The sequence below is a fragment of the Paenibacillus sp. Pae15 genome (genome assembly GCF_024519685.1).
In the GTDB taxonomy this organism is placed as follows: Bacteria; Bacillota; Bacilli; order Paenibacillales; family NBRC-103111; genus Paenibacillus_G; species Paenibacillus_G naphthalenovorans.
Map to the genome: position 1 here is coordinate 57,672 of NZ_JALJRM010000012.1, position 49,506 is coordinate 107,177.

General features: G+C 51.8%; 49 protein-coding genes (1 of these 49 cut by a window edge). 14 read left to right on the plus strand and 35 right to left on the minus strand.

The window, feature by feature from the left end; translation table 11 throughout:
* The 5 genes from NR121_RS12190 to NR121_RS12210 all read right to left on the minus strand — a co-directional run.
* Window positions 1-199, minus strand: partial view of an SDR family oxidoreductase gene (locus NR121_RS12190; RefSeq protein ID WP_256831251.1) — the 5' end (the start) only. The gene continues 596 nt to the left of window position 1, outside the view; 199 of the gene's 795 nt are visible here — the first part of the coding sequence; the start codon lies at window positions 197-199; the stop codon falls past the left edge of the window.
* A 78-nt stretch (window positions 200-277) separates the two neighbouring features.
* Window positions 278-973 (minus strand): Cthe_2314 family HEPN domain-containing protein, encoded by a 696-nt coding sequence (locus NR121_RS12195; RefSeq protein ID WP_054817076.1) that lies wholly within the window; start codon window positions 971-973, stop codon window positions 278-280.
* A 69-nt stretch (window positions 974-1,042) separates the two neighbouring features.
* Window positions 1,043-2,803 (minus strand): menaquinone biosynthesis decarboxylase, encoded by a 1,761-nt coding sequence (locus NR121_RS12200; protein ID WP_062406729.1) that lies wholly within the window; start codon window positions 2,801-2,803, stop codon window positions 1,043-1,045.
* Between the two features lie 54 nt (window positions 2,804-2,857).
* Window positions 2,858-3,805 (minus strand): COX15/CtaA family protein, encoded by a 948-nt coding sequence (locus NR121_RS12205; protein ID WP_054817075.1) that lies wholly within the window; start codon window positions 3,803-3,805, stop codon window positions 2,858-2,860.
* A 199-nt stretch (window positions 3,806-4,004) separates the two neighbouring features.
* Entirely contained in the window at window positions 4,005-4,352 is a 348-nt protein-coding gene (locus NR121_RS12210) for a thioredoxin family protein (protein ID WP_054817074.1), read from the minus strand.
* Window positions 4,353-4,551: 199 nt separating this feature from the next.
* On the opposite strand from NR121_RS12210, the gene NR121_RS12215 reads away from it, so the two are divergent.
* Together NR121_RS12215 and NR121_RS12220 are read left to right on the plus strand one after the other, a co-directional pair.
* Window positions 4,552-5,394, plus strand: a complete 843-nt coding sequence (locus NR121_RS12215; protein ID WP_062406725.1) for an SPFH domain-containing protein — start codon at window positions 4,552-4,554, stop codon at window positions 5,392-5,394.
* 9 nt (window positions 5,395-5,403) lie between these two features.
* On the plus strand, window positions 5,404-5,610 hold the full coding sequence (locus NR121_RS12220; protein WP_054817073.1) for a type II toxin-antitoxin system antitoxin: 207 nt from the start codon (window positions 5,404-5,406) through the stop codon (window positions 5,608-5,610).
* Window positions 5,611-5,854: 244 nt separating this feature from the next.
* On the opposite strand, the gene NR121_RS12225 is transcribed toward NR121_RS12220, so the two are convergent.
* Complete coding sequence (locus NR121_RS12225) at window positions 5,855-7,453, minus strand: copper amine oxidase N-terminal domain-containing protein (protein WP_062406723.1); 1,599 nt, start codon at window positions 7,451-7,453, stop codon at window positions 5,855-5,857.
* A gap of 124 nt (window positions 7,454-7,577) precedes the next feature.
* Here NR121_RS12225 and NR121_RS12230 point away from each other — a divergent pair, with 124 nt between their 5' ends.
* Complete coding sequence (locus tag NR121_RS12230) at window positions 7,578-8,852, plus strand: DUF2515 domain-containing protein (protein WP_256831252.1); 1,275 nt, start codon at window positions 7,578-7,580, stop codon at window positions 8,850-8,852.
* Between the two features lie 5 nt (window positions 8,853-8,857).
* Here NR121_RS12230 and NR121_RS12235 read toward each other — a convergent pair whose 3' ends face one another.
* The 14 genes from NR121_RS12235 to NR121_RS12300 form a co-directional block, all read right to left on the minus strand.
* Complete coding sequence (locus tag NR121_RS12235; RefSeq protein WP_256831253.1) at window positions 8,858-10,528, minus strand: putative polysaccharide biosynthesis protein; 1,671 nt, start codon at window positions 10,526-10,528, stop codon at window positions 8,858-8,860.
* Between the two features lie 19 nt (window positions 10,529-10,547).
* A complete protein-coding gene (locus NR121_RS12240; RefSeq protein ID WP_054817072.1) occupies window positions 10,548-11,033 on the minus strand; it encodes a DUF456 domain-containing protein in 486 nt (161 codons plus the stop codon).
* A 30-nt stretch (window positions 11,034-11,063) separates the two neighbouring features.
* On the minus strand, window positions 11,064-11,807 hold the full coding sequence (locus tag NR121_RS12245) for a Cof-type HAD-IIB family hydrolase (protein ID WP_054817071.1): 744 nt from the start codon (window positions 11,805-11,807) through the stop codon (window positions 11,064-11,066).
* Between the two features lie 17 nt (window positions 11,808-11,824).
* Window positions 11,825-13,705, minus strand: a complete 1,881-nt coding sequence (gene asnB / locus NR121_RS12250) for an asparagine synthase (glutamine-hydrolyzing) (RefSeq protein WP_054817070.1) — start codon at window positions 13,703-13,705, stop codon at window positions 11,825-11,827.
* 234 nt (window positions 13,706-13,939) lie between these two features.
* Window positions 13,940-14,728 carry a flagellar motor protein MotB gene (gene motB, locus NR121_RS12255; protein ID WP_062406717.1) on the minus strand — a complete coding sequence of 263 codons (789 nt, stop codon included), beginning with the start codon at window positions 14,726-14,728 and terminating at the stop codon, window positions 13,940-13,942.
* On the minus strand, window positions 14,712-15,512 hold the full coding sequence (gene motA, locus NR121_RS12260; protein WP_054817069.1) for a flagellar motor stator protein MotA: 801 nt from the start codon (window positions 15,510-15,512) through the stop codon (window positions 14,712-14,714). The genes motB and motA overlap by 17 nt, the downstream gene beginning before the upstream one ends.
* A 321-nt stretch (window positions 15,513-15,833) precedes the next feature.
* A complete protein-coding gene (locus tag NR121_RS12265; protein ID WP_062406715.1) occupies window positions 15,834-16,718 on the minus strand; it encodes a metal ABC transporter permease in 885 nt (294 codons plus the stop codon).
* Window positions 16,715-17,683 (minus strand): metal ABC transporter permease, encoded by a 969-nt coding sequence (locus NR121_RS12270; protein WP_054817068.1) that lies wholly within the window; start codon window positions 17,681-17,683, stop codon window positions 16,715-16,717. The genes NR121_RS12265 and NR121_RS12270 overlap by 4 nt, the downstream gene beginning before the upstream one ends.
* Window positions 17,684-17,688: 5 nt before the next feature.
* On the minus strand, window positions 17,689-18,456 hold the full coding sequence (locus NR121_RS12275) for a metal ABC transporter ATP-binding protein (RefSeq protein WP_062406714.1): 768 nt from the start codon (window positions 18,454-18,456) through the stop codon (window positions 17,689-17,691).
* 40 nt (window positions 18,457-18,496) lie between these two features.
* On the minus strand, window positions 18,497-19,459 hold the full coding sequence (locus NR121_RS12280) for a metal ABC transporter solute-binding protein, Zn/Mn family (RefSeq protein ID WP_137669846.1): 963 nt from the start codon (window positions 19,457-19,459) through the stop codon (window positions 18,497-18,499).
* A 199-nt stretch (window positions 19,460-19,658) separates the two neighbouring features.
* Window positions 19,659-21,713: a peptidoglycan D,D-transpeptidase FtsI family protein gene (locus NR121_RS12285; RefSeq protein ID WP_062406712.1), complete on the minus strand. Its 2,055-nt coding sequence runs from the start codon at window positions 21,711-21,713 to the stop codon at window positions 19,659-19,661.
* Window positions 21,714-21,780: 67 nt separating this feature from the next.
* The gene (locus NR121_RS12290) at window positions 21,781-22,494 is read right to left on the minus strand and encodes an HAD-IA family hydrolase (RefSeq protein ID WP_062406710.1); all 714 of its coding nucleotides are present in this window, start codon (window positions 22,492-22,494) and stop codon (window positions 21,781-21,783) included.
* Window positions 22,495-22,609: 115 nt separating this feature from the next.
* Window positions 22,610-23,767, minus strand: a complete 1,158-nt coding sequence (locus NR121_RS12295; protein WP_074727322.1) for a transglutaminase domain-containing protein — start codon at window positions 23,765-23,767, stop codon at window positions 22,610-22,612.
* A gap of 40 nt (window positions 23,768-23,807) precedes the next feature.
* Window positions 23,808-24,242 carry a hypothetical protein gene (locus NR121_RS12300; RefSeq protein ID WP_054817167.1) on the minus strand — a complete coding sequence of 145 codons (435 nt, stop codon included), beginning with the start codon at window positions 24,240-24,242 and terminating at the stop codon, window positions 23,808-23,810.
* Window positions 24,243-24,489: 247 nt separating this feature from the next.
* Here NR121_RS12300 and NR121_RS12305 point away from each other — a divergent pair, with 247 nt between their 5' ends.
* The 3 genes from NR121_RS12305 to NR121_RS12315 all read left to right on the plus strand — a co-directional run bounded on the left by NR121_RS12305 (window position 24,490) and on the right by NR121_RS12315 (window position 28,425).
* Window positions 24,490-25,653 carry an MFS transporter gene (locus NR121_RS12305; protein ID WP_062406699.1) on the plus strand — a complete coding sequence of 388 codons (1,164 nt, stop codon included), beginning with the start codon at window positions 24,490-24,492 and terminating at the stop codon, window positions 25,651-25,653.
* Between the two features lie 551 nt (window positions 25,654-26,204).
* A complete protein-coding gene (locus NR121_RS12310; protein ID WP_062406695.1) occupies window positions 26,205-27,809 on the plus strand; it encodes an S-layer homology domain-containing protein in 1,605 nt (534 codons plus the stop codon).
* Between the two features lie 256 nt (window positions 27,810-28,065).
* A complete protein-coding gene (locus NR121_RS12315) occupies window positions 28,066-28,425 on the plus strand; it encodes a toprim domain-containing protein (RefSeq protein WP_054817066.1) in 360 nt (119 codons plus the stop codon).
* An 18-nt stretch (window positions 28,426-28,443) separates the two neighbouring features.
* On the opposite strand, the gene NR121_RS12320 is transcribed toward NR121_RS12315, so the two are convergent.
* From NR121_RS12320 to NR121_RS12360, 9 genes are all read right to left on the minus strand, one after another.
* Window positions 28,444-29,370 (minus strand): AEC family transporter, encoded by a 927-nt coding sequence (locus NR121_RS12320; RefSeq protein ID WP_062406693.1) that lies wholly within the window; start codon window positions 29,368-29,370, stop codon window positions 28,444-28,446.
* A gap of 36 nt (window positions 29,371-29,406) precedes the next feature.
* Window positions 29,407-30,015, minus strand: coding sequence for an SCO family protein (locus NR121_RS12325; protein ID WP_062410815.1), 609 nt, complete (start codon window positions 30,013-30,015; stop codon window positions 29,407-29,409).
* 86 nt (window positions 30,016-30,101) lie between these two features.
* Window positions 30,102-31,037 (minus strand): heme o synthase, encoded by a 936-nt coding sequence (gene cyoE / locus NR121_RS12330; protein WP_074727325.1) that lies wholly within the window; start codon window positions 31,035-31,037, stop codon window positions 30,102-30,104.
* 274 nt (window positions 31,038-31,311) lie between these two features.
* A complete protein-coding gene (locus tag NR121_RS12335; protein WP_054817065.1) occupies window positions 31,312-32,154 on the minus strand; it encodes an urease accessory protein UreD in 843 nt (280 codons plus the stop codon).
* The gene (gene ureG / locus NR121_RS12340; protein WP_062406687.1) at window positions 32,147-32,809 is read right to left on the minus strand and encodes an urease accessory protein UreG; all 663 of its coding nucleotides are present in this window, start codon (window positions 32,807-32,809) and stop codon (window positions 32,147-32,149) included. The genes NR121_RS12335 and ureG overlap by 8 nt, the downstream gene beginning before the upstream one ends.
* 52 nt (window positions 32,810-32,861) lie before the next feature.
* Entirely contained in the window at window positions 32,862-33,563 is a 702-nt protein-coding gene (locus NR121_RS12345) for an urease accessory protein UreF (protein WP_054817064.1), read from the minus strand.
* A gap of 35 nt (window positions 33,564-33,598) precedes the next feature.
* The gene (gene ureC, locus NR121_RS12350) at window positions 33,599-35,320 is read right to left on the minus strand and encodes an urease subunit alpha (RefSeq protein ID WP_306274489.1); all 1,722 of its coding nucleotides are present in this window, start codon (window positions 35,318-35,320) and stop codon (window positions 33,599-33,601) included.
* A gap of 9 nt (window positions 35,321-35,329) precedes the next feature.
* Window positions 35,330-35,695 (minus strand): urease subunit beta, encoded by a 366-nt coding sequence (locus NR121_RS12355; protein ID WP_054817063.1) that lies wholly within the window; start codon window positions 35,693-35,695, stop codon window positions 35,330-35,332.
* 75 nt (window positions 35,696-35,770) lie between these two features.
* Window positions 35,771-36,076 carry an urease subunit gamma gene (locus tag NR121_RS12360; protein WP_062406683.1) on the minus strand — a complete coding sequence of 102 codons (306 nt, stop codon included), beginning with the start codon at window positions 36,074-36,076 and terminating at the stop codon, window positions 35,771-35,773.
* 290 nt (window positions 36,077-36,366) lie between these two features.
* Here NR121_RS12360 and urtA point away from each other — a divergent pair, with 290 nt between their 5' ends.
* The 7 genes from urtA to NR121_RS12395 all read left to right on the plus strand — a co-directional run bounded on the left by urtA (window position 36,367) and on the right by NR121_RS12395 (window position 43,237).
* On the plus strand, window positions 36,367-37,644 hold the full coding sequence (gene urtA / locus NR121_RS12365) for an urea ABC transporter substrate-binding protein (protein WP_256831257.1): 1,278 nt from the start codon (window positions 36,367-36,369) through the stop codon (window positions 37,642-37,644).
* Between the two features lie 160 nt (window positions 37,645-37,804).
* Window positions 37,805-38,710, plus strand: coding sequence for an urea ABC transporter permease subunit UrtB (gene urtB / locus NR121_RS12370; protein WP_062406679.1), 906 nt, complete (start codon window positions 37,805-37,807; stop codon window positions 38,708-38,710).
* Between the two features lie 54 nt (window positions 38,711-38,764).
* On the plus strand, window positions 38,765-39,883 hold the full coding sequence (gene urtC, locus NR121_RS12375) for an urea ABC transporter permease subunit UrtC (protein WP_256831259.1): 1,119 nt from the start codon (window positions 38,765-38,767) through the stop codon (window positions 39,881-39,883).
* A 7-nt stretch (window positions 39,884-39,890) separates the two neighbouring features.
* Window positions 39,891-40,688, plus strand: coding sequence for an urea ABC transporter ATP-binding protein UrtD (urtD, locus tag NR121_RS12380; RefSeq protein ID WP_256831260.1), 798 nt, complete (start codon window positions 39,891-39,893; stop codon window positions 40,686-40,688).
* Window positions 40,681-41,400, plus strand: a complete 720-nt coding sequence (gene urtE / locus NR121_RS12385) for an urea ABC transporter ATP-binding subunit UrtE (RefSeq protein ID WP_062406673.1) — start codon at window positions 40,681-40,683, stop codon at window positions 41,398-41,400. The genes urtD and urtE overlap by 8 nt, the downstream gene beginning before the upstream one ends.
* A 450-nt stretch (window positions 41,401-41,850) precedes the next feature.
* Window positions 41,851-42,363 (plus strand): spore coat protein GerQ, encoded by a 513-nt coding sequence (gene gerQ / locus NR121_RS12390; protein WP_054817061.1) that lies wholly within the window; start codon window positions 41,851-41,853, stop codon window positions 42,361-42,363.
* A gap of 268 nt (window positions 42,364-42,631) precedes the next feature.
* Window positions 42,632-43,237 carry a hypothetical protein gene (locus tag NR121_RS12395; protein ID WP_139170775.1) on the plus strand — a complete coding sequence of 202 codons (606 nt, stop codon included), beginning with the start codon at window positions 42,632-42,634 and terminating at the stop codon, window positions 43,235-43,237.
* Between the two features lie 621 nt (window positions 43,238-43,858).
* Here NR121_RS12395 and hxlB read toward each other — a convergent pair.
* From hxlB to NR121_RS12410, 3 genes are all read right to left on the minus strand, one after another.
* Window positions 43,859-44,416, minus strand: coding sequence for a 6-phospho-3-hexuloisomerase (gene hxlB, locus NR121_RS12400; protein ID WP_054817166.1), 558 nt, complete (start codon window positions 44,414-44,416; stop codon window positions 43,859-43,861).
* Window positions 44,417-44,421: 5 nt separating this feature from the next.
* Complete coding sequence (hxlA, locus tag NR121_RS12405) at window positions 44,422-45,057, minus strand: 3-hexulose-6-phosphate synthase (RefSeq protein WP_062406667.1); 636 nt, start codon at window positions 45,055-45,057, stop codon at window positions 44,422-44,424.
* Between the two features lie 67 nt (window positions 45,058-45,124).
* On the minus strand, window positions 45,125-45,685 hold the full coding sequence (locus tag NR121_RS12410; protein WP_062406664.1) for a DJ-1/PfpI family protein: 561 nt from the start codon (window positions 45,683-45,685) through the stop codon (window positions 45,125-45,127).
* Window positions 45,686-45,813: 128 nt separating this feature from the next.
* On the opposite strand from NR121_RS12410, the gene NR121_RS12415 reads away from it, so the two are divergent.
* Window positions 45,814-46,209: a winged helix-turn-helix transcriptional regulator gene (locus tag NR121_RS12415; RefSeq protein WP_054820334.1), complete on the plus strand. Its 396-nt coding sequence runs from the start codon at window positions 45,814-45,816 to the stop codon at window positions 46,207-46,209.
* A 67-nt stretch (window positions 46,210-46,276) separates the two neighbouring features.
* On the opposite strand, the gene gnd is transcribed toward NR121_RS12415, so the two are convergent.
* From gnd to hxlA (NR121_RS12430), 3 genes are all read right to left on the minus strand, one after another.
* Complete coding sequence (gnd, locus tag NR121_RS12420) at window positions 46,277-47,188, minus strand: phosphogluconate dehydrogenase (NAD(+)-dependent, decarboxylating) (RefSeq protein WP_074727334.1); 912 nt, start codon at window positions 47,186-47,188, stop codon at window positions 46,277-46,279.
* 41 nt (window positions 47,189-47,229) lie between these two features.
* Window positions 47,230-48,729 carry a glucose-6-phosphate dehydrogenase gene (gene zwf / locus NR121_RS12425; protein ID WP_256831261.1) on the minus strand — a complete coding sequence of 500 codons (1,500 nt, stop codon included), beginning with the start codon at window positions 48,727-48,729 and terminating at the stop codon, window positions 47,230-47,232.
* 163 nt (window positions 48,730-48,892) lie between these two features.
* On the minus strand, window positions 48,893-49,506 hold a 614-nt coding region (gene hxlA / locus NR121_RS12430; protein WP_256831263.1), incomplete at its 5' end, for a 3-hexulose-6-phosphate synthase.

The following is a 49,506-nucleotide window of genomic DNA, read 5'->3' on the forward strand; positions in this document are numbered from 1 at the left end:
CCCGGGCTACGTTGGCTTGAATAGCTTCGCATTTTACGCCCTTTTGGCGGATTCGCCCACAGAGTTCTTCGGCCTCTTGCTTACTGTTCACATAATTGACAATGATATCCAACCCTTGATCGGCCAGCAGGAGTGCGGTCATTTTGCCGAGCCCTTTGGCGCTTCCGGTGATGAGTGCGGTTTTCCGCTGCTGCTCCATGCTCTCGGTTCCTCCCGGCTTCATCTAACTTACCTTGCTATATCAAAGTATAGTGGATGCCGGAATTCGATTCAACTCTTAAGAACGGCGGTGCAGATAACGAAATACCTCCGCTGCCGCACGAAACGTCATTTGGCACCCTTGCTCCAAATCTTGAAGATTTTGCTGTATGTCTTCGGTCCCTATCCTTATCTGTTCGCCATATTTCGCTTCGGCCGCTTTCATCAGGTCATCCAGCAAATCCGCATTTATGGTGTGTATTTCCATGTTCCGCTGGTTGCGCAACCGGTTAAGCGGTTCATTATATTTGATTTTGAGCTCATAAAGCTGCTGTTCCAAATCTGAAAACCGCTTGTCCTTGTGCATATGGCGAAGCACGGTAAAGTAAGAAAAGCGTGATTTGACCCTTTCCGTGTGCAAAGAGAACCTCTCGTTCATGAAATGCCCCAACTTGTCCAAAACCGCAAATACACGGATCAAAGCATTGTTATAATAATATAAGTGCCGATGGTAATCATCAAGCTCCTCGGCGGACATCTGATCGGTGTATTTTTTGCTTACCTTGCGGCCAAACCGAACGGCTGCGAATTGACTTTGCTCCAAATCGTCCAACGTACGTAGGAAGCTTTGGCACCAGATGATGTACCGCCGCTCCTGTGACGACTGCCGGGAGGCAGACGTCAATGTGTACATGTATTTACGAATCGCTTGAATGGCTTCCAGCAGCAGGCCTGCGTCTTTGCGCGGCGGCTCGCCGAACATCGCTCTTAGCATAACAAATCTCCGTATATATGTGAATTTGGTCTGGTCAAGTATTACCGGGTACGTGCCGATCTATGATTTTCAGGAAAAATATTCTTTCCACCGCCGGTCCACCAGTTCCACGATATCTTCGCGCGGGAACAACTCATCAGGATACCCGGGCTTCATGCGGGCGTCGATGACAAGCGGCAGTCGATAGCCGATGTGATGGCGGTTAACCTGCGTATGAGCATAAATATCTCCCGCCGGGTTAAAGCGCGTAAATACGGTCCAAAGGAATGCGGTTTGATCTTTAACGAAGGAGGTGTCGTCCGCGAGGATGACAAGCGGCCAATCGCCAAGACGGTCTCCCGCTTGTTCCACAAGGTGCTGAGGCAGAAGCGGATCCTCCTCATAAGCCGCTCCCGAAACCACCAGACATCCCCGGCAGTAGACGGCCAGGGAACGGATCCCCGGCAGCTCTCCGCCATCGTATACGGCCGGCAGCTGACGCTGAGGCTCGCCAACGCCAAGCAGCACGGCTTTGCTCCCATGATTCAAGCGGTCACCCGTATAGTCCAGCGTATCATGCGACGTATGGTCGAAGATGAACAGATCGCGAAGCGGATCAAACCTCTCCAGTACCGTCTCCAGCAGCTTGGGAAAGCGCTCCAGCTCTACATGTTGATCCGTAACGATCAAAAACTTCGTCAGCGTCAGCTGGCCTTCGCCCAGGATACGAAACGCGGTGCCCAGCGCCTCGCGGCTGTAGCTGTCGCGGACGATGGCCGCAGCGAGCGGATGAAACCCGGTTTCGGCATAAGTCCACAAATCCTTGACTCCCGGCATGGCCATTGGAAAGGCCGGCGACAGCAAACGCTGTAAAAATTCACCGAGATAGTAATCCTCCTGACGCGGCTTTCCGACAATCGTAGCGGGGTAGATGGCATCTTTACGGTGCCACATATGACTGACCTCAAAAACCGGAAAATCATGCGTGAGCGAGTAGTACCCGTAATGATCGCCGAACGGTCCCTCGGGACGACGCAGATACGGCGCCACGGAACCGCTGATGGCGAATTCGGCTTCCGCGACCAATCGATGGCCGCCATGCGGATTTTGCACCATCGGAAGCTTTTGTCCTACGATGAGCGATGTCAGCAGAAGCTCCGGAAGATGCTCGGGCACCGGAGCAATGGCCGATGCTATCAAGGCCGGCGGCCCCCCCAAAAATACGGTGACCGGAAGCGCCTCGCCGCGCTTTTCCGCCTCATGGTAGTGAAAGCCTCCGCCTTTATGAATTTGCCAGTGCATCCCCGTCGTCTTGGCGTCATACACCTGCATACGGTACATCCCCAGGTTATGATGCCCATTTTCCGGATGCTCCGTGTAAACGAGCGGCAGCGTCACGAACGGGCCGCCATCCTCCTGCCAGCTGGTCAGAACGGGCAGGCCGTCCAAAGGCGAATCGGTTTTGCATTGCTGCAGGATCGGCGCCGAATCCGGAGATACATTTTTGATTCCGATTTTGAGCAGATCCACAATCAACTGGCGCTGCTGCCACAGCGCCTTCGGTGTAGGCGGTACAAGCGTGTCCACCGCGCCGACAATCTGCTTCATCAGCTGCTCCGGCCGCGGGCCGAAAGCCAGATCGACACGCCGGCTCGTACCGAATAAATTCGTTACGACAGGAAAAGACGCTCCCTTCACATTCGTAAAGAGCAGGGCAGGGCCACCCTCGTCGATGACCCTTCTGTGTATTTCAGCCAGCTCCAAATAGGGATCCACGGGTGCAGAAATCACTTGCAGCTCATTTTCCTTACGAAGCGCTTCCAGAAAGGAACGCAAATTATCAAACCTCATATTCAGTATTTCTCCCTTCTATATAGCGGTAACAGCTCAAAATGAACAGAAGGCTTACGGCAGCCTTGGAGCCGCGTAAGCCTGCACTTCCCTGTCATCGGCCGTCTGCATAGAGATGATGGCCAAATAACACAGGATACCGAATAAACATGAGATCAAAAGCGCATGCAGCAAGCTGGCCACCAAAAACATGTCGTACCCAATGGTAAGCGTGACGAAGCCGCCGCTTAAAATTTGGAAAAATACCAGAACAAGAGACCATAGTGCCGCTTGATAAACACTGCTTCCCGGTTTTGCCTGATTCCGGATCATCAGGAACACGGCGAGAATGGCCAGACCCAGGAGCGCAGCAGCCAACCTGTGAGTAAATACAACTCCGGTTCCCCCTGTCATCTCGGGGATCACCTGGCCGTTACACAGCGGCCAACCGATACAGCCGCCGATCGATTCGGTATGGCGCACGAAAGCGCCCAGATAAACGACGACATAACTATACAGCAGGACTCCCCATATCGAAAGCCTCGCTCCACGCGACAACCGCGTTCCGTCCCCGCGGATCAACGCTTCGCCGAACTTCGTAAATACCAAATACAGCAGTAAAGTGAAGGCAAAGGACAAAAGCGAAAATCCGAAGTGCAGAGCCATGACCAGAGCGGATTGTGGCCATAAGACCGCAAACGCGCCCAGAATCGCCTGAAGCACCGTAAAAAACATCGCTCCGCCAACAAACCATTTTGCATCTTTGCGCTGGCTGTATAAAAACACCAGAATCGTCGTTGCAAGCAGAATGATTCCAACCACACCTACAACGAAGCGATGGCTGTATTCAATAAGCGACTCGATCGTATAAGCCGGTACGAAGCGTCCGTTACAAAGCGGCCAATCGTCCCCGCAGCCCCGTCCGGATTCTGTCTTGGTCACAAGCGCCCCCATCAACAGAATCAGAAACATGCCGAGCATGCTTGCAAGGGAAAGCCGCTTAAGCCATCGTTGTATATTCATTCGCTCTTCACACCCGCTTCTTCGTAAAATCCGACAATAATAGACAAGCCCTAATGTTCCAAATTACATTATAGCGATAAATGGGGATCAAATCCATGTGGAAATGTTACAAAGCAATGAAAGAAGCAAGCCAACGTCTGATGAAATGAACCGGAGAATAAAAAAACTTCCGGAGATGAATTCTCCGGAAGGATGAAACTTATGATTTCTGCAGTTCGTTCGCAACGTCAACGGCGCGATCCAGAAACTGCTCAATTTCTTCCCGGGTCTTGCGAAGCTTGCTGACAAAACGGATAAGCTCTTTGCCGTCCCGGAATGCGATGAAGCTGGGGATACCTAAAATATTCAGCTCGGAGCAGAGTTCCGGCATCTCATCGCGGTCAATATGAATAAAAGTCAGCCGGTCTTGATAAGCCGCCTCCACTTCAGGCATAAAAGGTTCGATAAAATGGCAGTCCTTGCACCACGTCGCTTTAAATACGGCAATCGTTGGCTTAGAGCCGCCGATAATCTCATTGAATCTTTGTTCAGTTGTAACGTGTTCCATGGAAAACACCGCCTTTGAATGGAAGTGATGAATCTGTTTGTTAACATTATATCACTTATAGCACTCGAAGCGGCTCCTGTCAACTTTCAACAAGACTCGTCATTTTCCATAAAAATGTATTTTACATTTATTCCTAAATGTGATATCATAAAAATATCAAATAAGTATTAAATGAATTTCATCTAAGGAGAGCTGTCTTATGAAAGAAAAAAATGCATGGGTGATTAATGGATTCCTGGGACTGCTGCTGATGCTGGCTGTCGATGCGCTCGGTCTGGTACTCTTGATGAATGAGTACATTCTGCTGGGTATTGTACTGCTCGTTGCATCCGCACCGCTGCTTTCTGCGATTACTGTCGTGCAGCCCAATCAGGCCATGGTGGTCACCTTCTTCGGAAGCTATGCCGGAACCATTCGTAAAAGCGGATTGTGGATGACCGTTCCCTTCTCGGTCCGCAAAAAGGTATCTCTGCGAGTTCGCAACTTCAACAGCGCCAAGCTGAAAGTCAACGATATTGAAGGAAATCCGATCGAAATCGCGGCCGTAGTCGTATTTCGTGTGATCGACTCAGCCAAAGCTACGTTCGACGTAGACAACTACGAGCAATTCGTGGAAATTCAAAGTGAAACGGCCCTGCGCCATGTAGCCAATAAATATCCTTATGATACCTTCGATTCAAACGGCTATTCACTGCGCGGCAACTCTGAAGAAGTGGCCGCAGAGCTCAGCCGCGAGCTGCAGGAACGGCTGTCCGTCGCCGGAGTGGAAGTCATGGAAGCCCGCTTGACTCACCTGGCTTACTCAACGGAGATCGCAAGCGCTATGCTCCAGCGGCAGCAGGCCACCGCTATCATTGCCGCCCGCAGCAAGATCGTGGAAGGCGCCGTAGGCATGGTACAGTTGGCCATCGCCCAGCTGCAGCAGGAAGGCGTTATCGAGCTTGACGAAGAACGCAAAGCGGCCATGATCAACAATCTTCTCGTCGCCATTGTATCCGACCGTTCCGCCAATCCGGTCATTAATACAGGGAGCTTGTACTAAGGGATCACCATGGCCGCGAAAAAAAACTTTCCCCTGCGGCTCGATCCCAAGCTGTATGAAGTGCTGGAACGATGGGCTGCCGATGATTTCCGCAGCGTGAACAGCCATATCGAGTATTTGCTGCGTGAAGCGGCTGTCCGCGCAGGGCGGCTGCCCTCTTCCCGTTCTGCCGTTCGCAAGCCGCAGGAACCCGATCGCATGACGGAGGAGAACTAGTACGATAAAAGAAAAAGAATTCATGCCCAAGAAAGCCCCTATCTGTCCCAGGCGGAGTCAGATAGGGGCTCTGTTTTTACAGTTCAAAATTAGCGGACTTGGCGAATAGTAATTTGAATCATGCGCATAGTAACAACAAGGGCTGCCAAATCTTGCATCTACTGCGGCAATACGCTTGCTCCGGCAAAAAAAACCGCATCAATGCGCCTGTAAGGCGCATCGACACGGCTTAATCCATTCGTGTTTAGTCACGGGTAATCGAGACCATCTGGCTGTCTTGATCCCAGTTGACTTCAGCTCCCATACTTTCAGAGACAAAGCGTACAGGAATATAGGTGACATTGTCGACCAGCACGGCCGCTTTCTCCAACTGTTTGGCTTGCCCGTTTACCGTTGCTTCCTTGCTATCGATGGTAAGCAGGATTACTGTTCCGTTGAGATGATCCGTCACCTTCACTTGACGGGCCGCGGCGTCCCATTCCACGTCGGCATCCAGTCTTTCCGCAACGAAACGCGCCGGCACCATAACCGTTCCTTGATCGTTAAAAGGCTTGATGCTGAGGAACGGGTCGACTTCTTCATTGATGAACAATTGGATGTCTTTTTTCGTTACCTGCAAATCGTTCTTCAAGAGCTTATACAGCTGAGAATTCGGATCCAGGGAGGCAACGATTTTGCTCGGTGTGACCCGTGTTTCGTTGCCGTTCAATTCAATCACACCGCCGGTCGTATGGATTTGATTGATGGCCACCGGTTGGTTGATGTTCCACGTTTCAGCCGTTGAAGTGACTTTAATGCTCTTCAGTCCGCCTTCCAATCCTTGCGGCAGCGTCAGCAGCAATTCGGAAGCCGATTTGCGGGTCATCAGATCTTCATCGACATACATATCCATTTTGAACACTTGATTTCCGTTCAGCCACTCCTTGGCCTTGGCTCCCGCCTCGGAGGCAAACAGCGCTTCAACGGATTGATCGTAATCTGCCAGCAGCTGCTCCAGATTCGTTTTGATGAAGGTATGAATGAATTCGACAGCAAGCGTTTTGTTATTTAAATAAGGTGTGATCGCAGCGGCCGTCGGATCATTTGGTTCCGTGCCGATTTCCTGCATCATTTGTTTCACAAAAGGGACATACAGATCATACAGCGTACCGATGAATTCTTTTAAACCCTGCTCATCCGCCAGTACGTTCGTCAAAAATCCTTTGACCAGTCCGACCAGCTCTTTGCCGTAAATCTCGGCATGCACCTTTTGCAGGTTCAGGCTTTCACCGTTCACGGTTTCATTGACTTCCTCAACGGTAATCGTGTTCGGATTCGGAAGGTTGCGGGAGAAGAACGTTCCGAATGAAGGCATCGCATCGACAGCCTTCTCCGTCAGCTGCTGAAGCTGTTTTTGCAGCTCGTCGGAAAGAGGGATCGGATCGCCCGCCGGGTTCCAGGTTGAAGCATCATTACGGATCAGCAGCGGCTTCTTGGCGCCTTCGATTTGAATGATGTAATACGTGTTAGTCATCACCATTTCGAAGGGAATGCTCCCGCCGGAATAACCAAACGTTCCTTTCATGGATGCATTGAGAGGATCCTTCGCCTTATATTCGGTGATATCCAGTGTAATTTTGCTGAACAAGTCAAATATTCGCTTGTCCTCAGGGGACAGCACGGCCGATGGATCAGCCGTCAGCTCAACGGTCAGGGATTGTTTGCCCTCTGCCGATTTGACGGCAAAGGTGTTCGCGAGCGCCTTGCTGATATCGACGTTCGCCACCGGTTGACAGCCTGCGAGGATAGCAAGCACACCGATCATCATGAGAATGAGTGCGGAATTCCAGCGTTTCTTTTTCATTTGTGCCTCCTGAATTAAGGATGATTTATATTACAGCCTACAGAGTTATACGAAAATAGGGGATGAATGTTGCACTTTTTTTCAAAAAAAGGTTAGTCATTCTGACAACGGGAGGAAAAACGGAATGAACGGAGGACCCTATCGCTGGAGCGGTTTGGACCTGCTTCATAAAATCGCCGATGTCCCCCAGGAGGCCTGGCAATGGCTAAAAGCCAAAGCCCGCCTGCCCGCGCATGAAAAAAAGCTGCTCATCGCAGCTCACCGGATGGAAGTCGAAACCGCCTCCGTCGAGGCGTTGAGTAAACGTCTGCACCGGAGGCTGGACGTGGGCCCGGCTGGGGGCGCCATCACTCTTGCTCCGCAGGACAGGGAGCTTCTAGAGCGAATTGAACGGGAGCGCGACGTACACAACCGGAACAATGTGACCCGCACCGCCGCTTATTTGAATATGTACCGGGAGCACCCTGAGCTTCATTGGGCTTTGCTCGCTCATATGGTTTCGCGAAACGGCGGCTGGTACATGACCGATCTGCAGGGCGAGCTCATGCCGCTGCTGCTCGACGGGAACCAGCGGCAGGCGGTATTCGCCTTTCTCGAGCGGGCCAATGCGCTCATTTTTAGAGATGCTTACGCCCAGCTGCTTCTCTACCGGGCAAGCTTGCAGTGCCAATCGCCCCTCTTCTATCTGCTCCCTCTTTTAGGGGTCTCTTCCTTCATGCGTCCGGTCTGGGAGCTCTTTTGGGAACGCAAAGATTCCGTTGCGTTAACCATTGGTTTAATCGTTAACGAACAGAATCACATTGAACAACGAGTTGTCCAAAATCCCGTATTCCGCCATTCGGTCATCGAAACGCTGTTTTTCCAGGCCCAGTCGCTGCTGCAGCTTAATCAGATCGTTTTCCCTTATCTCCATAACGGCCGGATTCGTATGGCCGGATTAATACTGGAGAATTACAGCAGCCTGCAGGAACGAATTGAAGTTGGAAAAAAGCTGTATGCCATTTTGTTCGGCATACCTGTCGTTTCTAAGGGTGCCAGGGAATTTGCCTTTTCCACGAGTCATTCCGGATCCAGAGCGGATTATTGGCCTCATCTGTTTACCTGGACCCGCAAGCAGCCGCCTGTGCCTCGCGGCCAGGTGAAGGAGCGGCTGAACGGCTGCAAGCTTCGGCCTGGAGCCGTTCAGCTGTATAGTCCGAAGCTCACCGACAGTTGGAAGGATTGTCCTTTATCTCCGCCGGAGCCTGGCGACTGGTTCCAAAATATGGAGACCATGTGGCACTTCACATCAATTGAAGCGCCGATCTCCTTTGAGATGACCCAGGAATACTGCTCGGGACTGAACAAGATTGAGCTGGCTGTTCTGGCCGGCGGTCTGCTTGTATCCTCCTCCGAATGATTCCTTTATCCGCGATCACTCTGACGGTCCCGGCCCGAGCGCCCAAGAATCGGCCCGGCCAGCTTACGCAGCGGACCCGGCAAATGCTGCAGGTCTTGAACGGTCATCACCCGGGTCAGGAACAACAGAACGGGATATGCGGCGCCGGTTACTCCAACGATCAGTATCGACTGCACCATAGCGTCCCAACGTTCGCTGCCGAACGGGTGAATGTAGCTGCGGCTCACCGCATCCAGTCCGATACCCAACAGCACAATCACCACAGCAACTACAGCCAGACCCGCCCAGCGGCGTAAGCTGAAGACACGGAAACGAACCGTTCTGCGCAGCATCTGCAGGCTGATGAACGTCATGACGATGAAGCAAAGCGCCGTAGCGGCAATAATTCCGTATATGCCGAACAACGGAGCCAGCGTGAAGCTTGCGATCAGCTTCACGGCAATACCTGCGACGACACTGAACACCAGCACCTTCATTCGGCCCATACCCATCAGCACGGCGCCGGAGGTTTGCATAAGGATTTGGAACATCGCGCTTACCGTCAGTGCAATGATGATTGGTGCCGCATATTCTTCAACGACAGGCGATCCGGTTGGATTGCCGAAAATAAAATGGTTAAGCGGGCCTGCTGCGGCACAGATCACCAGCACCATCGGCAGACCCGACAGGATCGAAAGCTGAAGCACCTTTGATGTCTGTCCCTCCACCTGCTTCATATCGTTTTGCGAGTAGGCCGAAGAGATAATCGGCACAATGGATTGACTGAGCGCAATGGCGAGAATGATCGGAATACCGGCCAACGACTGCGCCCGCCCTACGAGTATTCCTAAAATTTCCTTCGCGGGCAATTCTCCGATTTGATCCCTCAAAAGCAGCGTCACGATCGAAGCATCAATCGTGTAAATCAGCGTGACCGTCATGGAGAAAATGACAATCGGTACGGATAATCTAAACAGCTGCGCATAGATTTTTTTGAACGTCAACGGTTCGCCCCGGTCTGGACCGGGCGCTTCGGCCCTCTCCTCCAGCCGCTCTTTGCGGTCGCTCCGCTTAAGACGAATGGCGTAGTACAGCATCACGGCGGCAGCTGCGATGCTTCCCATCACGCCGCCGAACGAAGCGCCGGCGACGGCATACTCCAAGCTGTGGCTGAGAAGCAAATACGCCAACAGCACCGACGTGGCTACGCGAAAGATCTGCTCGATAATTTGCGACATCCCGTTAGGCATCATCATCCGCCGGCCCTGGAAATAACCGCGCATAATGGCGATGAGCGGAAACAGCAGCAGAGCCGGCGCGATCGCCTGAATCGGCAGAGCCGCTTCCGGGTTGGCGATGCTTTTAGCATAATAAGGCGCCCCTGCATACAGCAGTACCGTCATCACGATGCCTGCGGCGGCTGCGAACACCAGCGCAGCCTTATAGATCCGGTCGGCCTCCGCGTGCTGACCGAGTGCCGTACGCTCGGATATCATTTTGCTCAGCGCACTCGGAATCCCTGCCGTAGCCACGACCAAGAGGACCGAATACAGATTGAAGGCGATCCCGTATGCCGCCATCCCGATGTCCCCGAGCAGGTAGACCAGCGGGATGCGCTGCACCACGCCAAGAGCCCTGGCCACCAATGCAGCCAGGGTCAGGATCAGCGTTCCTTTGACTAACGAATCTTTAGACAAGACGTTCCCTTCTTCCCCGTTAATACCTTAGTACCCATACGATAAACAGAATGATCATCAGCAGCTGAAACGCTACCTTGACCACCAGGCCTGAGAAAAAGCCTACCACAGCCCCGATACCCGCACGGAAAGCCTGCCGCAGTTGGGTGCCTGCAACCAGCTCGCCGATCAGCGCCCCAAGGAATGGGCCGATTAAGAGGCCTGCTACAGGAATGACGAACGGACCGATCAAAAGTCCGATCGTACTGCCGACAACGGACGCGCGGGAGCCCCCGAACTTCTTGACTCCCAGTGCGCTAACCGCATAGTCGGCCACCATCAGAACAGCCACGATCGTGGTCTGTATGAGCCAAAACCATAGTCCGAACGGCTCAAATCCAATCATCCAGCCATATACGAAGAAAGCCGCGTAGATGGCCAGTGCGCCCGGCAGCACCGGATATACCGCTCCGGCCATCCCGACTGCAAATAAGATAATGATGATGATCCATGCTGCAACCGTCATCGCGCGATCTCCTTCCTTCCGGACTTTAGCCTATGTTAGAGCGTACTGCCTAATCGCTTGGGCGACGCCATTCTCTTCATTCGTTAACGTCACGGTGTCGGCCAAAGCTTTGACCTCATCTTGCGCGTTGCCCATCGCGACGCCAAGTCCGACCTCTTGAAGCATCACCGCGTCGTTCAAGCTGTCGCCCATCGCCATCACTTGAGACATATGGATTCCAAGCAGCTCACACACCCGCTTTAATCCGCTGGCTTTGCTGATGCCCTTCGGATTAAGCTCCAGATTCCATGGGTGCGAATTCGTAATCTCCAACTGGTTCCACGAAGCAAGCTCTTGACGGATAACTGCAAGACTATCCTCATTTTCCGTATAAAAACCGAATTTCAGCCACTGCTTCGCATCGATCTCTGATTCGGGCAGCCAACGTTCTTTATTATAGATGTCACCGACACAGTACGCCCAAAACCACGTATCGTAGTAGGCCGCCAGCTTATACATACGCCGAATAAGGCCGGGGTCGACAACGTGACGCTCCAATAGCTTCCCCGGCGCCTTCCACACCTCGCTCCCGTTTACGGTCACCTGCGGCGATCCGAGTGCGAGCTCCCGCACGTACTCTTCCACATTCTGCACGCCCCGTCCCGTAGCAAACATCACGGTAATTCCGGCGTCCTCCGCCAACCGGATGGCTGCCTTGTTTTCCTCCGATATACGTTTATCATCCGTTAACAGCGTTCCATCCAAATCGAGCGCAATCAGTTTGTAACGACTCATTTGGCTCCATCCCCCCTTTACAACGCATGTGCCAATGCCGGGCCCGTCAGCTCTTCCACATACGTTGTATGCCAAAGCGCGAACATATAAATGGTCCATATCCGGCGCGCATAGTCCCCTTGACCGTTTTGATGGTTTTTCAGCATCGCCCGTACCGTATCGATGCGGATGTAATCTTCAATGCCGCTGCCGGCGATCTGCTCCATAATGACATGACCTTGAGGACCTTTCATCCAATCCCGCATCGGAACCGGGAACCCGAGCTTCGGCCGGTTTAGGATGAAGTCCGGAATGATCCCTTCCATCGCTTTGCGGAATATGTACTTCGTCGTCCCTTCCGCTATACGGTATTTGGCCGGAATACGGCGGGATACTTCATAAAGCTCCACATCGAGAAACGGCACGCGAAGCTCCAATGAATGAGCCATGGTCATTTTGTCCGCCTTCATCAGGATATCCCCGGGCATCCACAGATTCATATCGATATACTGCATCCGGGAAACCGGGTCCAAATGCTTGCTTTTATCGTAAAATACTTTGGCAATCTCCAAAGGATTCCGGTAGCTCCTAAGCATTTCACGGTCCGCCCGCACCACTTCCGCTTTCATGTCCTCGCTGAAAATTTTGGCGTTGCCCAGGAACCGCTCCTCCAGCGGGGTCGTACCGCGAAGCAGGTAGTTCCGTCCGTAAAGGCCCTCCGGCAGCAGTCTGGCCAATGCATGCAGCAGCCGTTTAATCCCTGCCGGCAACCGTTCGACCGGGGCCAGCGACTGCGGCTCGCGATAAATCCGGTAGCCGCCGAACAGCTCGTCCGCTCCTTCCCCGGACAGCACGACGGTGACGTGCTCCCTTGCAAGCTGCGCGACATGATAGAGGGCGATCGCCGACGGATCGGCGACAGGCTCATCCTGATGCCAAACCGCCTTCGGCAGGGTGGCGAAATAGTCCTGTGCCGTAATGATTTTAGCGTAATGCTCCGTGTCGAGCGCCTGTGCGGTTTGTCTGGCGATCACCGTCTCGTTGTTCGCCCCCTCAAAGCCAACGGAGAAGGTACGGATCGGTTCGATCCTGCGCATATGCGCCGCAATCGCCGTCGAATCGATACCGCTGGAGAGGAAGCAGCCGCGCTCCACATCGCTTTGCATATGATGAATAACCGAATCCTTCAAAGCCTCCCGAATCTGCTCAACGCCATCGGCGAGCGTAAGCTCCTCATTCGGTTCCAGCATCGGATCCCAATAGGGGCTAATCTTCATCTCGCCATCAAAGGTCACGGACACGGTATGGCCAGGGGGAAGCTTATAGATCCCCTGAAACATCGTGGTCGGCTCCGGAACGTATTGGAACGTCAAATAGTTCAGCAAACTCTCCGTATGAATGGCCCGTTCCACCCCGTCGGCCGCCAGAATGCTTTTGATTTCCGAACCGAACAGAAATCTCTTGCCGTCGTTATAGTAGTAAAAGGGCTTGATCCCAAAATGGTCCCGCGCACCAAACAGCCTCTTTTTCCGGCGGTCCCAAATGACAAAGCCGAACATCCCGCGCAAATGCTTCACGCAATCTTCCCCGTACTCTTCATACAGGTGGACAATAACCTCCGTATCGCTGTGGGTTTTGAACCGGTGCCCCCTGGATTGCAGCGTATTGCGCAAATATTTATAGTTATAGATCTCGCCGTTAAATACGATCCATACCGTCTCGTCCTCATTGGCCAGCGGCTGGTGTCCTTCACTCAAATCAATGATCGACAAGCGGCGAAAGCCCAATCCGATCCGGTTCTCGGTCCAAAATCCAACATCGTCCGGTCCCCTGTGAACGATAATATCGGTCATGCTTTTCAGCATGGAAGGGGCCGGTTCTCGGTCTTCAAAGTATAAAACGCCGGTAATTCCGCACATATGATTCCAAATCCTCCTCAAAAGCTCGCCCTTTTGGCTATAAATGATCATGCAGAAAGGCGCTTTTCATCATCCGATACAACAGTATACCATATTCGTGGTGTCCGCAGGAAATGAGATGGTTTGGCGGCAAAAAGCATATTCCTCCCCGCACATGGAACCATACAGTCTATGGCCTATGAAAAAAAGCATCCGCGTCCTCCGGCGTCGGAGCGATGCAGATGCTTTGTTTATTTACCGGGCGGAAGGAGCTCCGGTCGGAGCCGGGTCCGTATATTTGCGAAGGATGGATACCTCGACCCGGCGGTTTTTGGCGCGTCCTTCTACCGTATCGTTCGTATCCACAGGCCGGTATTCGCCATGCCCTACGGCACTGAAGCGCCCCGGATCAAGGCCGGGATTCTCAAGCATAACCTTCATGAAATTAATCGCCCGATCGGAGCTCAGATCCCAGTTTGACCGATACTTCCAGTTATTGATAGGCAGATTATCCGTATGCCCGGAAACCACAATCTCATACCCCGGATACTGCTGCAGCATCTTGGAGATGTTGATTCCCAAGTCACGTGCAGTTGTCTTCACTTCAGCGCTGCCTGAATCGAACAGCGCATTATCGCTGATGGTAATCAAAAGCTGCGAGTGATTCAGCTTCGTATCCAATTGGGTAGAAAGGTTGTTTTCTTTAATATACTGGTCGAGCTGCCGTTTCAGCTTCTCCATATCTTCTTGCTCTTGTCTTATCTGCTCTTGGTGTTCGGTCTGGCTGCCGGATGTCGGGCTCTGGCTCGGAGAACTGGGCATCGGGATGGGAGTTATACCGCTATTCTCAAACATTCCCATACCGCCGCTCAAAGCGATTTGAAAAGCCTGGCTCATTTGTTCATATTTCTTGGCATCCACGCTGCTCATAGAGAACAGCACGATAAAAAGCGCGAGCAGCAAGGTTAAAAGGTCGGCATAAGGGATGAGCCAGGATTCGTCGATATGCTCCTCGTGCTGATGGTTCTTATGCTTTTTCTTCACCGCCGTCCGCCCCTTTCTCCGACAACTTCGCACGTTCTTCAGGCGTCATAAATACGGACAGCTTCTGGCCGATGGCGATCGTAGATACACCCGACTGGATCGATAAAAGGCCTTCCACCATCATCAGCCGGATCTCCACTTCGCGTCGGGATAATCTTTTGAGCTTGTTGGCTATAGGATGCCATAACACATAACCCGTAAAAATACCTAACAGCGTAGCGACGAATGCAGCGGCAATAGCGGCCGACAATTTGGTAATATCGCTCATATCCGCCAATGCGGCAATCAAACCGATAACCGCACCCAATACGCCTAGTGTCGGAGCATATGTACCTGCTTGAGTAAATATCATTGCACCTACACGGTGCCGCTCTTCCATGGCCGAGATATCTTCCATGAGCACATCATGCACAAATTCCTGGTCGTTACCGTCAATGATCATCCTCATCCCGTTTCGTAAGAAGGGATCCTGCATTTCGTCCACTTTAGACTCTAAAGCCAGCAACCCTTCACGGCGTGTGATCGAAGCCAGCTCTTGAAACAACAGCAGCAATTCTTCACGGGATGTCAGCTGCGGTTTAGTGAATACAAGCTTGATTAATTTCGGGAATTTCTTAAGCTCAGACATCGGAAAGGCTATGAATAACGACGCGGCCGTCCCGATAATAATGATCACGAAAGCGGCAGGATTAATCAATGCCCCAACCGGTGCATGCTTCAGCGCCATACCTCCGATAACAGCTACCAGACCAAGAACGATTCCGATTATCGTTGACTTTTCCATTTGCCCACTCCTTACAATATTGAAATACCGCTTATGATGCTCACTAAGAGGAAAGGACGGGCCATCTCATATCTCGCTATTTTTCGACATTTTTATTGCGCACCGTGCCTTACAATCTAGCATTTTCATCTTTTTCTAGTATAAATTAACTATATTTATTAATCAATAACATTTGTAACGTTGTTGTAATGATTTTATAAAACAAGCGTTGTTTTGTGGCAAACGCCCTTTCGCTTCCCAATAGGAAGTCGGAAGGGCGGCGTACACAAAAAGCCGCCCGGCGGTATGCCGCCGGACGGCTTTTCTGCATGCAGTATCGAATTATAAGGCTTCCTCCGACGAAATCCGCTTTTGTTTCAGCTTCGGCCACACGACGCCATGCGTTGGAGAAAGGAGCAGAACGATCACAAACAGGATGCCCGCTACCGTAATCATGCAGCCGGCAATCGACGCATCCAGCAGTACAGAGCCATAGTACCCGATGACCGCACTGAGCGACCCCAGCCCCATACTGTAAAAGATCATCCGGCTGAGCCGTTCCGTCAGCAGATAAGCCGTTGCCGCCGGAACCACCAGGAGCCCCACCACCAGAATGGCGCCTACACTCTCGAAGGAAGCCACGGTCGTCACCGATACCAGCCCCATGAGCAGATAATGAAAGAGTGCGACCGGAATCCCCGCCGCAGCCGCCATGGCCGGATCGAAAGCACAGATTTTGAACTGCTTATAAAAAAGACTGATCAGCACGCAGCTAAGCGTCAATACGCCACCCAGCACCCACACGGCCCTCGGACCGATATCTACGCCACCCACCGTAAGACGTTCCCAAGGTACGAACATGATCTCGCCGAACAGCACATGATCAAGGTCCAGATGAACCTGCCGGCTGTACATGCTGACCAGCACGACGCCGACGGCGAACAATGCGGTAAATACGACCCCGATGGCGGCATCGGACTGCACGCCGCTCTGGTGAAACCACTGAATGAGATAAACGGTGATAAGTCCGAAAACCGCCGCGCCAAGCATCATGATCAGGGATTCCTTGGTTCCGCTAAAAAGGAAGGCAATCACGATGCCCGGCAGTACAGAGTGACTGATGGCATCTCCGATCATCGCCATTCGGCGCAGAACCAGAAAGCAGCCGAGAATACTGCAGGAGCATGCTACAAGCACCCCGGTGAGAATGATCCAGAAGTCATTCATGCCTGCCCCTCCTTATGCTTGGCTTGCTCCGCTCCATGAAATCCGCTCAGCCTCGGTTGATGACTCAAATCGCCGAGCACGCTCCGCTTCACCGCCAGCCGCTCCAATAATTTGGACAGGATTCCCCGCCGCGGTGCGAACAGTACGGACACGACGAACAGCAGCGTCGCCGCCAACACGCTGAGCGGGCCGGTCGGCAGGTTGTTAGCCGTACTGCTGACCAACGTTCCGACAAAGCCGCTGACCGCCCCGAAGGCGCCTGAAAGGACAACCATCCAGCCGAGCTTATCCGTCCAGTACCGCGCGGATACCGCAGGGGTGATCAGCAGTGCGGACATCAGCACGACACCGACAGCCTGGATGCCAATGACGACGGCTACGACAATCAGGAACATCATAAACTGGTCGAGAAAGGCAACCGGCAATCCGATCCCTTTGGCAAAACCTTGGTCGAAGCTAAGCAGCTTGAATTCTTTGAACAATAACATACAGATGAAAACCAACGCCAGCGCCACAAGCCCCATTGTGATGACATCAGACAAAACCATAGAGGCCGCTTTACCGAACATAAAAGTATCCAGCCCGCTTTGATTGCCGTTGCCGCTCTGCTGAATCTTGGTCAACAGCACGACGCCGAGACCGAAAAACACGGAAAGTACGATACCCAGCGCCGAATCCTGCTTGATTCGTGTATTACGGGTAACAAAGCCGATGCCGAATGTGGCGATAATCCCTGCCGCCACCGCACCGATCAGGAAGAAGAACATCGATTTGGAGCCGGTCAGCATAAAGGCGATACATACGCCGGGAAGCGCCGCATGCGCGAGAGCGTCACCCATAAGACTCTGCTTCCGAAGATAGGCAAAGCTTCCCAGGACGCCGCTGCTCAAGCCAAGCAGTATGCTTCCCAGCAATATCCATTGCATATTCGGATCACGAAAAAGCTCCAGCACATGTGTCCACATTCCGTTCACCTCGCACTCACAAAGATGGCATCGTCGCTTCGGTTCAGCAGGGTCAGTCTGCCTCCGTACGTCCGCTGCAGGTTTTCTTTTGTAAATAGCTCGTCGGCAGGGCCGATTCCCATCAGCTTGACGTTCAACAGCATGACCCAGTCAAAATATTCTTTGACCGTCGATAAATCATGATGCACGACAAGCACCGTTTTCCCCTGCTTCTTCAGTTCGTTGAGCAGGGTAATGATCGCTTTCTCCGTCGCTGCATCCACACCGACGAACGGTTCATCCATAAAATACAGCCGTGCGTCCTGAGCCAATGCCCTGGCAAGAAAAATGCGCTGCTGCTGTCCTCCGGACAGCTGGCTGATTTGCCGGCCGGCAAAATCGGCCATACCTACCTTCTCCAGGCACTCCAAAGCAATTTGCCTTTCTTTCGACCCGGGCCGTTTAAACCAGCCCAGGTGCCCGTAGCGCCCCATCATCACGACATCCAGCGCACTGGTCGGAAAGTCCCAATCCACCGACTCCCTCTGCGGCACATATCCGACAAGTTTTCTCTGCTCCCGATACGGTTTTCCATATATGGAAACGTCCCCTGTCAAACGGGGGATGAGCCCAAGAGCCGCTTTGATGAGCGTCGATTTGCCGGCGCCGTTAGGTCCGACAATACCGATCAGCTTGCCTTCAGGAATGTCGAAGGTAATGTTCTGCAGCACAGGTTTTTTCTGATAGGCGACCGTCAACCCTTTGATGGATAAAGGCCGATGCTGCTCTTGCATACCGCTCACTCCCTTGTATAAATCTTCCATCGAAAATGTTTTATTTTAACGCTTTTACGATCGTATCTACATTATGTCGCACCATCCCGAGGTATGTTCCTTCTGGGGTGCCTTCTTCGCCCATGGCGTCAGAGAACAATTCACCTCCGATCCGGATGTCGTGTCCCTGTCTCTTGGCTCCTTCGATAACCGCCTCAATCGATTTCTTGGGCACACTGGATTCCACAAAAATGGCTTTGATCTTATTGGCGACAAGATAATCCCTCAGCTCGCTGACATCCTTGGAGCCATATTCCGATGCCGTATTCATTCCCTGCAGCCCTCTAACCTGAATGCCATAGGCTTTGCCGAAATATCCGAAGGCGTCGTGAGCCGTCACCAGCACACGCTGCTGCTCGGGAATGGTCGCTATCTGCGTCTTTACGTATTGATCCAACTCTTCCAGCTGTCTGATGTAAGCCTCCGCATTATTCTTGTAACTGTCGGCATGCGCGGCATCCAGCTTCACAAGCTCATCGCGGATCGTCTCCGTTGCACTGATCCAATGCCTGACGTTAAACCATACATGCGGATCGTGCTCCATTCCCTGATCATCGGAAGCAAGCAATTCGGATTCCGCAATGTTTTTCGTAACCGGGACCGTCGGCTTGGATTTGGCCATTTGTTCAAAAATATCAATCATTTTCCCTTCCAGATGCAATCCGTTATAAAAAATAAGTTCAGCCTGCTCCAATTTCCGGAGGTCGCCTTGGGAAGCTTTGTATAAGTGCGGGTCTACACCGGGCTGCATCAGGGCCTGCGCTTCTACGTGCTCTCCGCCTACCTGCTTCACCAGATCATGAATCATGCCGGTTGTAGAGACCACCTGAATTTTTCCGCCCGCCGCAGCATTGCCCCCAGTTTCCTTCGGGGCTCCGCAAGCGGCCAAGGCTATAGCCAAGCCCAAGAAAAGCAATGTCATAATGAATCTTTTGAATGATGACATCGATATTTTCATTTTCATTATGCTCTCTCCAATCTTTCTTATCCTATTTCGCATTTATCCATTATAGCGCCCAATTGTTGCCTTGGTTCTTAAATGTTGGGTGGGACAATGTTTTTTGCCTATCAGACTATATTTTTATTATACACAAATAAGTTTTCCTTGTGCAACATTTTCTCAAAAAAGAAATCTCCCATAAAAGGGAGATGCCGAAATGGTTTTATTGCTGCGCATTTGCAGTCCCTGTAGGTCCCTTAGGCACACCGTCAAGACCATATTTTTGATCGTAAGCGTCGAATATTTTGCGCGCAATCGGTGCGGCGCCGTAAGCACCATAACCGCCTTCGGGCACGACAACGGCGACCGCAAGCTTCGGTTTATCCAAGGGAGCGAAAGCAATAAATACGGCGTTATCGACTTCCTTGCCCCCGACGACCTGTGTGGACGTACCGGTTTTTCTTGCAAACTTGTAAGGGAAATCCGAAAAGCCTTGTACGCCGACGTTCTCCATCCCTTTGATTACCGCATCCCAATACGCCTTGGGGAATTCGCTTTGATCCAGCACGACCTTTTCATTGAATTCTTTTACCAGCTGCCCTTCGTAGGTTTCAATCCGGTCTACAAGCAGCGGCTGCAGCCGCTGTCCGCGCGTAGCCAGCGTCGTTGCATACTGTGCCAGCTGAAGCGTCGTGTATTTTTCATTTTGGCCCCAGGAGGCAAAAACCATACGCTGCTGCGGGCTTTCTCTTGTGTTTGTTTTATACTCGCTTAAGCCCTCGTATTCCTTGGGCAATCCGCTTCCCGTCAATACCCCAAGACCGAACTTAGCCAGATATTGGTCCCAGATTTCGATCGCTTTGTTACCGTTTCTCATATACAAAGCGTTGCCGATCATCGCAGACATGAACGTGTTGGACGAATATTGAATGGCTTGCGTAGCGTTGATCAGTCCCCAGGCTTTACCGTCGGAGTTACGCAGTCTTGCGCTGTTGTCTCTCCCGTAGGTGAATACACCGGTATCGGGGTACTTGGTGCTTGTCGTGAATAGCCCTTCGTTTAACCCGATCAGAACCGATAGCGGTTTAATAACCGATCCCATATAAACGATGGAGGTCGGATGCTTATCCCGCTCTTCCTTGGTCGGATAATCCGGATAGGCCGTTGTAATCGTTCCGTTATTCACGTACGGTTGTATCCGGTCATACTCGCTTTGCGGAATGCCTCCTGCCCATACGCTCGGATCATAATCGGGCATGCTGGCCATGGCGACGACTTTTCCCGTTTCAACCTCCATGGCGACGGCATATCCGGCAACCGCATTTCTCCCTTTGGCGATATAAGGGTTAGCGCGGGCTTCCGGACTCTTCAAATATTTGATATGGTCCATAATCGCCTGCTCTGTCGTCAGCTGAACGCTGCGGTCGATAGACAGGAAAAGATTGTTGCCCTTGACAGGCTTGGTGATCTCTACGGGTCCGATAATTTTGTGCTGGGCGTTAACCGGATAAGATTTCATCCCGTTCTGTCCCCGCAGCTGCTCCTGATACATGAGTTCAATGCCGTCATAACCGACGTATTCCGTATCCATGTATCCTTCCGTCTTCGTTTTGTCCTTATAGAAGCTTAATCCGTATTTCGCTTCCCTTGCTCTGGAGAAGGGACGCATATAACCAACCAGCTGCACGGCAATGGTCTCCTGGTCGTAAAGCCGGATGCTTTCCTCCATGATTTCGATCCACTTCAGCTCATCCCGGTGCTCGAGAATGTAGGCCATTTCGTCCGGCGTCAGTCCGGATTTGATGCGCCGCGGAACCGAAAAGTAGCTTGGAGCCGTCACTTTGTTCTTGTTCAGGTCATACCCCACATCCATCTCAATGATGATATTTTCCGCTGTCATCTTCGGTGCGTCGGGGCTCCCGAATTTGGCGAAAATATCGGCCAGCTTATGGGCAAGTGCAATGACTTCGTCCTGCGGCTGGTCCTGCTCAATGCGAAAATAGAGCGATTGCGTAGAAGTGGTGTAAGCGATCGGCGCTCCCATCCGGTCATAGATATTGCCGCGGATTGGCGGGATCGGCGTATTCGCTTTGTTGATCTTCGCTTTTTCCGCCTGCAGCTCCTTGCCTTCAACGAATTGAAGCATCGCCAGCCTGACGATCAGTACGGAAAACAGGAAAAAAGTAAAGAAAAAGAACAGATTGATGCGAAATGTAAAATTGCGGCGTTTGCTGATTTCCTGTTTTTGCGGGTCATCCATCCCGATGGGCTTTTTCATTTCCTTTGGTGCTCCTTTGCTTTGCTCCATTGCTTCTTTGCTGTATAGTGCTTTGCAGCTTGCGAACCTAAAGCAGCTCGCGGAGAGAATATATTCCGTCACCGGTATGATAGTCGTATCGCTTAATTTTGACGGCATCGATGCCTGCCTGCGCAGGGGCCCAAATATCATTCAAATCGTGATCGCCTACATAAAGAACGTCCTCTGCAGCGAGGCCCGAACGTTCCAGAGAAAGGCGGAATATCGCCGGGTCCGGCTTCTCCAGGCCGACCTCCGTAGACACGATGACCGGATCGAAATAGTGCAATATGCCTTTATGCTCCAAAATGGAACGCAGTGTCGGGGCGAAATTCGATATAATGCCGAGCCGCAGGCCCCGATTCTTCAAAGCCGCCATACATTCCTTCACATCTTCGAACAACGCGTAGTGCTCAGGCGAAGTGAACAGGTCATAAAGCTCGTGGCAGCAAGCATGGATCTGCTCTTCCGTCCAGCGCTCTTCTTCTACGCCCAAATGCTGCAATATGTAACGGTACAGCTTCATCCAGAAAGCACGATCGGACTCAGGCGTACAAACCTCGAACGGATCTATCTGTTTTCCGTAATAAAACAGACGAAATGCCTCGGTAAAAAGTTCACCGATTCGTTCTTCCCCGCGATGAAACGAACGGCTTGCCAAAAACTGCTGCATAATCACTCTGGCAGCCGGGATCGTCAATAATGTATCGCCCACATCGAAAAAAACGGCCTTATACTGATCCAATGTTTTGTGCGGCAGCATTTTGACGCCCTCCTGTTTAGTTTGAGCCTTCCGTTACAAGTGTACCACAAACTTCTCTTATGAAAAAAGCCGAAGAAATCGTCCGATCGGCGATCCTCCGGCTTGATATGGATACTTAACTATCCTTGATATGCGTTTCGTGAAAATTCGGAGGGTTGAACCAATTTCCTCCGCTGGCCACCCACGTAGAGTCGAGCGGCACCCATTCCTTCTTCTCCGACAAGAATACCTCGTTCCAGGCGTGCGGCCCATAGCCGCCGCGGCCGTCATAGCCGAGTCCCGTAACCACCTTCACGTCGAGCCCCACGGACCTGGCCATAACGGCGTACAGTCTGGAGAAATCGATGCAGACCCCTCTTCTGGTGCTAAACGTATCTGCGGGCGTCTGCTCCTTCCATATCCGCCGCTCCTCATACAAACGTACCTTATCCCAGTCATATTTGATACGCGTTCCTACCCAACGGTACAAAAGTTTGGCCTTTTCTTCATCCGTCTTGGCATTTGCCGTTACATGCCTGGCAGCCTCCGCAATGTCATTCGGAACGGCCGCATCCACCAACTCATATTTTCGCTGCAGGATGTTGGTGAATTCCTCCTCAACCGCCCGTGTAAATACGGGAAGCCGGCTGGAGAAGAAATCGCCTGTAACCGGCTGAATCACTTCCTTGGCGCCCTTCTGATATAATAACGAATCTTGAATATACCCGGAAATCGGAGTTTGCGGAAACAGTGTCGTAACGATAAAGAATGCGGCAATCATCAGAAGACTGCGCCCCAACCCGGTTACTGCTCCGATGATGCTGCCGATCAAACTGCTGAACAGCGTGGGAGCGGTGCGCGCATCTCCTTCGGGGCCCAACCGCCGCCGCTCCGACATCCACAGGTTTGCCAGCGGGTCGATGATCAGGCAGACCAGCTGTTTGGCGATGCCGTAGCCTAATACGAACAGCACGCTAAACCTGAGCAAGGAAAAGTCTCTTACTCCGGTAATCACGGTGTAATAAATCTGCTCCCAAAATCCCAGCTCCCGTTGAGGAATCTGCAGCCCGAGCCCGACAAGCCAAGCCTGAAACCGGGGCGACAGCCAAGAGGCCAATTGCCAAGCCGCATACAGGCTTATCAGGATAACGACCCCTTCAGTCACCATCACCGCCAAATGTCTGGCGGACGAGGAAGCGCCGCGGTAAAGCCCCTGAATGACCGAAACGATAAAAGTGGCCGCAATGAGTACTGTGATCAGATTAATTGCCGTAAGCTGTTCCAGACCGTTCAAACGCACTCCCTCCTTCCGACCTGAGGCTTAAACTCCGGTATTAAAGTCCTGCGTTTTTCTTTGCCTGTTCAATGAGCCCCTTGGTGAGATCATCCAGTTTTAACGTAAAGGTCTGGTTCATAAAGGTCACTTGGACGCTATTCTCGCCAAGCTTGCCGTCCAGCCTCACGCTCTTGGTTGCGACCGTATAAGAACCGTCCGGGTTTTGTGTGTATTTTGCGTCCTTGGCTTCCTCCGTTATGACTTTCATCGCCTGGGCCTTGGCTTCCTCCGCGACCTTGGCGCCCATCGTCGAACCAAGCTCCAGCAGCTGATCTTTATAGCTTGCCCCGTAGAAGAACAAGCCGGCCAGCAGCGCCAGCACAATAACCCATTTTACAACCGTCTTCACCACGGCTACAACAATAAAAAGTACTATCAGCGCCCCTAAGATGACAAACCAGCGCTCCGCCAAAAATGTCGAAATAAAATCCATCCCGTTGCCCCCTTCATTCCTTGCGTCTCTTTTAGCCATCATAATGTCGGACTATTTCCTCATCATACACCAACGGTCTCTTTTTCTTCATCTCTTTTTTTACGCAGTTGGGCGAGCTTGCGTTCCATCTCGTCTCACAACTGGCCGGAGTTCCAAAATACTTGTACTATCCGTTTTACCCCGAACGTAAACGTATAGAGTGACAGGCTGAGGGACAGCCACTTCTAATCGATGCGAGGTGATTTCAATGAAAACCGCCGTATGGCTCTATCTGTTCATGTTCGTTGCTTTTTTCGATCTGCATGCGCAGTATCCGATCCTCTCCCCGTTCGCCATCTCCCTCGGTGCAGCACCGTCCTTCATAGGCTTGATCTTGGGCGTCTACTCCATCACACACTTGCCGGGAAACTTGATTGCCGGTTATGGCGTCGATCGTTACGGCAGCAAGGGTTTTATTGTATTCAGCCTGATTGTAGCAGGAATCGTGCTGTTGATTCAATCGCGTGTGACCGACCCGTGGGAGCTCTTGATCATCCGTTCCATCAGCGGCTTCGTACTGGCTTTTCTATCCCCTGCCTGTTTGTCTCTTCTTGCCAAAATCGCCAAGGACCGGGTGCAGCAAGGCAAGCTGATGGCAGGCAACGGCATGGTTCATACGTTTGCTTCCGTACTCAGTCCGGCCGCAGGAGCCTATCTTGTCGCAAAATTCGGATTTGCCCAGTCCTTTACGTTTCTGGGTTGGGGTCTCATTATCACCGGAATTTTGGCATGGATCGGCGTGAATGAAAAACAGTACAAACAAACGGCAGCCAAGCTGTTTCCTCAAGGCAGAGACCATCTTGAAGGCCCGCTTCCGGAAATGGCCCAGGGAGGAGCCGGCACGATTCCATGGTTGTTTTACGCTGTGCCTTTAGCCATTTCCTGCTCCCAGGGAATCCTGTTTTTCGAGCTTCCTCTCATGAAAGAGACGCAAGGGTCCATTCTAACCTCGGGCGTATTTTTCTCTCTGGTCAGTCTGGGCGCGCTGGTGACGCTGAGCATGCTGTTTTTGAGCCGGATATCTCCCGTACTGCGTACATCGCTGGGCAGCCTGGCTCTTGCGCTCATTTTTTTCGGCATGTCGGTCCATTGGCCGCTGCCCATGCATGCCTCGCTGTTCCTGATCGGAATGGCAAAAGGCGTCATATTCCCTGCGATCGCTTCCGTGCTTGCTGCGGTCACCAGTTCCAACCGTTACGGACGCGTCTTTTCGCTGCTGTCGATTTCCTACTCCATCGGCGCTTTTATCGGCCCTCTGGCAGCAGGCTACATTCGCACGTACATGTCGCCTTATTTTATCGCCTTCCTCTGTTTGATGCTGGCGCTTTCCGTCCTTCCCTTTCGTGCGTTCGCCTCTCCGCTCAAAGTTTAATACTAGCAGCTTGCTGCATTTCCGCCTCTTAGGAGACCGTATTCATACGTGTATTCCAATAAAGGACCGTCCGTCAAGCGGATGGTCTTTAATACTATAACGGTAAAATGAATCGGACGACCGTCTTTGCCACCGCTCGGCAAAATCCGCGATAGGCATTGTTTTTCGCAGCATCCTGTTTCAAAAGGCAATTCCATTATCGGGCCTGCGGATCACATCCGCCTATTTTTCGCTACTGCAGTCCCGAATTGATGGTTCATTAGTCCGTATTTCAAAAAACAGCGCAACTTTGTATGCGTTTCCAACGTTAAAGGGAGAGCTAAATGGTTCCATGGGGACCGGTCCAGTCCGATCCGGGTAAAAACATAGGAATGACGGACCTGACCGCCCCCTAGTTTTGGCCAAACGGACATAAACTCAGATGTCTGTTTCGAACCCTTTGTAATGGGATTTTAGGAAAACAAGGAGGTGAATTGCACCGCGGGATGAAACCTGCTCACTGCAATACCCGTTCTCACTATTTGCAAAATCTGTAAGGGAGTGATAACCGCATGAAGCCTGCTGTTCTTCAAAAAGCAGCCCAAGTAACCGCGACGATGCTGATCATCTCTATCCTGATGCCAGTGCTTGCTTTTGCGGCTTCAGGATTCCAGGTTGGTACGTATCGCAACGGTTCGGTATCCGGTTCGGTATATACCGACGTGTATGAACCGGGTGTTACCCCTACCGTATACGCGTATGATCCGAGCGGAAAACAGATTGGTGTCACCACCGCTACATACAGCGTATATGACGACGTGTACGGCAGATATCACTACAACTTCAATCTGTCTAACCTTGGTAATTTTAATTACATTAATCTTTACGGTCCTGTAGGCTTTACGGTCAATGAGTCCGTATATCAAACCGTTTACCGTGATACGAGCGACGATGATTCCGGATCAAGCCCTGGCGGTGGCGGCGGTGGGGGAGGCGGCGAAAGCACAAGCCCTTCCGGGAACATCAGCGTTCCAGCTGACGGTTCCGTTCATGCCGACCAATTGAAAAACTCGTTCGATAAGTATGACACGGTGACGTTGACATTGAACGGGACCTTTGTGCTGGTTCCGGCAAAAGCACTGACAAGCTTTACAGCGAACCCCAAGAAGCTGCTGATCGTTAAAAATGACAACGGCTCGTACAACATTCCGTTGAATGTGCTGAAGCTGGAGGACCTTGCAGGCAAGGTTTCCGTTGCCGTAAACGATTTGAACATCAAGGTAAGCATTGCCCGGGCCGAACAAGCGCTGATCGACCGCGTAGCCTCTGCGGCGAATGCGATTGGCGGCAAACTGGTAAGCCCTGTGGTGGACTTCAACATCGTAGGTCAGGGCAGCAACAACCAAACGGCGGCGCTTGACTTGGGCAACCATTATTTAAGCCGGATTCTTCCATTGAATAAAACGGTTGATCCATCCAAAACGACCGGTGTGCTGTTCAACACGTCGGCGAACCGGCTGAGCTTCGTTCCAGCTCTATTCTCAGGCAATCAAGCTGTTCTGAAACGCAACGGCAGCAGTATTTACGCGGCCATCGAAATGAACAAATCCTTTAACGATATTTCCGGTCACTGGGCGCAAGGCTACATCCAGTTGCTGGCGAACAAGCTGGTGGTTGACGGCGTAACCAATACGACCTTTGAACCGGAGCGCAGCATTACCCGTGCAGAATTCGCGGCGCTCGTTGTCCGGTCCTTGGGTCTTGAAGCTACCGGCAGCGGCAGCAGCCCGTTTAGCGACGTGGCTTCCGGCGCTTGGTATTCCGGCGTCGTAAAAGCCGCGGCAGCCGCCAAGCTGATTGACGGCTATGAAGACGGCACGTTCCGTCCGAACGCTACAATCAATCGTGAAGAGCTGGCGGCGATGGTTGTTCGCGCTCTGGCCTATGCTGGCGCGAAGCCGGCCGTTTCCGAGCAGAGACAGGCTCAACTGCTCGAGAAATTCGTCGACTCCCATACGATCGTATGGGCAAAAAATGAATTGGCGACAGCCATTGAAGCAGGCATCGTCGACGGTATGACGGAGAATACGCTGGGCGCCCGTGAACAGGCTACCCGCGCACAATCCGCTACCATGCTGAAACGTTTGCTCGAAAGAGCCAACTTCATCAACAAATAAATTACACAAATAACCACTCTCCAAAAACAAAGACCTGGCTGCTGGCGGCCAGGTCTTTGTCTTAACCCGAATCTGGAATATTTTTCCTATATCAAAAGACCTGACATCAAGTCAGGCCTTTTCTGCACGCTATAAAAACGGTTGCTTGTCTCCTTCTACTTTTCCCGGGAAATAACGACACGGGTTTGGACAGGGAGCCAAAAACAGATATACTACAATTACAGAACACCTCATCACCTTGAAACGGAGGGATTCGATGTCTATCGCCATTATCGTGGAGGGAAAAAACGACAAAAACAGACTTAAGCGTCTGTTGACGGACGACATTCTTATTGTTTGCACGTTCGGTTCGCTCAACACAGAGCGGCTGGAATCTCTAACAAAGAAAATTGGCGACCGATACGTTTATTTGTTCACCGATAACGATTCCTCCGGCAAAAAAATTCGAGCCATTCTAAGGGATGTGTTTCCCGATGCGGAGCAAATTTACACAAAACGCGGCTATGCCGGCGTGGAAGGGACGCCTGACGAATATTTAATTCAGCAATTGGAAAAGGCCGGGCTCGATGAGTATATCGTGTATCCGCCCACAATCCCTGGCTCTGAAAAGTTTTAAACCAAATCTTCCGCCTCATTATGTCATAAAGCTAATAAAATAAATAACGGAAGTTACCGTGAAAATACTAAAGACCGTCGATGAAAAGACCACTTGTGAAGTAAACTCAGGCTCGTTGTCGTATTCAACGGCGATCAGCACACTGCTTAGCGAAGACGGCACTGCACACGAAAGGACCAGCGCCTGAGCCATCACTCCCTCGATCCCCATCGCCATAACGATTCCAAAGCCTACGGCGGGTCCGATCAGCAGCCGGAGCACATTGGCCAGCATGACGTCCGAGAAATTAAGCTCCCACTTCATGCTGCCAAGCTGAACACCCAATGTTATCAAAGCCGTGGCAATAAAAGCATTTGAGATATAATTGATCGGTGCATAGATCGGTCCCGGTACGGGAATATCCAATCCTTTCATTAAAAACGCCAAGGGAATGATATAAATGACCGGAAGCGTCATAATCGTTCGAAGCGTTTTTCTCATATCGTTGCGCTTCGAAGCATTAACGGAGTAAATTCCATATGTATTCGGCAGCAAGCTTTGCATCATCATGATGATAATTTGAATCGACAGCGTAAAAGGGTCCCCTACAAACACAAGTTGATTGAGCGGAACCCCGTAGTTTGCGCTATTGTAGAAAATAACGGTATTGCGCATGGCCGGGATCATGCCCCCTTGGTAGCGGCGGAGGCGGATCACGATCTCGGCCAGGATAAACATCAATGCAAAAAACAGAAAGAAAAAGAGCAGCGTTTGCCCTAGTATGACTAAAGATATCGATGATTCGTAAAGCATTTTAAAAATAATGGCCGGTGAAAACAAATAAAAATTCAGCTTGGAGAGCGTCTTGATATCCAGCTTGAATGCGCGGTATAAAACAACGCCGATCGCGATCATCACCGTTAATGGAACGACGTTGTTCAATAAAATATACCAAAAATAACTCATGCAGGCGCTGACCCCCGGTGCCCTTCCATAAATGGCTTACTTATCTTTACTGATTTGGATCAGGTCGTCAGCCACTTTTTCTATATCCAGATTCTCATCATGACCGCTGTAGTAGGTACGGAGGTCGCCTTTACCGTCCACCAGCAAAAATAAGTTGCCGTGCGTATAGGTCTCGCCCCCCGGATCCTTAACGACCATCACGCCATAATCGCTGGCCAGCTTGATTACCTCATCCTGGTTGCCGCGCAAAAAATACCAGCCCCGGTAATCTGCGTGGTACCGCTGCGAGAATTCTTTTAAGCGCTCAGGCGTATCTCTGTCCGGATCGAATGTAATCGACATAAGAACCGTTTTGTCCGGAAAAGCGCCCTTCTTGATCAGAACGTCCTGAATCTTGGAAAGCGTATAAGTTGTCGGAATACATACATCCGGACAGGTGGAGAAATAAAAATAAATGAGCTTCGCTTTTCCAGCCGTATCCGCCAGCGAGACCTGCTTCCCATCCAGATTTTCCAGCGTAAATTCCGGCGCTTTTTTGAGTACGCCTATTTCTTGCTCCGGCCCTTTGAGCAGCATATAGGCAAAGGTAGCGATCAGGCCGATCAATAATACCACAACGATGATTTTAAAGCCGTTTTTTTGCATGATACCCACCCTTTCTTCTATAAAAAATAAATCCCAGGCCCCAGGTGCCATGGGATTATAACTTCAACCCAGTACGTATATGACGATTACGGTAGAGGGGTCGTGCTGATCACCATTGCAATAAACAACAGGATCAAATAATTAATGGAGAAAATAAACGTTTTTTTCGCCCACTGCACTTCGTCTTCTGCCTTAAATCCGTTCAGGCTTATAAAAGCCCAATACAGCCCCAAAACAGTTGCAGCGTAGAAATAAAGCGACCCGACATAACCGAAAAGATAGAGCAGCAGAGAAAACGGAACGAGCAGGACGATGTAGCGAATCATCGCCATCTTGGTAATATACGTCCCTTTCACCACCGGAAGCAAAGGAAATCCGGCAGCGCGATACTCTTCCATCCGACGGATGCCGAGCGCCCAGAAGTGCGGCGGCTGCCATAGGAACAAAATGCCGAACAAAACAATAGCTCCGGCATCGAGCTGCGGGTTGACGGCGCAATAGCCGATGACCGGAGGAACCGCTCCGGAGAAGCTGCCGACAACCGTACTCCATACCGAGGTCCGTTTAAACCAGGCCGTATAAATCCACACGTAGACGAACAGTCCGATGAGACCAAGCAGCGCCGCGATCGGATTAGCCAAAAACCAAAGCACAGACAGTCCGATGATTCCCAAAGTGATGCCGTACCACAGTACCGTTTGAGGAGAAATCCTTCCGGCAGCCAAAGCCCTCTTCTGCGTCCGTTCCATTTTGGTGTCCATATCGCGATCCAGATAGTTATTGAGCACACAACCGGAAGCCATCACGAGCGCGGTTCCAAGCAGTGTGAATATCAGTTTCATCCAATCGACATGCCAGCCTGATGCGACCCAAAAACCGCCAAAGGCCGTAATGGAGTTGGAAAACAATATACCCGGCTTGGCCAGTTGAACAAAATCCTTCCAGCTTGCAGATTCGCTCGCCGGTGATTCAACCGCAGCAGCCGCCTCCGTACCCAGCTCCAAGGTTACCTGTTCCTTCACTTGATTAAACCTCCTCGTGCGAAGAGTCTTTAGTGAGTCCTTGATTCTTCACGCATAAACATCCCCTTAATAATAACAACCTGCAGACCAATTGACAACAAACAGACCCAGGTGTTCAAAATATTGTCGAAACCGGCGAAGGGTAGAATATTTTAGTACCGGGAGGAAAAAATCAAAAAGGGGTATGGCTAACAAAGGAAAATAAAATGGAGAAAAGGAGACGGCATTTGCACCATCTCCAGGAGTAAAAGAACTATAAACAAGCTACGCCCTATCACTTGGGAACGAACAGCGGATTTCGGTTGAAAACTTCTGAGCGCAGGAAGGTCCACGCTTCCTTAAGCAGCGCTTCGATTTCGTAGACGCGAACCCCAAGCACGCTGACCGCTAAGCCGAATTTGTAGGTCAAGCTTATGCCGTAGTATAGCCCGGGGCGCAAGGAATCTTGCTGTGCCAACCGTTCGCGCAATGCTTCTGCCACGTTTGCGTTGACCCTTTCCGAGAATAAATACAGCGTTCCCGTATGAGTGTGAGAATCCCAGCGCGCGATTTGCCGCGGTACTTGCAGCTGAGGCTCCACACGCTGCTTCGTGCTGAAAATTAACTCGTTTCCATACCGGACCGTCAATCGGCTCTGATACCGCTCATAATGAAACACTTCTCCGCGATGCGTCCGGCCCGGGCAAACGATATCACTAAGGAATAAAGACGCTCCCTCTTCCATCTGAACCGTCATGTCGCTCGCAAACGATGCATCCTTGTACAGCATCAAGGGCTCAGGCATGTACTCCACGTAAGCCCCGCGGTGAAGAGACAGGCTCTGGCTCTGTGCACTCGGGTTCAGTCGGGTGCCGCCGTCCTTCTTCGAAGGATGCACCTTCGTATAAGACTGATTCGTCACGAAAACATTCGTGTTCTCGCCGAATCGCCAAACCAGCTCATACCGGTCCCCCGCCATTACGCCGGGAGACGCATCCATGAGGTATACACCAAGCTGCCCTTCGAACGGGAAGGTTTTGGCAATTTTTAACGGATAAGCATGGGTATGGCGTTGAAGCTGCGTGCTTCCGCCTTTCGCCGTAAATTCGGCATTAACGGAACCGGTCACCTCAGGCATGGCTGTATTGATGCTCGACCCAATGGACGATGTCGTCCAGCCCTTGGCCGTCGAACAGATTGGAGAACACGAACGGCTTGTCGCCGCGCATCCGGATCGTATCCTCCTCCATCACCTTTAATGAGGCGCCTACGTGAGGGGCCAAGTCAATCTTGTTAATGATCAGCATATCCGAGCGGATGATGCCGGGTCCGCCTTTGCGCGGAATTTTCTCTCCCTGCGCCACGTCGATAATATAGATGAAGCGATCTACCAGTTCGGGGCTGAAGGCCGCCGCCAGATTATCCCCTCCGCTTTCGATGAAAATGATATCGAGACGGGAAAACCGGCGTTCCAGTTCTTCAATCGCTTCAAAATTCATCGATGCATCTTCGCGAATCGCCGTATGCGGGCATCCGCCCGTTTCCACGCCGATAATACGTTCGGGCGGCAGCGCCTCGGAACGAATCAGGATGTCTGCATCTTCCTTCGTATAAATATCGTTGGTGATGACCGCAATGCTGTATCGTTCGTTCAGCTTTCTGGCAAGACGCTCTACAAGCGCCGTTTTGCCGGAGCCGACGGGACCTCCGATTCCGATCCGCAGCGGACGCTCCAAGGACCTTTTCTCCGGCGTTTCCCAATGATGGTGATGATGCGCTCCTCCCTGACACATAGCAAAGCCCTCCTTCAAATAATAAGTAATGGATATATCGAATATCATGGCATTAAGACATGAACAACCGCGAATACAAGCTCTCGTGACGCATCATGGCAATATCCGCATAAGGAACGCTTCCGAAGCCGTCCTCTATCGGGTCCAGCCTCTCACACTGCCGCCAAGCCGCCTGAATGGACGGAACCAACGCTGCGAGCAGCCGCTGACCGTCCGTTTGACCGATGGACATCAGCCGCAGTCCGCTGTTGATGCAAGTCATCACGGAAGCGTATAAATACCCTTCAGCCGCCATGGTCAGAGGAATCCCAAGCCGCAGGCTGATCCAACCGTGAATGAGCGGATGGGTACCGATGCACTTCCCCGACGTGACAGCTTCATTCAGCGGCTCCCACCCAAGCTGCGGATACATAGCACGGACGAGCTGATACAGCCTGCGCCCCATTTTGGCTGCGCCGTCCCTCGTCTCCATCGCTGCCCGCTGGACATGCTGCGTCTTGTCAACGAGCCAAAGCTCCTCCCAGCGCTGCTCAGGGGCAAGCGTGTAGACGGCCTTGACGGCTAACGCATCAACCGGCGCCCAGCTGTGAAACAGCATGCTCTCAATGTACTCCTGCAGCTGGTGCAGTCCTGCGATTCTGCCCTCCTGCACCATCGTCTCCAAACCGAACGAATGGGAGAACCCCCCGATCGGCAGCGCCGAGTCCAATAGCTGCGTATAGGCAAGCCATGATAATGTCTGGCTGTTCTCCATGCCGCGGCTGCCTCCTTGCTCATAAGCCTACATGATTAAAATAAAAAGTAACGCTGTGCCATCGGCAGCTCGCTGACGGGTTCACAGCTAATGACTTTCCCGTCGACCTTCACTTCATAAGTCTCGGGATTGACGTCGATCAAAGGGGTTTCACCGTTGTGAATCATATCCCTTTTGGTAATGCTGCGGCAGCCGCGCACCGGCTCAATCCGCTTTTGAAGACCGAGCTGATGATGCACTCCCGCATCGTAAGCCGCTTGGGAAACGAACGTCACGCAGCGATTCAGCGCCCGGCCGTAAGCACCGAACATCGGCCTTCCGAAAACGGGCTGCGGCGTAGGTATCGAAGCGTTCGGGTCACCCATTTGCGCGTAAGCGATCATCCCGCCTTTCAGCACCATATCCGGCTTTACGCCGAAGAATGCCGGGCTCCACACCACCAGGTCCGCCAGCTTCCCGGGTTCCACCGAACCGACCAAATGCGAGATGCCGTGCGTAATCGCCGGGTTGATCGTATACTTGGCCACATAACGCTTGATGCGGAAATTATCGTTGTCCTTGGGCGAAGCATCCTGCTCGCCCGGCGCGGCCAAATATCCGCGCTGCTTCTTCATTTTGTCCGCCGTCTGCCACGTCCGGGTGATAACCTCGCCCACCCTGCCCATAGCTTGAGAATCCGAGCTAATGATGCTGAACACGCCAAGATCGTGAAGAATGTCTTCGGCCGCGATCGTTTCCGGCCGGATTCTGGAATCGGCGAAGGCGACGTCCTCGGGAATACGGCTGTCCAGATGGTGGCATACCATCAGCATGTCGAGATGTTCTTCCACGGTGTTCACCGTATAGGGACGTGTCGGGTTAGTGGATGAAGGCAGCACGTTCAATTCAGAAGCGATGCGGATGATATCCGGCGCATGGCCCCCGCCCGCGCCTTCCGTATGGTACGTATGAATGGTACGTCCGCCGATCGCCTTGATCGTATCTTCCACAAATCCGGATTCGTTGAGCGTATCCGTATGAATCGCCACCTGAATATCGTAGCGGTCGGCTACGTTCAGGCAGGCGTCGATCGCAGCAGGGGTCGTTCCCCAATCTTCATGTAGTTTGAGTCCGATAGCTCCCGCCTCCACCTGCTCGATCAAGGGCCCGGGAAACGAGGCATTGCCTTTGCCGGTAAACCCGAGGTTCATCGGGAACGCCTCCGCCGCCTCAAGCATCCGGTGCATGTGCCATGCGCCGGGCGTGCACGTCGTGGCGCTCGTCCCCGCCGCAGGCCCGGTGCCTCCTCCGATCATGGTCGTTATTCCTGACGCCAGCGCCGTCTCGATCTGCTGCGGGCAGATATAATGGATATGCGTGTCGATGCCGCCGGCCGTGATAATCTTGCCTTCGCCCGCTATCACTTCCGTCGAAGCCCCGACAATCATGTTCGGATGCACACCATCCATCAGATCCGGATTACCCGCTTTGCCTATGCCGACAATGACGCCGTCTTTGATCCCGATATCGGCTTTCACAATCCCGCTGTGATCAATAATCACCGCATTCGTAATGAGGGTATCGAGCACCCCTTGATTGCGCGTATGACGGCTCGATTGCCCCATACCGTCGCGGATCACTTTTCCCCCGCCGAATTTGCATTCCTCGCCATGGACGGTGAAATCGCGTTCAATTTCCGCCCACAGATCCGTATCCGCCAGCCTGACGGCATCCCCGACGGTGGGGCCGAACATGAGGGCGTACGATTTTCGATCCATCTCAGCCACCTAGAGGCCCTCCTCCCACTCGGTCAGATTTATGCGAATCGGTTCCGGAAGATGACCCCGCCGCACCTTCCCTTTGGATAATCCGTTCAAACCGTAGGAAAGCTTCTCACCCCCCAGTTCGACGAGCTTTACGGGCTTTTCCTCTCCCGGCTCGAACCGGACGGCCGTGCCCGCGGGGATATCCAACCGCATGCCGAACGCTTGCTGCCGATCAAATCGAAGTGCGCGGTTCACTTCAAAAAAATGGTAATGCGATCCTACTTGAACAGGCCGATCTCCGGTATTGATGACGATGAGGTCCGATTTTTCTTTCCCCGCGTTCAACTCGATCGATCCGGCTTTTACCCGATATTCTCCAGGTACCATAACCATTCCCCTCTCTTCGAGATCATTAATGATATTGAAATACGGCTAATATGAATGTCATGGATCAAGCGCCCGTTAGCGCCGGATCGGCTGATGAACTGTGACCAGCTTCGTCCCGTCCGGAAACGTCGCCTCCACCTGCACTTCATGAATCATCTCCGGAACGCCTTCCATGACTTGCCCGGCTTTCAAAATCGTGGTGCCAAACTGCATGAGTTGGGCCACCGTCATGCCATCCCGGGCGCCCTCCATAATTTCCGAGGTAATCAGCGCCACGCTTTCGGGGTAGTTCAGCTTGACGCCGCGGGCAAGCCGCCTGCGGGCCACGTCGGCCGCCACGGTAATGAGCAGCTTTTCCTTCTCCCTTTCCGTCAGGTACATGTTACACCTCCTAAAAACACGAATATTACCGTCTCAATAGGTTTATTATATTCGCGATTTGTGCGAGTGTAAATATTTTATGTTAATTTTTATTACACAAATCCAGAATGAAAATATGTATTTTACCTTTTTTTACTTGAATCGAAATATAAAATCTTACATTATTGGCTTATTGATAGAAAAAATTTTAATAACCTCAAAATTATGTTATTTATATTGACACTCAAATGACATTTGAATATGATTAGGCATGTAGCTCACAAAATCCAAAATTTGGGGGAGTGAATCAAATGAAACCAATTCAGAAAAGCTTATCTGTTCTCATGACCGTCAGTCTCTCGCTCGCTGTATTGTTAGCTGGCTGCGCCTCGGGGTCCGCTCCGGCGACAGCCCCGGACTCCGGAACCGCACCCGGAACCAGCTCGGAAGCCTCTAAGGATAGCGGCGACAACACCGTTCCCGTAGGCGTGCTTCACTCCTTGACAGGTACCATGTCCATCAGTGAAGTATCCGTTCGCGACTCTACAATCATGGCGATCGAGGAAATTAATCAGGCGGGCGGCGTGCTGGGCAAGCAGCTCAAACCCATCGTGGAAGATGGAGCATCCGACTGGCCGACATTCGCCGAGAAAACGAAGAAATTGCTGCAGAAGGATAAAGCCGTCGTCATCTTCGGCGGTTGGACATCGGCCAGCCGCAAGGCGGTTCTTCCCGTTGTGGAGCAAAATAAAGGACTTTTCTTCTATCCGGTTCAATATGAGGGCCTGGAGGCATCCCCTAATATTTTCTACACCGGAGCGACGACGAACCAACAAATCGTACCGGCGGTTACGTGGCTGCTGGAGAACAAAGGCAAGAAGTTCTTCCTGCTCGGCTCCGACTATGTCTTTCCGAGAACGGCTAACAAAATCATCAAGGAACAGCTGAAGGCGGAGGGCGGCACGCTGATCGCAGAAGAATACACGCCACTCGGACATACCGATTACAATACGATCATCAGCAAAATCAAGAAGGATAAGCCGGACGTTGTGTTCAACACATTGAACGGAGACAGCAACGTGGCCTTCTTCAAACAGCTGAAAGACGCGGGCATTACCGCCCAGGACCTTACCACGTTGTCTGTCAGCGTGGCCGAAGAAGAAATCCGCGGCATCGGAGCCTCCGTGCTCGAGGGCCATTACGCGGCGTGGAATTATTTCCAAACCACGAATACCCCCGAGAATACCAAATTCGTGGAAGCATACAAAGCCAAATACGGCAATGACCGCGTAACGGGCGACCCAATCGAGGCAGGCTATTTTGGCGTCTATCTTTGGGCCGAAGCCGTGAAGAAAGCCGGGTCCTTCGAGGTGGATAAAGTCAGGGAAGCGGCCAAAGGACTTGAGTTCAACGCTCCGGGCGGTAAAGTAAAGATCGACGGCGACAATCAGCATGTCTACAAAACGGTGCGCATCGGTCAAATCCAGGCGGACGGACAGTTCAAAGAGGTGTGGAACTCCGGGCAACCGATCAAGCCGGATCCGTTCCTTACTACCTACCCATGGGGAGCGGAAGTGACAAAGAAATAAAAACCTCCAACGGTAATCATTCTAAAATGAACGTCCCTATTTCATATTTCTCCGAATCCAAATTCCGCTTTTCTGTTGTTTTAACGATATCGGGGACTGCCTGAAGGCAGTCCTCTGTTTTCCGACATACACTCCTTGCCGAGGAAAGGGAGGTTATTCCATGAGCTTGCTCCTGCTTCAATTGTTCAACGGCATTTCGCTCAGCTCCATTTTGCTTTTGATCGCACTCGGGCTTGCCATCACCTTCGGCTTGATGAACATCATCAACATGGCTCACGGCGAATTCATCATGATCGGCGCCTATATGGCCTATATGATTCAGCAGCTGTTCCAAAAAGCGCTGCCGCCTTCGGCTTTCGGCTATTATTTCGTGCTTTCGCTGTTTGTGGCTTTTGCCGTTGCGGCGGCCATCGGCTGGCTGCTCGAGAAAGCGCTGATCCGCTACCTGTACGGCCGTCCGCTCGACAGCCTGCTGGCGACATGGGGCGTCAGCCTTGTACTGCAGCAGTTGGCCCGGACTATCTTCGGCGCCCCGAACGTTGCCGTGAAAGCCCCGGAGTGGCTCGAAGGCGGCCTTGCGCTCACCGCCGAATTGACCCTTCCTTATAAACGATTGTTTATTATCGGCCTCGTCATCGTTTGCATGACGGCAATATACCTTTACTTGTACCATACCCGGGGCGGCCGCAGCATGCAGGCCGTCATGCAGAACCGAAGCATGGCCTCCTGCCTCGGCATTTCAACCCAGCGGATCGACGGACTCGGATTCGCCCTTGGCTCCGGCATGGCCGGTATCGCCGGCTGTGCACTGACCCTGCTCGGGCCGATCGGTCCTTCGATTGGGACCTATTACATCGTCGACGCTTTTATGGTCGTTGTTCTCGGGGGCATCGGCAAGCTGATCGGAACGGTGGCAGGAGCGCTCGGCATCGGAGTCCTGAGCACGGCATTCGAGTATACCACCAGCGCCACCCTCGGGAAGGTCATTGTGTTCACGCTGATTATTGCGTTCCTGCAGTGGAAGCCGTCCGGACTCGCCACCATGAAATCACGGGCGCTTGATTAATGCTGCGGCCCATGGGCCACCCCCGCAACAAACCAAGCAAAGGAGTGCTGGACCATGACTTTGTTATCCATCAGCAATACGAAAATAAAAATAGCCCTCAGTCTCGTCTTACTTGCCGTCATGCTGCTTTCGCCTATGTTTTTATCGGAATTCCGGCTCGGGCTGCTGGGTAAATTTCTCGCCTTCGCCATTCTGGCCATGGGGCTTGACCTGATCTGGGGCTATACGGGCATTCTCAGCCTGGGACACGGCGTATATTTCGGACTCGGCGCCTATGGCATGGCGATGCATCTGAAGCTCGCCGCCTCCCAGGGCGGGCTGCCGGATTTTATGTCGTGGAGCGGCGTTGAAACACTTCCGTGGTTTTGGGTGCCGTTTCAATCCGCAGGCGCGGCGGTAGCGCTGGCTTTGATCGTGCCGATGGCGGTCGCCTTCGTGCTCGGTTACCTCACGTTCCGCAATCGGATCCGCGGTGCTTTTTTCTCTATTTTGTCCCAAGCGCTTGTGATCATCACCGTCACTCTATTCGTCGGTCAACAGGGATGGATCGGCGGAACGAACGGGTTGACCGGCTTCGATACCTTCTTGGGGCTGAAGCTCGGCGAGTCTTCCACGAAGCTTGCGCTCTACTATGTCACGGTAGTCGTTCTGGGCCTCACGCTGCTGCTCTGCCTGTGGCTCGCCGGGAGCCGCCTCGGCAAAATATTGGTTGCCGTGCGCGATGCCGAGAACCGCGTCCGCTTCATCGGCTACAATCCCGTAGCCTATAAAGTGTTCATATACTGCGTCTCCGCAGGGCTGGCCGGGCTGGCAGGGATGCTGTTCATCCTGCAGGAAGGCATCATCTCTCCGGCACAGATGGGCATCGTTCCCTCCATCGAAATGGTCCTCTGGGTAGCGGTCGGCGGCCGTGCCACCATCTACGGAGCCGTCATCGGAGCTATCGCCGCCAATGCCGCCAAAACGACGTTCAGCGAAGCTTATCCGGAATGGTGGCCGATTATAATGGGGGCCATGTTTATCGTCGTTACCCTTTTCCTGCCCAAAGGTATTGTCGGAACCCTCAAGGATTTGTTTGAAAAATGGGGCCGGAGCAGACAGGCACTCGCGCCAACAGCAGCCATTCCCGCTCCCGGACCTCTGGGCTACACCGAACTCGAAAAACCGCAATAAGGAGGTAATGGCGATGCCGTATAACGAAACTTCACCCAGAAAAAACGCACGGACTCCGATTATCCGCGTGGAGGAGCTGGAGGTCAGCTTTGACGGATTCAAAGCCATTCGCGGACTGAATTTTTCTCTTGAAGCCGGTGAGCTCCGGTTTTTGATCGGCCCTAATGGCGCCGGCAAAACGACGCTTCTCGACGTGCTCTGCGGCAAGGTTAAACCGTCCAAAGGCAAGGTGCTGTTCAAAGGACAAACCGATTTGTCCAAATACCAGGAGCACCAAATCGCTCAGTTGGGCATCGGCAGGAAGTTTCAAGCTCCTTCGATCTTCGGGACGCTGACAGTGGAGGAAAATATGCTGTTGTCCATGCGCCAGAAGCGCGGTCTGCTCAGTACGCTGCTCGCGAAGACGACAAAGGAGCAGCGCTCCAGGCTTCACCAGGATCTGGAGATGATCGGTCTGGCGGGCAAGGCTAAAGATAAGGCAGGCTCGCTCTCTCACGGTGAAAAGCAGTGGCTCGAGATTGGCATGCTGCTCATTCAGGAGCCGGAGCTGCTGCTTCTCGACGAGCCGGCGGCCGGCATGACCGACAGCGAGACAGAAAAAACCGGCGAGCTGCTGCACCGCATCAACAGCCGTCAAACCGTGGTCGTGGTGGAGCACGACATGGAATTCGTGCGCCGATTCGCCAAAACGGTGACCGTCATGCATGAAGGTACCGTACTTCGCGAAGGATCGATGCAGGATATTCAGGAAGACGATAAAGTGGCCGAAGTTTATCTGGGAAAGCGGGGCGAACGGCATGATTGAAGCTGACGGGAAATTGGAGCTGACAGGCCTTGAAGCCGGGTATGGCGAAAGTATGATCCTGCGGGATGTGTCGCTGAAAGTAGAGCCTGGCCAGGTCGTGTGTCTTATGGGACGCAACGGCGTAGGCAAAACGACACTGATGAAAACGATCATGGGCCTAATCAAGCCGAAGAAGGGAACGATCCGCTACGCCGGACACGATTATACGTCCCGATCGCCGGATCGCCGTGCGCGGGCGGGAATCGGTTATGTTCCGCAGGGCCGGGACATCTTCCCGCAGCTCACCGTAGAGCAAAATCTCCTGCTGGGACTGGAGGCCGCGAGCGCCAAGGTACGTAAAGCGGGCATTCCGGAATCGGTATATGAGAAATTCCCTGTGCTGAAGGAAATGCTGTACCGCAAAGGCGGGGACCTGAGCGGCGGTCAGCAGCAGCAGTTGTCCATCGCCCGCGCGCTCGTTTCCGAGCCGAAGCTTCTCCTGCTTGACGAACCGATGGAAGGCATCCAGCCGTCCATCGTGCTGGATATCGAACGCGTAATCGAATCGATTAAGGACGACAAGCAGATGGCTGTACTGCTGGTCGAACAAAGCCTGACATTCGCAACAAGCATCGCCGACTATTGCTATGTGCTGGATAAGGGCACCATCGTCGCCGAGGGAAGCTCCGATACGCTTAGTGAGGAGCAGGTGCGCAGGCACCTGGCCGTATGAACCGCGGGAAGATTTGACCCGCGGGTCTTTTTTATCCCTTGCTCATTGTTGGCGCCATCATCTGCCGGCGGCTTATGTCTCAATCAAGCGGGAGGGGTAACGGACGATGGTCCGCTGCTCCTCCTTGCATTTTGGATTTATCAAAACAATCCTTATCACGTGTCACCAAACTACAGCCTACTCCATACAATGGATTGTGCATGAGCCTAAGCCCGCGAAGCAAGAAGTAATCCCACTCCGATATGGCTGTTCTGCAACGAAAATCAGCCGGACGCCCGTTACCTTTATTCCTTCCCGTTAGGCCAGTTCCAGGTAATGAAGTCCCCCCGCCACTGACGGGCCTGTTTCGGGAACGATTGCTTCTTCCCCTTTCGGGGCTGGTGTCTGTCTATGATTTAGCATGAATCCAGCAGCAAAGCTGCGAGCATCTGAAGGAGGTTTTATTCAACTATGTACAGCAATCCTTATAAAACAGGTGTAAGTCCCTATGGCGGTTACGGCATTCCGAACTACGGTCCCGCTCCTGCGGCGGTACAGCCTAACGTCCAGCCATTGCTGCAGGCGAACGTTCCGGCGGCCACACTTGGCGTTCAGCAATGGAGTCAGCCCAACGTTCAAGCCGGGGGACTGATTTCTCCGTTGGGCGCGCCGTCCGCCGCACCTATAGGAGCACCGGGGTCTATGGGGCAGCTCCCGCTCGAGCAATCTTTCATCGAGAATATATTGCGCCTGAATCTTGGCAAAATCGGTACGTTCTACATGACTTACGAGAACAACTCTCAATGGAACGCCAAAATCTTCAAGGGCAGAATTGAAGCGGCCGGCCGTGACCACATCATTATCAGCGATCCACAGACGGGAACGCGCTATCTGCTTCTGATGGTCAACCTCGATTATGTTACCTTCGACGAGGAGCTTCAGTATACTTATCCGTACACGGCACCTGCACCTTCGGCCCGATAAACCGGAGCCAGGGGATTGTCCCATAAGTCGTTATGACTGCGGGGCGGTCCCCTGGCTGTTTGGTTTGGGCATAAGAAAAAACCGTTCTTCTTATAATATAGCTCCAATGGAGACTTCTTCACACAAGTACTAACCGGCGTTGGCCCGGGTCTTCGTTTCCTGTCCCGATGATTCAGGCAGCTTCTTTTTTTTAAAAACTAAATCTATATCCCTATCAAAACAATGAGCCGATTCATATCCTACACTATCAAATAAAGGAGGCATAAATATGAAAAATCGAAAATTAGGCAAAGGGGCAATCCAACTAAGCTCCATAAGCGGCAAGAGAAAGAAAATCAAAAAGCGTAGAAATACAAGCGATGCTCACGGTACTCGAGTAATTCGAAAAACCAAAGGGGCTCATAATTACAAAAAAAGTAAGCGAAAGTCGCATGGCATTCATAACTCCCAAGGCTCCCAAGGTATACAGGACGTCGAATACGGTTATCAGGGTACTCCAGGCTATCAAGACTCCAATCGTACCCGGGGTGCCCACGGCACGCAAGGGGTTCAAGGAGGAAGGAGCACACGCGACTTTCACGGCTCCCAAGGTCCGCAAAGCAACCAGGACGTTTATTACGGCTATCAGGGCATTCCAGGATACCAAGGCACGCGAAACAATCAGGATGGATATTACGGTTACCCGGCCAATCCGGGCTCCCAAGGTCCACAGAACACTCAGGACGTCTATTACGGCTACCAAGGCACTCCTGGCTACCAAGGCGCTCCTGGCTATCAAGACTCCCGCCGTACCCAAGGCACTTCAGGCACCCACCGTACCCGAGGTGCCCGGGGTACCCGCAGCACTCAAGGCGTTCAGCGTAACAAAGGCTAGACATTATAAGGTTGTGGAGTCGGCGCAGAGGGCGCTTTCTCATCAGAGGCTGCCATTAGGCTGAATTTCAGCACAGCAGCCGGCGTTGAGGCGTGAACCGGGGATCGTGCGACCAGTACAGCTGTGTACGAAAGTGCAGATCCGGATAAGAGCCTGGCCATTGGCCAGGTTTTTTCATAACTTATAAACAGGAGAAGTTACCGCTGGAGCTGCCTGTTCGGCATATCGTTATTCAGACCATATGCTTAAAGTCAATTCCTTAAACCGGGATGCTACCGTCTCCGCAGGGGAGAACATCAGCCCGGCTGGATCGCCACCGAAAAAATAACATGGGGGACAGGCATAAGGGAATGAATATTATGCACAACAATGTGAATACCGTGATGGATGAAGATGTTATCGATACCCCTGTCATCCAGCAAAATCTTCGCAGAATCACAACGGATCTAACGGATAATTAACGGCTCCATCAAATCGTTATCCATAACCACATGTTGGCCGTGCTCGGACACATTATCCTTCCCCTTCATGCTTCCGGGGATATGAAAAAAACTGTACCGGCCCCAAACCGCCGGTACAGTTCAATATGGGATTTACGATATAGTCCAGTAAAAAAAATGCCTACTCCAGATTGGCATGTCGGCCAAACATGGTTCCGGAGTCCAATCCCTTCTTCTCCATCAGCTTCAATATGACGGCATCGCAAAATAATAACAGCGTCTGCTCGAATAAAGCTCCCATCGGCTGGATGGTGATGTAGCCCCCGTCCGACCGGTCTTTGGGCGAACCCGGCAATTTCACGATGATATCCGATAAAGTCCCGATGGTCGAATCCGGGGAAATCGTGATCGTCGCGACGGTTCCCTCCAGGCTTTTGGCTTTCTGAGCCATAGGCACCAAGCTTTTCGTCTCTCCCGAACCGGAACCGATGATGAACAGGTCCCCTTTTTCCAGGTTGGGAGTTACGGTTTCGCCAACGACATAAGCTTCAAAGCCCATTTGCATCAGCCGCATCGCGAAGGACTTCATCATCAGTCCGGACCGGCCTGCTCCAGCCACGAAAATTTTCCTGGATTCAAGGATTCCTTTCGACAGCTTTTCCGCTTGTTCATCGGCGATAAGGTTTACCGAACGCTCCAACTCTTGAATGATCTTGGCAAAATACTGCGTCGTTTGCATAATGCTTATGCACCTTGTTTGATCAATTTTTGCATTTCGGCTGCTGCCGCCTTTTTATCTTCTTGTCCGGTAATCCCGCCGCCTACAATAACCAGATCCGGCTGCGCTTTGATCACTTCCGGCAATGTGCTCAGCTTGATGCCGCCTGCAATCGCCGTTTTGGCGTTTTTGACCACACGCTTGATTTTCTTCAGGTCTTCAAAGGAGTTTTGTCCGACGGCCTGAAGATCGTACCCTGTGTGTACGCAAATGTAGTCTACGCCCATAGCGTCGAGTTCTTTGGCGCGTCCTTCGATGTCTTTAATGCCGATCATGTCGACCAGGATTTGTTTCTTTTGTTTTCTCGCCTCTTCTACAGCACCCTTGATGCTCATATCTTCAGCTGCCGCCAGTACCGTAATGATGTCTGCGCCCGCCTCGGAAGCTTTCATCACTTCATATCCGGCTGCATCCATAATTTTCAGGTCGGCCAATACCGTCAAGGAAGGGAAGGCTTCCTTGATTTCTTTTACCGCTCTTAATCCTTCATTGATCACAACCGGCGTACCGATTTCTACAATATCGATATGCTCCTGCACTTCGGCTACCAGTTGCTTTGCTCCAGGAATATCTACCAGGTCCAATGCTAATTGTAATTTCATTTTTCTTCTCTCCTCTAACCATTTTGTTTTTTAATTTTCATGGCAGCTATAATATATTATTTTGCCCTTAGTTCGCTGCATTAACCTGCTTAATGAATTCCTTCATCAGCTGCGGAAGATCGTTCCAGGCATGACCGGAAACCAGATTGCGGTCAACGTGGAAACGCGTCTCGATATATTTTGCACCCGCTGCTTCCACTTCAGGACGGCAAGCGAAGTAGGCTGTCATTTCGCGGCCTTTAATCTCATCGGCGATAACGGATAACGCCTGGCTGGCATGGCACAGAATCATAATCGGTTTATCCTGCTTGAAGAAGTGGCTTGCGATCCGGGCAAAATCTTTATGAAGGCGAATATGCTCGGGAGCTCGTCCGCCCGGAATGATCAAGGCATCGAATTCTTCCGGATTAATGTTCTCGAATGAAGCGTGAGCCTCAATATTGTATCCTTTTTTCTCGGTAAAGGTTTGCCAGTCTTCAAAATCGTGAACTACCGTAGCCAGTACTTTTTTATCTGTAGGGGAAGCGATGACCACCTCGTATCCCTCTTCCAAACAGCGATAATAAGGATAGTATACTTCTAATGCTTCTACAGCATCTCCAGTTAAAATCAATACTTTTTTGGACATTTGTTTCACTCTCCTTTATCATAATAACTACAATGTACATTTTATATCGCGGGAAGAGATTAAAGAAGAATGCACTTTTTTGTGCGCTGGTTACAAAAAAGTTACTATTAAAAGATTAGGAGAATACGATGTCGGATCTAAGAAAAGAAATTTTAGATAAAATCAATAACGGCGATTTCAATTGTGAAAAAGAATTAACTTTGGCGATTATCAGCGGAAAGTGGAAAATCACCATCCTCTGGCATTTGGGAAGAGAGGGCGCTCACCGTTTCAGCGAGCTTCAAAGACTTTTCCCAAAAATTACGCATAAAATGCTGACGAGCCAGCTGAAGGAATTGATCGATGACGGAATTGTCCATCGCGAGGTGTTTCCTGAAGTGCCTCCAAGAGTAGAATACTCGATGACCGAGCTTGGGATGACGCTGATGCCGATTATTGAAATGATGTATGAATGGGGCAAAAAGAGAATCAAGGATATCCAAAATTCAGAGCATATCATCAGGTCTTCCGGCTCATCCAACTGAAAAAAGTTGACCGGCCCCCAAGGGTCCGGTCAACTTTTTCTCAGATTGGCATCCATGATCCATTCATTTATGCCTGTACAGGGACTTTGCTTTTTTCCACGGCGTGCCCGCCAAACTCATTTCTTAAAGCAGCCACCACTTTGCCTGTAAAGGTATCTTGATCCAAGGAGCGGTAGCGCATCAATAAAGACATGGCAATGACCGGCGTGGCTGTCTGAAGATCCAGGGCTTCCTCCACCGTCCACTTCCCTTCTCCGGAGGAATGCATCACACCCTTAATCTCATCCAGCCTGGCATCCTTCGAAAATGCGCGTTCGGTCAATTCCATTAGCCATGACCGGATCACGGACCCGTGATTCCATACTCTGGCCACCTGCTCATAATCAAAGTCGAACCCGCTTTTCTCAAGGACTTCGAAGCCTTCTCCGATGGCCGCCATCATTCCGTATTCAATCCCGTTATGGACCATTTTCAGATAATGGCCGCTGCCGGCTTTGCCAGCATACAGGTACCCGTTTTCCACTGCAGTATCACGGAAGACCGGCTCCACCACGCGCCATGCTTCAGGGTCGCCACCAACCATATAGCATGCCCCATGACGGGCTCCTTCCATTCCTCCGGAAGTCCCGGCATCCATAAAATAGATTCCGGCTTGCTTCAGCTGATTGTATCGGCGGATGGATTCCTTATAGTGTGAATTTCCCGCCTCGATGACAATATCGCCTTTGGTCAAAAACGGTGTAAGCTCATCCAGTACGGAGTCCACCACGGCATGAGGAACCATGATCCAGATGATCCTTGGCAGCTGTAATGAATGAACGAGCTGCTCCAGGCTTTCCGCACCTTGAGCACCATATGCTTGAAGCTTTTTTACGGCATCTGTATTCAAATCGAACGCCACGACTTCATGTTTGCGGTCGATCAGATTTTGACCCAAATTGAATCCCATTTTACCTAAACCGACTAATCCGATTTTCATGCGATTCCTACCTCCTGTCTTAGCTTTCCCTATTCGCGTAATTATATTGCAGCCAGCTTATACAACTCCCGGGCTTCCGGTGTTTCGTCATGCCACCAGTGAAATCCCTGCTCTTCCAATAGAGCATCAGCCATGGCCGGACCAAACGAACCGGCAGGATAAACATGAAGCGGCAGGAGATTTTCTTCGAAGGCCTCGACAAGGGGCTGAACCCATTTCCATGCCAATTCGACCTCTTCCCAGTGGGCGAAAAACGTCGCATCGCCTTTCAAAGCATCGAATAAAAGCAGTTCATACGCTTCCGGCATCTGATCGGACGGCACCGAGAAATCCAAGGCAACCGGCTCCATCCGTCCGTTTTTCAATGGATTCCTGCCGTTGAGCTGCAGCGTAATTTTTTCATCCGGATTGATTTGAATTGTCAACAGGTTAGGCATCCGGTCTGCATCCGCGTTCTGTTCCTTTAATCTGTCTTTGAACTCAAGGACGATCCGTGTAGACTTTTCCTTCATGCGTTTTCCTGTCCGAATATAAATGGGGACGTCCTTCCAGAAAAATTCGTCAATCCATAACCGGGCGGCGATAAATGTATCGGTCATCGAGGCGGCATCCACTCCGGGTTCATCCCGATAGGCAGGGACGGCTTGACCGTGAATTTCCCCCGCTCCATACTGACCGCGCACTACGTGCCGGGCCGCCTCCGTTTTGCATATCGGCCGGAGAGACTTCAACAGGCTGCTCTTTTGCTTACGGACATTTTGTTCCGTGACGGGAGTCGGCAGATGCATAGCCGTCATCATCAGCAGCTGCAGCATGTGATTTTGAAACATATCCCGGATCGCTCCGGCGCCTTCATAGTAACCGGCCCTCTCCTCTACACCCACCGTTTCGCTGGCGGTAATCTGAATATTGGCAATGTATTGATTGCTCCAAAGCGCCTTCAGAACAGGATTCGCCGGAATTAGGGTTTCCAGGTTCTGAACCATTGGCTTGCCGAGGTAATGATCGATGCGATAAATTTCGTCTTCCTCAAAAGCCTGATTCAGCTTGACGTTCAGCTTCCGGGCCGACGGCAAATCATGTCCGAACGGTTTCTCAATAATAAGACGTTTCCAGCCTCTGCCGCTCCCCAAGCCGCTCTCCTTGATATTCAAGGCGATCACGTCAAAAAATTCGGGCGCAACCGACAGATAGAACATCCGGTTCTCCGGAATGTTGAGCTCCTTTTCTCTTTCTTCAATCCGCTTAAGCAGTTCCCGGTATCCCTCCGGTTTCGTCACATCCATATCCAAATAACGGAAGTTCCGGAGAAATGGCTCTACCTGGGAGCGGTCTTCAGGCTTACGCCTTGAAAAAGTGTCCAGCGATTGTTCGACATAGGCCTGAAATTCCTCATCCGACAACGGCTTGCGTCCCAGGTTAATGACCGAAAAAGCTTGCGGCAGCTTTTGCTCCAGAAACAGGTTGTACAGCGCCGGGAATAATTTTCTTTTGGCCAAATCACCGGTCGAACCAAACAACACAAAGGTCATGGCATCCATGGATTTCACCTTCTTTTTTCTGATTTTCGTGTAAAAAACAGCTTTCCGGGCCATTTCTTGTTTCGGAAAAATAAGTCCTCACCTATAGTAAGCGAGGACTAAGATCATGTTTCAGCCTTGCGTATGGAGTCTGTAACCCATCCGCTTGAACAGAAGCCGGCGATTAAGCCTGCTTGATCAATGCTTGCATTTCGGCTGCTGCCGCCTTTTTATCTTCTTGTCCGGTAATCCCGCCGCCTACAATAACCAGATCCGGCTGCGCTTTGATCACTTCCGGCAATGTGCTCAGCTTGATGCCGCCTGCAATCGCCGTTTTGGCGTTTTTGACCACACGCTTGATTTTCTTCAGGTCTTCAAAGGAGTTTTGTCCGACGGCCTGAAGATCGTACCCTGTGTGTACGCAAATGTAGTCTACGCCCATAGCGTCGAGTTCTTTGGCGCGTCCTTCGATGTCTTTAATGCCGATCATGTCGACCAGGATTTGTTTCTTTTGTTTTCTCGCCTCTTCTACAGCACCCTTGATGCTCATATCTTCAGCTGCCGCCAGTACCGTAATGATGTCTGCGCCCGCCTCGGAAGCTTTCATCACTTCATATCCGGCTGCATCCATAATTTTCAGGTCGGCCAATACCGTCAAGGAAGGGAAGGCTTCCTTGATTTCTTTTACCGCTCTTAATCCTTCATTGATCACAACCGGCGTACCGATTTCTACAATATCGATATGCTCCTGCACTTCGGCTACCAGTTGCTTTGCTCCAGGAATATCTACCAGGTCCA

Bases quoted from the DNA above. Each gene is read 5' to 3' on its own strand.
- NR121_RS12245 (WP_054817071.1), bottom strand. From the start codon at position 11,807: ATGAGTCGTTACAAACTGATTGCGCTCGATTTGGATGGAACGCTGTTA.
- NR121_RS12360 (WP_062406683.1), bottom strand. From the start codon at position 36,076: ATGTACCTGACGGAAAGGGAGAAGGAAAAGCTGCTCATTACCGTGGCG.
- NR121_RS12220 (WP_054817073.1), top strand. From the start codon at position 5,404: ATGGCCGCGAAAAAAAACTTTCCCCTGCGGCTCGATCCCAAGCTGTAT.
- hxlA (WP_062406667.1), bottom strand. From the start codon at position 45,057: ATGAAATTACAATTAGCATTGGACCTGGTAGATATTCCTGGAGCAAAG.
- NR121_RS12290 (WP_062406710.1), bottom strand. From the start codon at position 22,494: ATGCTGCCGCACAAAACATTGGATCAGTATAAGGCCGTTTTTTTCGAT.
- NR121_RS12230 (WP_256831252.1), top strand. From the start codon at position 7,578: ATGAACGGAGGACCCTATCGCTGGAGCGGTTTGGACCTGCTTCATAAA.
- NR121_RS12335 (WP_054817065.1), bottom strand. From the start codon at position 32,154: ATGCCTGAGGTGACCGGTTCCGTTAATGCCGAATTTACGGCGAAAGGC.
- NR121_RS12215 (WP_062406725.1), top strand. From the start codon at position 4,552: ATGAAAGAAAAAAATGCATGGGTGATTAATGGATTCCTGGGACTGCTG.
- gnd (WP_074727334.1), bottom strand. From the start codon at position 47,188: ATGAAAATCGGATTAGTCGGTTTAGGTAAAATGGGATTCAATTTGGGT.
- gerQ (WP_054817061.1), top strand. From the start codon at position 41,851: ATGTACAGCAATCCTTATAAAACAGGTGTAAGTCCCTATGGCGGTTAC.
- zwf (WP_256831261.1), bottom strand. From the start codon at position 48,729: ATGGATGCCATGACCTTTGTGTTGTTTGGTTCGACCGGTGATTTGGCC.
- motA (WP_054817069.1), bottom strand. From the start codon at position 15,512: ATGGAAAAGTCAACGATAATCGGAATCGTTCTTGGTCTGGTAGCTGTT.
- urtB (WP_062406679.1), top strand. From the start codon at position 37,805: ATGAGCTTGCTCCTGCTTCAATTGTTCAACGGCATTTCGCTCAGCTCC.
- NR121_RS12280 (WP_137669846.1), bottom strand. From the start codon at position 19,459: ATGAAAATGAAAATATCGATGTCATCATTCAAAAGATTCATTATGACA.
- NR121_RS12355 (WP_054817063.1), bottom strand. From the start codon at position 35,695: ATGGTACCTGGAGAATATCGGGTAAAAGCCGGATCGATCGAGTTGAAC.
- NR121_RS12325 (WP_062410815.1), bottom strand. From the start codon at position 30,015: ATGCAAAAAAACGGCTTTAAAATCATCGTTGTGGTATTATTGATCGGC.
- NR121_RS12275 (WP_062406714.1), bottom strand. From the start codon at position 18,456: ATGCAAGAGCAGCATCGGCCTTTATCCATCAAAGGGTTGACGGTCGCC.
- urtC (WP_256831259.1), top strand. From the start codon at position 38,765: ATGACTTTGTTATCCATCAGCAATACGAAAATAAAAATAGCCCTCAGT.
- NR121_RS12210 (WP_054817074.1), bottom strand. From the start codon at position 4,352: ATGGAACACGTTACAACTGAACAAAGATTCAATGAGATTATCGGCGGC.
- NR121_RS12320 (WP_062406693.1), bottom strand. From the start codon at position 29,370: ATGAGTTATTTTTGGTATATTTTATTGAACAACGTCGTTCCATTAACG.
- hxlB (WP_054817166.1), bottom strand. From the start codon at position 44,416: ATGCAAACGACGCAGTATTTTGCCAAGATCATTCAAGAGTTGGAGCGT.
- ureC (WP_306274489.1), bottom strand. From the start codon at position 35,320: ATGGATCGAAAATCGTACGCCCTCATGTTCGGCCCCACCGTCGGGGAT.
- ureG (WP_062406687.1), bottom strand. From the start codon at position 32,809: ATGTGTCAGGGAGGAGCGCATCATCACCATCATTGGGAAACGCCGGAG.
- NR121_RS12345 (WP_054817064.1), bottom strand. From the start codon at position 33,563: ATGGAGAACAGCCAGACATTATCATGGCTTGCCTATACGCAGCTATTG.
- NR121_RS12415 (WP_054820334.1), top strand. From the start codon at position 45,814: ATGTCGGATCTAAGAAAAGAAATTTTAGATAAAATCAATAACGGCGAT.
- NR121_RS12265 (WP_062406715.1), bottom strand. From the start codon at position 16,718: ATGAATGACTTCTGGATCATTCTCACCGGGGTGCTTGTAGCATGCTCC.
- NR121_RS12200 (WP_062406729.1), bottom strand. From the start codon at position 2,803: ATGAGGTTTGATAATTTGCGTTCCTTTCTGGAAGCGCTTCGTAAGGAA.
- asnB (WP_054817070.1), bottom strand. From the start codon at position 13,705: ATGTGCGGAATTACCGGCGTTTTATACTTTGAAGACCGAGAACCGGCC.
- NR121_RS12205 (WP_054817075.1), bottom strand. From the start codon at position 3,805: ATGAATATACAACGATGGCTTAAGCGGCTTTCCCTTGCAAGCATGCTC.
- NR121_RS12285 (WP_062406712.1), bottom strand. From the start codon at position 21,713: ATGAAAAAGCCCATCGGGATGGATGACCCGCAAAAACAGGAAATCAGC.
- NR121_RS12240 (WP_054817072.1), bottom strand. From the start codon at position 11,033: ATGACGGTTGCAGCATGGATCATCATCATTATCTTATTTGCAGTCGGG.
- NR121_RS12310 (WP_062406695.1), top strand. From the start codon at position 26,205: ATGAAGCCTGCTGTTCTTCAAAAAGCAGCCCAAGTAACCGCGACGATG.
- urtD (WP_256831260.1), top strand. From the start codon at position 39,891: ATGGCGATGCCGTATAACGAAACTTCACCCAGAAAAAACGCACGGACT.
- NR121_RS12410 (WP_062406664.1), bottom strand. From the start codon at position 45,685: ATGTCCAAAAAAGTATTGATTTTAACTGGAGATGCTGTAGAAGCATTA.
- NR121_RS12195 (WP_054817076.1), bottom strand. From the start codon at position 973: ATGCTAAGAGCGATGTTCGGCGAGCCGCCGCGCAAAGACGCAGGCCTG.
- NR121_RS12300 (WP_054817167.1), bottom strand. From the start codon at position 24,242: ATGGATTTTATTTCGACATTTTTGGCGGAGCGCTGGTTTGTCATCTTA.
- NR121_RS12315 (WP_054817066.1), top strand. From the start codon at position 28,066: ATGTCTATCGCCATTATCGTGGAGGGAAAAAACGACAAAAACAGACTT.
- urtE (WP_062406673.1), top strand. From the start codon at position 40,681: ATGATTGAAGCTGACGGGAAATTGGAGCTGACAGGCCTTGAAGCCGGG.
- NR121_RS12225 (WP_062406723.1), bottom strand. From the start codon at position 7,453: ATGAAAAAGAAACGCTGGAATTCCGCACTCATTCTCATGATGATCGGT.
- NR121_RS12305 (WP_062406699.1), top strand. From the start codon at position 24,490: ATGAAAACCGCCGTATGGCTCTATCTGTTCATGTTCGTTGCTTTTTTC.
- NR121_RS12270 (WP_054817068.1), bottom strand. From the start codon at position 17,683: ATGTGGACACATGTGCTGGAGCTTTTTCGTGATCCGAATATGCAATGG.
- NR121_RS12395 (WP_139170775.1), top strand. From the start codon at position 42,632: ATGAAAAATCGAAAATTAGGCAAAGGGGCAATCCAACTAAGCTCCATA.
- urtA (WP_256831257.1), top strand. From the start codon at position 36,367: ATGAAACCAATTCAGAAAAGCTTATCTGTTCTCATGACCGTCAGTCTC.